The sequence below is a fragment of the Psychrobacillus sp. FJAT-21963 genome (genome assembly GCF_001420585.1).
Lineage (GTDB): Bacteria > Bacillota > Bacilli > Bacillales_A > Planococcaceae > Psychrobacillus.
In genome coordinates, this window is sequence record NZ_LJIY01000002.1 from 27295 (window position 1) to 84965 (window position 57671).

Below are 57671 nucleotides of genomic sequence, written 5' to 3' on the forward strand. Positions count from 1 at the left end.
TTAGAACTAATAAAATATAAAAATCTAAAATAATATGTTTAACCTTTAGTAAAGCCATCCGTCAGAATATCAAAATAAGTATTGAGTTTATCCTTCTGAAAGACCTTTAGCTAAAAAATAATTAGGTTGATAATAGAGTTCTAGTTCTAGTGTTTGTGCTTGTACAGTTTTCATCCGGATTTCTAATCTACTCAATTTTAATTGGTTGATAGAAGACTAACACTCAAACATCAATTATGGGTGTTAATTGCAATTAATGTTGGTCAATGTATTAAAAATTATAGGATGAACGACATAAATATTGCACAGGATATTCAAAGGGGTTTTCATAAACTATAAAAAGTCAAAAAAGCAGCCGAAATTGTATCTTCGGCTGCTTTCTTTATGAATAGATAAGAATCTCTTCTTTCATTCCCATAAAGAACTAAATTACTATGTTCATTGTGGTTGTAGGATTGCGACGGATACACATTTCTCACAGGATTACCGAAGAGAAAAAAACGGTTGGAAGTGACGCAGTCATCTTCCAACCGTTTTTATCATTCTTTCGTTAAAGGTGTAGTAAATGTGCAATCCAAATCAACCCTTAAACCACTCAATACTAAGTTATTCTATTTCTTCATATGTCTAACCTTTTCTTCATCCGGTGTAACAAACAAAGTAGTCTGCTCAAAATAAATGACAAATCCTGGTTTAGCACCGCTAGGCTTCTTCACTTGCTTAATCACCGTATAATCTACTGGCACTGAAGATGATTCGCGAGCTTTACTGAAATATGCTGCAAGATTCGCTGCTTCTAAAAGAGCTGTTTCAGATGGATTATCTGAATGTATAACTACATGGGATCCTGGGATATCCTTGGTATGAAGCCATGTGTCTGTTTTTTTCGCCAGCTTAAAGGTAACAAAATCATTTTGTTTATTATTTTTACCAACAGAAATTTCTGTGCCATCAGAGGCAATGAATTTTTCAGGTGTTGGTTTCATTGGTTTTTTCTTCTTTTTCGATGCACGTGCTTTTAATAACCCTTGCTCCATTAGTTCTTCTCGGATTTCCTCGATGTCGGTTGGAGACGCCTGCATTACCTGTTGAAGAAGTAATTCAAAGTACGCAATATCTTCTTTTGTTATTTCAAATTGTTGTTCGATTTTCAGTAATGCCGTTTTCGCTTTAGTGTAGCGATTATAATAGCTTTGTGCATTTTGCGTAGCTGTTTTTCGGTTATCTAATGGGATAGTGACTGTTTTACCATTTTCATCGTAGTAGTTGACTAGCTCTACTTCTTTTAAGCCTTTTTCAATTGCATAAGCATTTGCCATTAATAGCTCCCCATACAATTGGAAAGTATCTAGTTTTTCGGCTTGTTCAAAGTCTTTTTGGAGTTTTTTCATTTTCAGTTTTAATTTATTTAATTCGTTTTGAAGCCATCTTTCTAAATCTCCAGCCTGTTGTTTCACACGGTCGCGTTCTGCTTTTGCGAAATAAACTCTATCTAGTAAATTTCCTAGAGTTTCTTCATTAAATTTATCTCCATCTAAATGAGATAAATTATTTGGAGAATAAAACGATTTTCCGTTGTATTCAACTATTTGTTTTGCAGATCCACCTTGCTCAAATTCTCTCATATATGCTTTATAAACTTCTGTCCGATCTGTCCCGTTATTAAATCGATACAGTAATTCTTTTGCATGTAATGGTGAGAAACCAGAAATTTGATCTACAATTTCTTTTGATTCGTTAACTGAATGAATCACATCTAAGAGTTCTTTAGAATACTCTAAGGGATGGAGCTTATTTTGAGCGGGAGGTGCAATATAAGGTTGACCAGGTAAAATTGTTCGATAACTATTCATGGAAGGTGATAAATGCTTAATGCTTTCCAAAATAAGATTTCGAGTAGGGTCAACTAAAAGTAAGTTACTATGACGACCCATTATCTCCATGTGGACTTCTCGTGTAATATCATCTCCAATTTCGTTTTTACTTTGAATTTCGAAAATGAGAATACGGTCTGTTTCATGTTGTCTAATGGAAGTGATAATTCCGCCTTCTAAATGCTTACGTAACACCATGCAAAAAAGTGGAGGTTGTGCAGGGTTATCAATTGTTTCATGCGTAATTTGCACTCGTGAATAAGAAGGATGAACTGAAAATAATAATTTATAGTTTTTCCCTTGCGCGCGAATTTGCATTAAAATTTCTTGTGCATTCGGTTGATGTATTTTAGAAATACGCCCAGTTATTAATTGTTGTAATTCAGTTTTCATTGAAATTGTAAATAAACCATCAAAAGCCATAATATGTCCTCTTTCAAAACGTTATTTTCGATCAAGCTTTGTCGCCATAAATCAGCGCCTGTGCTTTTCTATACTGTCTAGCTCCAGCGCCTTGCTCCTGCGAACAGCTCGTCGCAGAAGGACGTTGTCCCTCGGGGTCAAATGGGAAAAGCTGCTCCTGCGCAAGCTCTTCGCAAACTACAAATAATAAAACTGTTTGTGGTGGCTGGAGATCTGCCTCCTGGGCACGCACGAAGCGGGTCATGTCTGCTTTGCCACAGGAAGTGGCGTACTTTGCAGACCTGCCTTATAACCATTTGCCTGTCGGGGCAAACATAGGCGCTTATGCTTTTCTATATATCTTATCATTTTCTGAGAAACTTGTGTTATAATCAGTTAAGTATGTAATTTGAAGAAGTATACGGTATATGAATGTATTTGAAGGAGACGTTATGCGAAGAGAAAAAGGGATATTAATCGTCTTATCGGGACCATCCGGAGTCGGAAAAGGGACAGTGAGAAAAGAATTATTTTCAGAGCCTGGTACAAATTATGAGTATTCTATTTCGATGACTACAAGACTTCCAAGAGAAGGAGAAGTAGATGGAGTAGATTATTTTTTTAAAAAGAATGAAGAATTTGAACAGTTAATTGAACAAGGAAAATTATTAGAGTACGCTTGTTATGTAGGAAATTACTATGGTACTCCTATTGATTATGTCAATGAAACGCTTGACTCTGGACGAGATGTATTTTTAGAAATAGAAGTTCAGGGTGCCGCACTTGTGCGTGAAAAAGCGCCAGAAGCACTATTTATATTCCTTGCCCCTCCTAGTTTATCTGAATTAGAGCAAAGACTAATCGGTAGAGGAACGGAAACAGAAGATGTGATTAATTCTAGAATTCAAGCTGCAAGACAAGAACTAGAAATGATGCATTTATATGATTATGTCGTTGAAAATGACGAAGTGACAAAAGCATGCGCTAAAATAAATGCTATTGTTGCTGCTGAGCATTGTCGACGTGAACGTGTTGAAAAAAGATATTTAGCCATGTTGGAAGGGGAATTATAAATGTTATATCCATCAGTAGATTCATTAAAAAACAAAATAGACTCAAAATATTCGTTAGTGAGTGTAGCTTCTAAAAGAGCTCGACAGTTACAAGAAGAAGGCGGCGAACGTTTAACTTCATATATTTCTCATAAACAAGTTGGGAAAGCTTTAGAGGAAGTAGCTAAAGGTGAACTTACAATCGAATCATCAAGTGAAAACGTAATTTACGAGGACGAAGTATAAAATATCTACTTCATTATAGGTCGGTTGAACGGCTGTAGGATAAAGCGGTTGCCTTGGATTTTTAAAGAAATTTATTCAGCAGGCTGGATGCAAAATCTGGGCGGAAATACGCCAATGCGAAATTGATGAAGAAGCAAACACCTCCCAAAGAATAAATTTCTTTGGGAGGTTGTTTAGTTAAAGGAACGTATTCGGTTTAAGCTTTAGATCGGGGGAAAAAGCGTATGTTAACTTCAAAAAAAATTGTTGTTTGTGTGACAGGTGGTATTGCTGTTTATAAAGCGGTTGCGCTCGTAAGTAAACTTTCACAGGCTGGAGCGGACGTGCGGGTCATTATGACAAAATCAGCGATGGAATTTGTACAACCCTTAAGTTTTCAAGCAATGTCTCGAAATGATGTATATTTTGATACATTTGATGAAAAAGATTCTAGTGTTATTGCGCATATCAATTTAGCTGATTGGGCGGATTTAGTTATTGTCGCGCCGGCTACTGCAAATGTTATTGGGAAACTAGCAAACGGAATAGCAGACGATATGGTAACTACCACTTTACTTGCTACTACTGCTGACGTATGGATAGCACCAGCAATGAATGTGCATATGTATGAAAATGCTGCGGTTATACGAAACATCGATCAACTTTCAAAAGACGGATATTCATTTATCGAACCTTCTGAAGGTTTTTTAGCATGTGGTTACGTTGGAAAAGGGCGTTTAGAGGAGCCTGAGAAAATCGTTCAACTAGTAGAAGAATATTTTGTTCCAAAAGAGTTACCGTTAAAAGGGAAAAAGGTTGTAGTGACTGCCGGACCTACGAGAGAAAGAATTGATCCTGTCCGCTTCTTAACGAATTTTTCCAGCGGCAAGATGGGCTACGCAATGGCAGAAGCAGCTGCTAAATTAGGAGCAGAAACTATATTGATATCTGGACCAGTAAGTATAGATGCTCCAAACAATGTAACGCTTATCCCGGTGGAAAGTGCGAAAGAAATGCTTGATGCCGTTCTAAAAGAGTTTGATACAGCTTCTATCGTTATCAAAACAGCTGCTGTAGCGGATTACAAACCGAAAGAAGTACATAATCAAAAAATGAAAAAACAACCTGGTGAGTCTACCATTGTATTAGAACGAACAACGGATATACTTGCGGAGCTTGGCAGTAGAAAGACAAACCAATTGTTAATCGGGTTTGCTGCAGAAACGAATGATGTACTTCATTATGCAAAAGGTAAGTTGGAAAAGAAAAATGCAGACTATATCATCGCGAATGATGTGACAGAGGCAGGTTCAGGTTTTGGAACGGATACGAATTCGGTCATTTTAGTAGGTAAACATGATATGGAAATGCATTTCCCTCATTTAAATAAACAGGAACTCGCTCATCAATTGCTTCAAACCATTATCAAACTCGAAAAAGATGAGCCTAAATGATAGTAGAAGTTATTGTTGATGTTTCTGCTTACCCAATTGACCGACCTTTTGATTATATTGTTCCTGAGGAATTGAAGGATCTCGTTGAAAGAGGGAGCCGGGTTCATGTTCCTTTTGGAAATCGAAAAGTACAAGGTTTTATTACCAACATTAAAGAACAAACAGATATCGATACTTCCAAGCTAAAAGAGGTTCAATCTATTATTGATGTAGAGCCAGTTGTCACGGAAGAACTGTTACAGTTATCTAAATGGATGACCAATAAAACACTTTGCTATGAAATAGATGCACTTCAAGTTATGCTTCCTGCGGCTTTACGAGCTACATATAAGAAAAATATTAAGCTGATAAATTCGAATGCAGTGGAAGAACCCTTTTTAGCCCTGTTTGGAAAAAAGGACATTATTTCTTACGAGGTAATTGAAAAAGCTGGTTATTTACATCAAATGAAAAAGTATTTAACACAAGGTAGCGTTCAACTGGAAACAGTCATAAAACAGCACGCGAAAGCAAAGACGATTACAAAATATAAGGTCATAGCTACTAAAGAATACATTCAAAATCAAATAAATACCCTAGCAAAAAATGCCGTCAAACAAAAAGAATTAATGGAATGGTTATTAATCCAAGTACAAGATTCTTTTACAATGGAAGAACTAAAAGAAACGGTTAACGCAAATAATAATGTAGTGAAAGCGCTCATTGAAAAAAGTATTTTAGAATTAGAAAAAGAAGAGGTTTATCGAGAGATTACCACATTAGAACATCATGACACGGACCAACGTTTCCAGCTTACAGAGGAACAAGCTGTTGCACTTGAAAAGATTAACCATGCACAAAATCATAAGGAAAACACGACGTTCCTTTTGCATGGGATTACTGGAAGCGGGAAGACTGAAATCTACTTAAATGCAATCGAAAACTCCATTTTAAAAGGAAAACAAGCGATTATGCTTGTGCCAGAAATTTCATTGACTCCTCAAATGACTCGTCGATTTAAACTTCGTTTTGGTGATGAGGTAGCTGTTATGCATAGTGGCTTATCGATCGGTGAAAAGTATGATGAATGGCGTAAAATCTGGCGGGGAGAAGTGAAGGTTGTCGTTGGTGCAAGATCTGCCATATTTGCTCCCTTTAAAGATCTCGGTGTCATAATTTTAGACGAAGAGCATGAATCTACATATAAACAAGAAGACAACCCAAGATATCATGCGAGAGACGTGGCAATTTGGCGTAGCGAGTTTCATCATTGCCCTGTCATACTAGGGAGCGCTACTCCATCACTTGAGTCATATGCTCGCGCTTCAAAGGGTGTATATTCGTTGTTAACGTTGAAAGCACGCGCAAAAGAACAAGCTTTACCTACCGTGAATGTTGTGGATATGCGATTGGAGTTGAAAAATGGTAATCGCTCTATGTTCAGTGTTGAGCTTGCAGATGCGATTAGGGAAAAACTCGATAAAAAAGAACAAATCGTATTGTTTTTAAATAAAAGAGGTTTTTCTTCCTTTGTATTATGTCGTGACTGCGGAACAGTCGTGGAGTGTAAGAATTGTGATATTTCCTTGACCTATCACCGTGCGGGAGAGCAGCTTAAATGCCATTATTGTGGACATGAGGAACCAGTTCCAACAATTTGTCCCGAATGTGCAAGTGAACATATTCGCTTTTTTGGTACTGGTACACAAAAAGTAGAAGAAGAAATTGCGAGATTGGTTCCTTTTGCAAGAGTGCTACGAATGGATGTAGACACTACTAGAACAAAAGGTTCCCATGAACGTATTTTAAAGCAATTTGGTGATGGTGAGGCAGACATCTTGCTGGGAACGCAAATGATTGCAAAAGGTTTAGACTTTCCAAACATTACATTGGTAGGCGTTCTAAATGCTGATACTACTTTGCATTTAGCTGATTTTCGAGCTGCTGAAAAGACGTTTCAATTGATGACGCAAGTTAGCGGAAGAGCGGGCAGACACGACAAAGAGGGGAAAGTTTATATTCAAACATACACTCCGGAGCACTACGCAATAGAACTTTCGAAAGCTCAATTGTATGAACCTTTTTATCATAAAGAAATGCTCGTTCGGAAACAGTATGAATACCCACCATTTTATTATTTGACGTTAGTTCAAATAACGCATGAGAATGTTATGCTTGCATCCGAATATGCGAAGCTTGCAACGGATTGGTTAAGAGCCAATTTATCTGATCAATCAATGGTTGTTGGGCCAACAGCATGTGCTATCAGTAAGATACAAAATAGATATCGTTACCAATGTTTGATAAAATACAAAAAAGAACCAATTTTAATTGAAAAACTACAGCAATTAATAAAAATATATCGTACAGAGTGGATGAAAAAAGGTATTATCTTATCGATTGATCTAGATCCTTCCACAATTTTATAGGCGGTTTGAAAAGAGGAAAAAAGAAATGGCAATAAGAGAAATTGTTACACATCCAAATGAAATTCTTACAGCAAAATGTAAAGAGGTTACTGTATTTGATCAGAAGCTAGCAACACTTTTAGATGATATGTACGACACGATGATCGCTTCAGATGGTATCGGAATAGCTGCTCCTCAAGTAGGGGAAACAATTCAAGTTGCAATTGTGGACCTTGGCGAAGGGCAAGAAGTCATTGAAATGATAAATCCAGAAGTAGTCGAAATTGGCGGTTCCGAGATTGAAGTGGAAGGTTGCTTAAGTTTTCCAGATATATATGGGGAAGTGGAACGTCCATTTTATGTAAAGGTAGAAGCGCAAGACCGAGACGGTGCATTATACGAATTAGAAGCAGAGGATTATGAAGCAAGAGCCATCTTGCATGAAATTGATCATCTACATGGCGTTTTATTTACATCCAAAATCATTCGTTATGTGGATTTGGAAGAAGTAGAGAAAGAGCTAGAGGAGGAACAACTATGACATCAATCATTTTCATGGGGACCCCTACATTCTCGGCTCCCATTTTACGCATGCTTGTAGAGGAAGGCTATGATGTGTTAGCTGTTGTCACCCAGCCAGATCGTCCAGTCGGAAGAAAAAAAGTGTTAACTGCTCCCCCTGTAAAAGAAGAAGCGGTTAAGCTAGGACTTCCTGTCATCCAGCCTACGAAACTGAAAGGGTCGGAAGAATTACAGGAAATTATAGCATTGCATGCAGATATTATTATCACTGCTGCATTTGGTCAATTACTACCAAAGGAGTTGCTAGATGCTCCTGAACTTGGCTGTATTAATGTTCATGCTTCCTTGTTACCTGCATATCGTGGTGGAGCGCCTATTCATCAAGCGATTATAGATGGGCAGGACAAAACAGGTGTAACAATTATGTATATGGAAGAAAAGCTAGATGCTGGAGATATTATTGCACAACGTGAAGTCACAATAAGCCATACAGATGATACTGGACTTCTGTTTGATAAATTAAGTGTAGTAGGTACTGATTTATTAAAAGAAACGTTACCATCTATCATTTCGAAAACAAATAATCGAGTGAAACAAGATGAGTCTCTTGTGACATATGCAAAAAATATTTCGCGTGAGCAAGAACGAATTGACTGGAACAAATCAGCACAAGAAATACACAATCAAATTCGTGGTCTGCACCCTTGGCCAGTTGCGTACACAACACTTGAAGGACAATCGGTAAAAATTTGGAAAGCAGACATTATGCAAGTGAAAACGAAGGAACTACCAGGAACTGTTGTGAAAGTGGAATCGGATTATTTTGTTGTTCAAACAGGCTTTGAAGAAGCAATTCGAATAGATGAATTACAGCCAGCTGGAAAAAAGAAAATGTCCGTAGTAGATTATTTGCGTGGCGTAGGTTCGAAATTGCGAATAGGGGATAAATTTGAATGACAAAAAAACAAGAAAAAATTTGGGTTGGTAATGTTCGAGATGCGGCACTCACGATATTAATGGCAGTTGAGAAGCAACAGGCATACAGTAATTTATTATTACATCAAACAATCGAAAAATATAATATTGAAGATAAGGACCGTGCGTTATTGACAGAGTTAACGTATGGAACAATTCAATACAAAATGACGCTGGATTATTATTTACAACCGTTCATCAAAGGAAAGTTGGAAGACTGGGTCTTACAGTTACTTCGCCTCTCTCTATATCAAATTCAATATCTTTCTCGTATTCCAGACCATGCGGCTGTAAATGAGGCAGTGAATATTGCGAAAAAAAGAGGTCATAAAGGTATAGCAGGTGTAGTAAATGGTATTCTTCGTTCTATTTTAAGAGAAGGCGTTCGATCTACTGAAGAAATAAAAGATGAAGTAGAACGACTATCTGTAGAAACAAGTCACCCTCTCTGGATGGTAAAGCGTTTTATTTCTGAATATGGTTTTGAAACAACTGCTAATATGTTGAGGGAAAATAATGAGCCTCCTGTGACAACGCTTCGAGTAAATTTGTTTAAGCGCACAGTGGATCAAGTTCTTCATTTAATGACACAAGAAGGATATGTTGTTGCACAAAGCGAAGTTATCCCAGAGTGTATTTATTTGTATAATGCTCAAGCTGCAAAAACTACTGCTTTTCAAAAGGGATTTGTAACAATTCAAGACGAGAGTTCCATGATTCCAGCGTATGCACTTCAAGTTGAACCAGGTATGACCGTTTTAGATATGTGTTCCGCACCAGGCGGGAAAACAACGCATATTGCTGAAAAGATGAAAAATACCGGAAAGCTCATAGCAATGGATATCCATCAGCATAAACTAAAGCTAGTAAAAGAAAATGCTGACAGATTGGGCTTTAGCTTTATCGAAACGGTAGTAAAGGATGGGCGAAAAGCATCAGAGGAATACCCTGAACAGTCTTTTGACCGAATCTTAGTAGATGCACCATGCAGTGGTTTAGGTGTGATGAAGCGTAAACCAGATATTAAGTACACTAAAAATGAAAAAGATTTTGCATCGTTAAAACCGATTCAACTGAACTTGTTAGAAGAAGCTTATAAACTTTTGAAGAAAGATGGTTTATTAGTTTATAGTACTTGTACAGTAGATCGAGAAGAAAATGAAGGAACCGCCAAATTGTTTTTAGAGGCACACCCAGATATGCAACTACAAGCTTTTCCAGACGTTATTAAAAACATCAAAGACAACCAGCAAGACGGAATGCTTCAATTATTCCCACAAGATTTAAGAAGTGACGGCTTTTTTGTATCCGTATTTAAGAAAAGCGGAAGCACCTCTATCTGACCCAACAAGGAAATGAGGGAATTGGAAGTTCTTCAATGTACGCCACTTTCTGTGGCAAAGCAGTCATGTCCCGCCTCGAGCGGGCATAGGAGGCAGGTCTTCTGCCATCTCAAATGGTTTTATTGTTTTAGTTCGCGACGAGATTGCCAAGGACCGTAATTTCTCATTTGACCTGGAGAGCAAAGGTGCTGGATTCTGGAAAGTTACAATTTAGAGATGTTTATACTTTCTTATCTGTAAAGTAAGCTTAAGACGCCCACTATGCCGATAAATGGCAAAGATAATTTTCATTTCATTTTAAAGAGGTGAAGGAGTAAATGGAGTTTGTTGTTAAAACGGATGTTGGAATGAGAAGGACAGTAAATGAAGATCGAGCGGACGTTTTTGTTCGCTCCGATGGGCGCATTTTAGCCGTAGTAGCGGACGGTATGGGTGGTCACAATGCTGGTGATGTCGCAAGTGAAATAGCTATATCCGAGTTCAAAAGATACTTTGCGGCATATAACCCTTCCATTGTAAAGGCTAAAGACTGGTTGACATATACGTTTCAGTCGATTAATCAGGCAATCGTAAAACATTCAACCGTCAATAAAGGTTGTGAGGGAATGGGTACTACGCTCATTGCTGGATTATTTGAACAGAATAAAGGAATTATTGCTCATGTAGGAGATAGCCGCGTATATGAACTTTTACCGAACGGTATTGGGAGAATTACGAGAGATCATTCTTATGTAAATGTATTGATCGACTCAGGTGAAATAAGTGAGGAACAAGCTAAAACGCACCCGAAGAAAAATGTTCTTATGAAAGCAGTTGGAACAGAACAAACAATTCAACCAGATTTTCATGAAGTAGAGTTTCAACCGAATTCTTATCTTCTCTTCTGTACAGATGGACTAAGCAATAAACTAAGTGAACCGTTCATTCATTCCATTCTATACTCAAATACGTCTTTAGCCGAAAAAGGTGCAGAGCTTGTAGAAGAAGCAAATCGCGCAGGTGGAGAAGATAATATTTCTTTAATAATACTATCTAATAATAGTGAGGAGGTGTGAGGATGTTAATAGGAAAAAGAATTAGTGGCAGATATAAGTTGCTAGAAATGATAGGTGGCGGAGGTATGTCCCACGTTTACTTAGCGCATGACATGATATTGGATCGTGACGTTGCCATAAAAGTACTTCGTTACGATTTTTCTAACGAAGAGGAATTACGTCGTCGTTTTCAACGTGAAGCATTATCTGCAACCAGCCTCACACACCCAAATATAGTGAATATATACGATGTCGGTGAAGATGAAGATATTCACTATATCGTGATGGAGTATGTTAGAGGTGAAACATTAAAACAATACATACAACGTAATGCACCAGTTTCTCCGGTAAGAACAGTAACGATTATGAGACAGCTAACATCTGCCATTGCTAATGCGCATAACAACCATATTATTCATCGGGATATTAAACCGCAAAATATCTTATTGGATGAAGAAGGTAAAGTGAAAATAACGGACTTTGGTATAGCGATGGCTTTGAGTGCAACTTCCTATACCCAAACAAATTCAGTGCTTGGGACAGTCCATTATTTGTCTCCTGAGCAAGCTCGTGGTGGAACTGCTACGAATCGTTCAGATATTTATGCTTTGGGGATTGTCTTATTTGAGCTTCTAACTGGACAACTTCCTTTTTCAGGTGAGTCAGCAGTTTCCATTGCATTAAAGCATTTGCAAACTGAAACTCCGTCCATTCGTTCGATTATTCCTTCCATCCCACAAAGCTTGGAGAATGTGGTCCTAAAAGCAACTGCTAAAGACCCAAATAATCGATACCAATCTGCGGAGGAAATGGAAGAAGATTTAGCAACTGCCTTGTCACCAGAACGAGCAGATGAAGCTAAATTTGTAATAGCTGTCGACAACGACGCAACGAAGGTTTTACCTGTTATTAAAGAGCCGATTCCTTTTGAAGAGGTTTCAGAAACAAAAAAAATACCTGTTGCACCAACTAAGTTGGATAAGACCATTCCAAAGAAAAAGATAAAAAAGTGGAAAATTGTAACTGGGGTTATAGCAGGTGTTCTACTACTAGCATTACTATTTGTCATTCTCTTCCCTGGACTATTTAAACCAGATAAAGTAGAAGTGCCTGATGTGGCAAATTTAGATGTACAAGCTGCTATTGAACAAATAGAAGCGGAAGGTTTCGTGGTAGGTGAAGAAATACTAGAGTTTTCAGATGAGGTGGAAGAAGGAAATGTTATTCGAACCTCACCGGAGGCAGGAAAACTTCGCGAAAAAGAAACAAAAATAGATTTGTTCGTATCATCGGGAAAAGAATCTTCTGAAATTGCCGATTATAGAGGGAGAAATATTGATGAGGTAAAAGAATTACTTTCAAATTCAGAATTACGTTCCATTGAACCCGAAGAACAATTTTCAGAAAAGCCAATAGGTGAAATTATCGGACAAGATCCGCCACCAGGTACTGAAATTATCCCATCTGAAACAGATTTAGTGTTTACAGTTAGTAAGGGACTAGATTTACGTTCAGTAAGCGACTTAAAAGATTGGAATGAAAAAGCTTTAAAGGATTATGAAAGAACTTCTGGTTTTAAAATAAAAATAGCAGGTTCCAAGTATTCCGATACCATTCAAAAAGGTAATGTGATTAGTCAAGAACCTCAAGCGAACAAAAAAGTGGCACCAGGAAGTACGATAGAGGTTGTGGTCTCAGATGGACCAAAACCTGCTTCTACAAAATTGGTAGTAAAAACGGTGACGATCCCTTACGAGCCTCCAAACACGGAAGAAGAGGAGGGTGGAGTTGAGGGAGAAGAAGATGAAGAGCAACCTACCCAAGAAGAACAAGTTGTAAGAATCTATGTGCAAGATAAAACACGTACAATGGCCGTACCTATTGAAGAGTTCGTATTAACTCAAACAGTAGAAAAACATATTAAGCTAGAAATAAGTGAAGGACAAAAAGCTGCATATCGGATAGAAGTAGGTAACACAATATTTGCACAAGAAACGATTGATTATAAGGATGTAAAATAGGGAGGTTACGGATGCCGACAGGTCAAATAAGAAAAGCATTAAGTGGATTTTACTATGTTTATGACAATGGAGAAATGATAACTTGTCGAGGAAGAGGCGTATTTCGCAATAGAGGAGAATCTCCGTTAGTAGGAGATATTGTTGACTATAAGGTGGAAGGGGATAATGACGGAACAATTACGGTCATTCACGAACGAAAAAACAGTCTCGTTCGTCCTCCTATCGCCAATATTGATCAGGCAATTTTAGTTTTTTCTGTGAAGGAGCCAGACTTTAATACAATCTTATTAGATCGCTTTTTAGTAGTATTGGAGTCATTTCACATCGAACCAATTATTTGTTTAACAAAAAGTGATTTACTAGATGAAAAGATGGAGAAAACAATCGAACAATATATAAAAGAATATGAACAAATTGGCTATAAGGTTTTAATGACGTTTAAAGATGACCCGCAATTTGACGACAAAATTACTCCTCTATTAGAAGGAAAGACTACGGTGCTTGCCGGCCAATCCGGTGTAGGTAAATCTACGCTTTTAAATACGATATTACCTACACTTAACTTAAAGACTGGTGTAATTTCGGATGCTTTAGGACGCGGAAAGCATACGACACGACATGTGGAACTTATAGAGGTATGTGGTGGCTTACTCGCTGATACCCCTGGTTTTAGCTCTTTTGAGTTTGAATTAATGGAAAAAGAAGAACTATCAAGATGTTTTCCAGAGTTCGTAGAAATTCAGGATGAGTGTAAGTTTAGAGCATGTATGCATGTAAATGAACCAAAATGTGCAGTAAAAAATGCAGTAGAATCAGGAAGCATAAAAGATTATCGATATAAACATTATCTACAATTTTTTAATGAAATAGTGGAAAGAAAGCCGAGGTACTAAATTATGGTTAAAATTGCCCCATCAATACTAGCAGCTAATTTTGCAAAGCTGGGAGAAGAAGTGTTAGAAGTAGAAAAAGCAGGTGCTGAGCTTATTCATATAGATGTAATGGATGGTCATTTTGTTCCGAATATTACGATGGGACCAATTGTAGTGGAAGCATTACGACCTTTAACGAAGCTCCCTTTAGATGTACATTTAATGATTGAAAATGCCGATCAATATATTGAGTCATTTGCAAAAGCAGGTGCGGATTATATTACGGTTCATGTAGAAGCAAGTCCACACTTACATCGTACGATTCAATTGATTCGTTCTTTTGGCGTAAAACCGGGAGTCGTGTTAAATCCACATACTCCAATTGAATCGATTCAACATGTTTTAGAGGATATAGACATGGTCTTATTTATGACAGTAAACCCAGGCTTTGGAGGTCAAAAATTTATTCATTCAGTTGTGCCAAAGGTAAAACAATTGGCAGATATCGTGAAAGAAAGAAATTTAGCGATCGAAATCGAGATTGATGGAGGAATAAATGAAGAAACGATTATTCCTTGTGTAGAGGCAGGAGCTACGATATTTGTAGCTGGTTCTGCCATCTATAATGCAGAGGATAAAGGGAAGGCTTTACAAGCAATAAAAGAAGCCGGTTTAAGTGTAGCAGTAAAATGAAAACGGTCATCGTTTGCTCAGGAGGTCCAGTAGAGGAAGTTGTTGATTTTAAACAACTTCCTTTTTCCAAAGAAGATACTTTTTTTATCGGTGCTGATCGCGGAGCTCTTCATTTATTAACAAATGGAATAACGCCACATGAAATTATTGGTGATTTCGATTCATTAAAAGAAGAAGAATTTCATTTATTAGAATCAACGGTTGAAAAAGTGACAGTTTTACAAGCCGAGAAGGATGAAACAGATACACACATAGCAATACTGCGAGCTATAGAATATAAACCGGATAACATTATTTTAACAGCGGTAACTGGTGGGAGACTCGATCATTATGAAGCAGTTTTACATGATATGATACGCTTTCAAATGAACTATCCGGAAATTGTTTTCTACATACGTAATAAGCAAAATATTATTCGTTTTTTATTACCTGGAATACATGAAATTAAACCCGACCCACATTTTAAATATATTTCTTTTTTTTCGTACGGTGAAACAGTTGAAAATATATCTCTTAGAGGCTTTCTGTATGAAGTTACCAAAGAAAATATTTCATTTGGCAATTCCAAATTTACTAGTAATGAAGTAAGTGGACGAATTGGTACTATCTCTTTTACTGCTGGCATATGTTTAATGATAAGAAGCAGCGACTAAAAGGGAGGAATTGTGTGTGAAGGTATACACATTTAGATTGCCTAAATCAGTAAGTAGTTTTGTAAGAGTTTGTATTCGCATGTTTAAGAAAGAAGAAGTCAAGAAGTAACAGATGATGGACGCAAGTCTTCTGGGGAAACAAAAGAAAAAATGCCAGGTCGACTGTTGTCGGCCTGGCATTAATTATGAGTACGATTAAACGCGCTCAACTTTTCCTGATTTCAAAGCTCTAGCAGAAACCCAAACACGTTTAGGTTTACCGTCTACAAGAATGCGGACCTTTTGAAGGTTTGCCCCCCATGTACGCTTGTTGGCGTTCATTGCGTGAGAACGAGCATTACCAGAACGAGCTTTACGCCCAGTGATTGTACATACTTTTGGCATTATATTTCCTCCTTTAAAAAAGAAGCTGAAAGATTTTTCAGTTCGATATTTCACATACTTTAATAATTTACCACAGACTAATATGAAGTGCAAGCATATCAAGAAAAAAACCTTTACACCATATTTAATGTGGAAGCGCTTGTTCTGCCCTGACAAGCAAATGTGAAAATTCTATGTCCAACCCTGTTGGACGTAGAAGATTCGCATTTGACCTCGAGGGGCAAAGCGCTGCAACTGGATATCTTGAAATGCGCAAGCGACTAGTATAGGAATACAGTCTAAGTTCGCGACATCGTGTCGCAACGACTGCATGTCCCACTTCCTGTAGGCCTCCCGACAGGCAAATGGGGAAAAGCGAGGAGGCAGCTCTTCAGCCACCACAAACAGTTTAATTGTTTGAAGTTTGCGACGAGCTTGCGCAGGAGCAGCTTTTTCACATTTGACCCCGAGGGGCAAGGCGCTGGAGCTGGACAAAAAGAAATGCGCAAGCGCCTATTTTTCCCGCGAATGGTAATATCCACTGCGACGAGTTGTGGGCAGGAGCAATGTGCTGAATAAAAAGAGTAAAATGAAAAATGCATCAAATGTTACACGTTTTTTGCCTATCTATCCATCATACCCTATAATATAGAAGGAAATAGTATAAAAAGTAAACGCTCTCTTTTATAATTCTGAACGGTGTAGTACAATAAAGGGTAGTCAAAAAGACTTGGGAGGTTTCATCATGTCAATTGAATTGAAAAATGAATTCGGACAAATTGATATATCGCAAGATGCAGTTGCACAAATTGCAGGCGGAGCCGCTATAGAGTGTTACGGAATAGTTGGTATGGCATCTAAGCATCAAATTAGAGATGGATTAACAGACATATTAAGAAAAGAAAATTTTACAAAAGGCGTTATTGTAAGACAAGAAAAAGAAGACCTACATATTGATATGTATATTATTGTTAGTTACGGAACAAAAATTTCTGAAATAGCTTATCAAGTGCAATCAAAAGTGAAATATACACTAAATAAATCTCTTGGTATGTCAGTGAAATCCGTAAATGTATATGTACAAGGAGTTCGCGTGGCAAGCGTGTGAATGAGGGAGAGAAAACAATGAAATCAATTAATGGTATACAGTTTGCAGATATGGTTAAAATGGGTGCTCACCACCTTTTTCAAAACGCAGACTACGTAGATGCTTTAAATGTTTTTCCAGTTCCTGATGGAGATACTGGCACAAATATGAATTTATCGATGACTTCTGGTGCTAAGGAAACAGCAGCTCATACTGTAGAGCATATCGGTAAAACAGCTCAAGCATTATCCAAAGGTTTACTAATGGGAGCTAGAGGTAACTCTGGGGTTATTCTTTCTCAATTATTCCGTGGGTTTGGAAAATCAGTTGAGCAATCTTCTACACTAGATGCTAAACAATTTGCTGAAGCTTTAAATTATGGTGTAGAAACAGCATATAAAGCAGTGATGAAGCCGGTAGAAGGTACTATTTTGACTGTAGCAAAGGACTCTGCTAAAAAAGCGGTAGAAGTGAGCGAAACAGAAGACGATATTCGCTTATTAATGGAAGCAGTTGTAGAAGAGGCAAAAGCTTCGTTAAATAGAACACCTGATTTACTTCCAGTACTTAAAGAAGTTGGGGTAGTAGATAGTGGCGGACAAGGGCTGTTATTTGTATATGAAGGCTTTTTAGCTAGCTTAAAAGGTGAAGCATTACCTGAGAAAACAGTTAATTCGTCAATGGATGATTTAGTGAGTGCTGAACACCATAAAAATGTTCAAGGATTTATGGATACGTCCGAAATTGAATTTGGATTCTGTACTGAATTCATGGTTCGTTTTGAGGATGGTAAAAAAGCATTTGATGAAACCTCATTCCGAAACGATTTAAGTGCTTTCGGTGATTCACTTTTAGTGATCTCAGACGACGAAATTGCTAAAATCCATATCCACTCAGAAACACCAGGGGAAGTACTAACATATGGCCAACAATATGGAGATTTGATTAAGATTAAAATCGAAAACATGCGCCAACAACATACAGATATCGTAGGAGAAGGATACTCGAAAGAAATTCCCGCAAAAAAAGCAGAGATGCATCCTTATGCAGTAGTAACAGTTGCGATGGGCGAAGGTATTTCGGATCTTCTAAAAAGCTTAGGAGCTTCCGCAGTAATTGAAGGCGGACAAACAATGAATCCTTCAACCGAGGATATTGTAAAAGCCATCGAGGCAGTGGGAGCAGAACGCGTCCTCATCTTACCGAACAATAAAAACATTATTATGGCTGCTGAACAAGCAGCGGAGGTGATGGGTATTGAAGCAGCTGTCGTACCAACGAAAACACTTCCACAAGGAATGGCAGCTATTTTAGCATTCAATCCACAAGCTACTGTAGAAGAAAATAAAAAGCATATGACCGAAGCGTTTTCTCATGTTAAAACAGGTCAAGTTACTTTCGCAGTTCGGGATACTTCGATTGATGGCGTGGAAATTAAAAAAGATGATTTCATGGCTCTGGCAGAAGGGAAGATTATTCTTTCTAATCCTTCTAGAGAAGAGGCAGCAAATAAGCTTGCAACAACGTTGATCGATGAGAATGCAGAAATCGTAACGATCATTTACGGTGAAGATGTTACGGAAGATGAAGCAACTAAATTTGCTGCTTTCATTGAAGAGCAATTCGAAGATGTTGAAATTGAATTATATAACGGTAAACAACCTTTATATCCATATATTTTATCGGTTGAATAGAAATAAGATGCCACGAGGAATGAAGTTTACTTTCCCCGTGGTTTTTTTTGGATAGATTTGCTTGAAAAATTTAGGTCGAGCGTAATTAGGTTAAAGATAAATAACCAAGTGGTTTAGACACTTACTTTCCATTTTATTCTCTTAATCTTCTAACCTTTGTTTAATATGTACATTCAGTGTAAAATAAGTAGTAAATATACTATTGGAGGTCTATGCAATGAAGTTCAAATCAGTTTTTGACATAATTGGACCTGTTATGATTGGACCATCTTCTTCCCATACTGCAGGAGCAGCACGTATAGGAAGAGTAGCAAGAGATTTATTTGGAAAGCAGCCTACATGGGCAAGAATACATTTATATGGTTCATTTGCAGAGACCTATAAAGGACATGGAACAGACGTAGCGATTATTGGTGGATTGCTAGATTACGATACGTTTGATGAGCGTATAAAAACAGCCTTTGAAGATGCAAAAAAGGTTGGACTAACATATGAGTTTATTCCTGAAACCGCTCACACAGAGCATCCGAATACTGCTCGTATTGTGATTGGTGATGGAACACAAGAAATGTCGATGGTCGGTATTTCCATCGGTGGCGGAAAGACAGAAATAACGGAGTTGAATGGTTTCCCGCTTCGTCTATCAGGTAATTTAGCGGCAATTTTAGTAGTGCATGAAGATCGTTCTGGTTGTATTGCGAGCGTGGCAAATTGTCTTGCTAAATATGATATTAATATCGGTCATATGGAAGTTTCTCGTAAAGAAAAAGGAAATATGGCGTTAATGGTAATTGAAGTGGATCAGAATGTGGATGCCAATATACTTGCGGAATTATCTACATTACCTAATATTACACAAGTTACTAGAATAGCGGACTAAGGAGGAAGACGAATGGATGTTTTATTTCATAATGTTCGTGAATTAGTTGATTTAGCTAACAAAGAGCAAAAACTGATTTCAGAAATCATGATCGAACAAGAAATCTTAATAACAGAGCGTTCAAGAGAAGAAATAATGGCTCAAATGGATCGTAATTTGACTGTAATGGAAGAAGCGGTAGAAAAAGGCTTGAATGGAGTTCGATCAACGTCCGGCTTAACGGGTGGAGATGCGGTGCTACTTCAAAATTATATGCAAAGAGGAAACACTTTATCTGGAGAATTAATGCTAGATGCAGTTAGTAAAGCAGTTGCAACAAATGAAGTGAATGCAGCAATGGGTACTATCTGTGCGACTCCGACTGCTGGTTCTGCCGGTGTTGTACCGGGAACATTATTTGCAGTGAAAAACAAGTTAAATCCTACAAGAGAGCAAATGATTCGTTATTTGTTCACAGCGGGTGCTTTTGGTTTTGTAGTTGCCAACAACGCTTCTATTTCTGGAGCGGCAGGTGGCTGCCAAGCTGAGGTTGGATCAGCAGCAGGTATGGCAGCAGCAGCAATCGTAGAAATGGCGGGAGGAACCCCTGAACAAAGCGCTCAAGCTTTTGCAATTACCCTTAAAAACATGCTTGGCTTAGTGTGTGATCCTGTAGCGGGTCTTGTAGAAGTTCCATGTGTAAAACGAAATGCAATGGGTGCCTCTAATTCATTAGTGGCAGCAGATATGGCATTAGCAGGTGTAACAAGTCGGATTCCATGCGATGAAGTAATAGATGCCATGTATAAAATTGGCCAAACAATGCCAACTGCATTAAAAGAAACTGCTCGAGGCGGGCTTGCAGCAACTCCTACAGGAAAATGGTTAGAATCCAAAATTTTTGGCGGAGCAGTAGTTAATAGTGGAAACTAAAAAGAATGAGTTAGTTACTTCCTTAAAAGGAGTGGGAAGTGGTACAGCTAACGCATTGCAAGAATTAGGGATCATCACATTAGAAGATTTGGTTATGACCTTTCCCTATCGTCATGAAGACTTTCGATTAAAGAACTTAGCGGAAACCGCTCATAATGAACGAGTAACAGTGGAAGGAAGGGTCGAAAGTGAGCCTTCTCTTCTTTTTTTAGGAAAAAACAAATCGAGATTGCAAGTCCGTTTATTAGCAGGACAACATCTGATTAAAGCAGTTTTTTTTAATCAAGCTTATTTAAAAACGAAGATAACACCAGGTGCAGTCATTACAGTGACCGGAAAATGGGACAGGGGAAGACAAGTCATAAATGTTTCTACCTTTTCGGCTGGCCCTAAGACGGACCAACAAGATTTTGAACCTGTCTATTCATTGAAAGGTACGATTAGCCAAAAGACTTTTCGGAAATTTATGAGACAAGCATTGGATGAGGTAAATGGATACCTAGTAGACATCTTGCCTGCATCAATTAGAGAAACCTATCGTTTGCCTGATATTTCGACGGCGTTGGAAGGAATACATTTTCCACAAAATGCAGAGCATTCAAAAGATGCAAGAAGACGTTTTGTCTATGAAGAATTATTAATTTTTCAGTTAAAAATGCAAGCTATAAAGAAAGCTCGTAAGGAACAAAATATCGGTAACAGCGTTGCGTTCAATAATGATTTGGTGAAAAAATTAATTGAATCTTTACCGTATGAATTAACTGATGCACAAAAAAGAGTTGTAAACGAAATTTGTCGAGACTTAAAAGAACCTTATCGTATGAACCGCCTTTTACAGGGAGACGTAGGCTCAGGAAAAACAATTGTTGCTGCTATATGTTTATATGCAGCTATTACTGCGGGTTATCAAGGAGCACTTATGGCTCCTACGGAAATATTGGCGGAACAACATGCTACTTCTTTGGATGAATGGCTTACCCCAATTGGAGTCAAAATTGCTTTACTGACTGGTTCTACAAAAGCGAAGGCTCGTCGTGTTGTATTAGAAAATTTAGAAGCCGGTAATATAGATTTGTTAATAGGAACTCATGCATTAATTCAGCCTGACGTCTCATTTAAAAAATTGGGCTTAGTTATTACAGATGAGCAGCATCGATTTGGAGTAGAACAACGAAGGGTCTTGAAGGAAAAAGGGGAAGATCCGGATGTATTATTTATGACGGCAACTCCGATACCCCGAACTTTAGCCATTACAGCGTTTGGAGAAATGGATGTATCTGTTATAGATGAAATGCCTGCTGGCCGAAAGAAAATTGAGACTCATTGGATGAAGCAAGATCAAATGTACAAACTAATAGTCCGGTTAAAAAAGGAATTGGCTAAAGGAAGACAGGCTTATATTATTTGTCCACTTATTGAAGAGTCAGAAAAACTAGATGTTCAAAATGCTGTAGACGTATACAATATGATGGTTACTGATTTGGGAACAGGCTATACAGTAGGTTTGATGCATGGACGTCTTCATCCTGATGAAAAAGAGCAAGTGATGAGGGATTTCTCAGAAGGGAAAGTTCAAGTTCTTGTCTCAACAACGGTCGTTGAAGTAGGAGTAAATGTACCGAATGCAACCTTTATGATTATTTTAGATGCGGAACGATTTGGACTTGCCCAACTACACCAGCTAAGAGGGCGTGTGGGACGAGGAGAACACCAATCGTATTGTATCCTACTTGCTGATCCAAAATCAGAAGAAGGAAAAGAACGAATGATATCCATGACCGAAACGAATGATGGTTTTGCGCTTGCTGAAAAAGATTTAGAATTACGTGGTCCAGGTGACTTTTTTGGTAGAAAGCAAAGTGGGTTACCAGAATTTAAAGTAGCAGATCTTGTACATGATTATCGTGCACTTAATACTGCAAAAGTAGATGCAGAAGGATTGTTGGATTCAGATGCTTTTTGGCAGTCTGAAGAAATGGAAGGTCTAAGAACAATATTATTAAATTCCAAAGCGCTAGATGGTGAGCGTATTGACTAAAGAGAATGCTGGAAGGATTGCAAATCAATTCTTGCATTCTTTTTTTAATATTTATATACTGATATTAGTACCAAGTGCTAAAATGGTGGTGATTGGATGAAATACTCAAAAAAAGAAAGACAGAAGTTACTACTTGATACATTAGATAAAAACCCATTTATCACGGATGAAAAATTAGCTTCTACATTCAATGTAAGTGTGCAAACAATAAGACTTGATCGAATGGAATTATCTATTCCGGAATTGCGAGAGCGTATAAAAACTGTAGCAGCACATAATTTTGAAGAAGAAGTGAAATCACTTCCTATCGACGAGGTAATTGGTGAAATAATTGATATTGATTTAGATAAACAAGCGATTTCTTTATTAGATATTACAAAAGACCATGTGTTTGCAAGAAATGGAATAGCGAGAGGGCATCATTTGTTTGCACAAGCCAATTCTTTGGCTGTTGCTGTCATAAATGATGAATTAGCGCTTACTAGAAAATCTAATATCACATTTGTGAAGCCTGTTCAAGAAGGTGACAGAGTGATTGCAAAGGCTGTAGTAGTTTCTAGCGATATGGAAATAAACACAACGCTTATTGAAGTAACGAGTAAAGTGGAGAATGACACTGTTTTTGTAGGTCAATTCAGTATGTATAGAGTGACAAAGTCTTAAATAAGGTGATGACATATGAAAATTTCAATTGATGCAATGGGTGGAGACAACGCCCCACATGAAATAGTGAAGGGCGTATATGACGCATTACAAGCTTTCGAAGATCTGCATATTCAGTTATATGGGGACGAGGAAAAACTGTCTTCTTTAGTAACTGCTCATGACCGATTACAAGTGATACATACAAATGAGATTATTGAAGGTACCGATGAACCCGTACGAGCTGTCCGGAAAAAGAAAAATTCGTCGATGGTAAAAATGGCAGAGTCCGTGAAAAACGGAGAAGTCGATGCATGTGTTTCAGCAGGAAATACGGGAGCATTGATGGCAGCGGGTTTATTTGTTGTTGGTCGTATTGACCAAGTGGATCGACCAGCACTTGCTCCTACCTTACCGACATTGGATGGAAAAGGGTTTGTAATGCTTGACCTGGGAGCAAACTCAGATGCAAAACCGGAACACTTAGAACAGTTTGCTGTAATGGGAAGTGTGTATGCAGAAAAAGTTCGAGGTATTAAGAATCCACGAGTTGGACTTTTGAATATAGGGACTGAAGACAAAAAAGGAAATGAATTAACGAAAGCGACATTCGATTTATTAAAAGAAGCGCCAATCAATTTCGTTGGAAACGTGGAATCAAGAGATTTGTTAACTGGTGTTGCGGATGTCGTTGTAACGGATGGGTTTACCGGTAATATGGTATTAAAAACGATTGAAGGAACGGCATCTGGGATTTTTACTTTGTTGAAGGAAGCTTTTAATACTTCTATGAAAACAAAAATTTCTGCACTTCTTGTGAAAGGTCAGTTAAAAGAGTTAAAAGGGAAACTAGACTATTCAGAGTATGGTGGAGCAGGATTATTTGGTTTAAAAGCTCCTGTCATCAAAGCGCATGGTTCTTCTAATGCAAATGCAATTTTTCATGCCATCAGACAAGCAAGAACAATGGTAGAACATGACGTTTGTGGAATTATTCAAAGTACTTTAAGAAAGGAATTACCAAAATGACTAAAATCGCGTTTATATTCCCAGGACAAGGTTCTCAATCTGTTGGAATGGGACAACAATTTATTGAAAATGACCCTACTAGTAAAAAGCATTATGAGCTAGCAGATGAAGTACTTGGCTTTTCTCTATCTAATATTATGTTAGAAGGACCTGCTGAAGAATTAACAAAAACTTTTCATGCGCAGCCCGCATTACTTACAACTAGTACAATGATTGCTAAAAAACTAACGGATGCCGGTATTTCTCCTAATTATACAGCTGGACATAGCTTAGGGGAATATTCTGCACTCGTTGCCTCAAATGTAATCAGTTTTGAGGAAGCTGTTTTATTAGTTCATCAAAGAGGCTTGTACATGAATGAAGCAGTTCCGGCAGGTGAAGGTGCAATGGCAGCTATATTAGGGTTAGATAAAGAAGCATTAACAGAAGTAACAAATGAAGTATCTAAAAGTGGTGAAATAGTCCAAGTTGCTAACTTGAACTGCCCAGGTCAAATTGTCATTTCTGGAACGGTTGCAGGCGTAGAAGTAGCTTCAGCAAAAGCGAAAGAAGCTGGGGCGAAAAGAGCGATTCCACTAGTAGTAAGTGGACCATTCCATTCAGAACTAATGCGACCTGCAGCACAAAAATTAGATGCCGCAATTTCAGCTGTTACGTTACATGATACGAAAACACCGGTAATTTCAAATGTCACAGCGCTTCCTGTAACAGAAGCATCAAGTATAAAAAACTTACTAGTTGAGCAATTATATTCTCCAGTTCGTTGGGAAGAATCAGTGGAGAAAATGTTGGAGCTTGGTGTAAATGTATTTATCGAATGTGGGCCTGGAAAAGTACTTAGTGGTTTAGTGAAAAAAATCGATCGCTCTGTAACAACATATTGCGTTTATGACGAAGCATCTTTGCAGCAAGTTATTACAGAATTAGGAGAGGTTAATAATGGGTAAATTAGATGGCAAATCAGCAATTGTAACTGGTGCTTCACGTGGAATTGGAAAAGATATTGCTCTTTATCTTGCAAAAGAAGGTGCAAAAGTAGCTGTTAACTATAGTGGCAGTAAAGAAAAAGCGGAAGAAGTAGTAGAGGAAATAAAATCATTTGGTGGGGAAGCTTTTGCTATTCAGGCGAATGTAGATCAATCCGAAGATGTACAAAATTTAATTAGTGCTACTTTAGAGAATTTTGGTTCTATCGATATTTTAATAAATAATGCAGGAATTACGAGAGATAATCTTCTAATGCGTATGAAGGAACAAGAATGGGATGATGTTCTTAATACAAACTTAAAGGGTGTCTTTCTTTCCACAAAAGCAGTTACACGCCAGATGATGAAACAAAGAAAAGGGCGTATTATTAATATTACTTCCATTGTTGGGGTTTCTGGAAATCCTGGTCAAGCAAACTATGTTGCAGCTAAGGCAGGTGTAATAGGTTTAACCAAAACTACTGCACTAGAGCTAGCTAGTCGTAATATTACAGTGAACGCTGTCGCTCCTGGTTTTATTACAACCGATATGACTGAGGCTCTTCCAGAAGAAGTGAAGGCTCAAATGTTAAGTCAGATTCCGCTTGCTAAGTTTGGAAATACGGAAGATATTGCAAAAGCCGTTGCATTTTTAGCATCGGATGATGCGAATTATATTACTGGTCAAACGTTACATGTTAATGGCGGCATGTATATGTAATTTTACAGACCGTTGAATAATGCTAGCAGTCGTTGGAGAACTTATTACCTCGACTATCGCAATTCGGTCTGAATTAATATTCATGAATTTATAATTACACTTTCCATAGGTTAGAGTTTTTTGTATAATCATTGAGGGGAGGTGACAAATTTGTCAACAGTATTAGAACGCGTAACGAAAGTAATCGTGGATCGTCTAGGTGTAGATGAAAGCGAAGTAAAATTAGAAGCATCTTTCCGTGATGATTTAGGTGCTGACTCTCTTGATGTAGTAGAATTAGTTATGGAACTTGAAGATGAGTTCGATATGGAAATTTCAGATGAAGATGCTGAAAACATTTCAACTGTAGGTAGTGCAGTTAGCTATATTGAAAGTAAACAAGCTTAATTTCAATAACATCAGAGACGTTCTACTCATTCCTTGCGAATAGAGATAGAACGTCTCTATTTCTTTTGCACAAAGCTATAGAAACAGGTAAACTTAAACAGATAGATCCATAAGCAAGAAAGGCAGATAATTCATGAAAAAAAGTACGCATACGAAAAAATCAGTTTTCCCTGAAAGTGTTAAAGAACATTTTAATCTCTTTCAACAACATTTTGATATTCATTTCGATAATCCAACATTATTGTATCAAGCCTTTACGCATTCATCTTATGTGAATGAGCATCGACGGAAATTTTTTGCCGATAATGAAAGACTAGAGTTTTTAGGAGACGCTGTTTTAGAATTGTCTGTTTCTCAATATTTATTTCAACAATACATGGGGATGAGCGAAGGAGAACTGACAAAACTTCGTGCAGCAATTGTTTGTGAGCCATCTCTTGTACTATTTGCCAATGAATTGAATTTTGGTAAATATGTATTGCTAGGAAAGGGAGAAGAATTGACAGGTGGACGTGAAAGACCTGCGCTTCTTGCAGACGTTTTTGAAGCATTTATCGGTGCATTATACTTAGATAAGGGACTTGCAACAGTTATTTCATTTTTAGAAAAAATTGTATTCCCTAAAATCGAACTCGGTGCTTTTTCGCATGTGATGGATTATAAAAGTCAATTACAAGAAATTATTCAGCAACAAAATAATGGAACGTTAAGTTACGAAATCGTGGAGGAAAAAGGTCCTGCACATAATCGAACCTTTGTATCTCGTGTTTTGTTAAGTACAAATGAACTTGGCATTGGAAAAGGGCGTTCGAAAAAAGAAGCGGAACAACAAGCTGCAAGGCTAGCAATTATTGCATTAAGGGATCATGAACGGGAGGAATAAGTTTGTTCCTTAAAAGATTAGAGATAATAGGATTTAAATCATTTGCTGACCGTATTGGAATCGATTTTGTACCAGGCGTTACTGCGGTAGTAGGTCCAAATGGTAGTGGAAAGAGTAATGTAACCGACGCGATTAGATGGGTATTAGGAGAGCAATCTGCTAAATCGTTGCGTGGGTCTAAAATGGAGGATGTCATTTTTGCAGGAAGTGACTCTAGAAAAGCGTTAAACTTTGCTGAAGTTACGTTAATATTGGATAACTCGGATAATAGAGTTGCTTTAGACTTTGCCGAAATTAGTGTAACTAGAAGAGTATTTCGTTCAGGAGATAGTGAATACCTACTTAACAAACAAACTTGCAGATTGAAGGATATCACGGATCTCTTTATGGACTCTGGACTTGGAAAAGAAGCATTTTCTATTATTTCTCAGGGGCGAGTAGATGAAATTTTAAATAGTCGTCCAGAAGATAGAAGAACAATATTCGAAGAAACTGCAGGAGTTCTAAAATACAAACAACGTAAGAAGAAAGCTGAATTTAAACTGATTGAGACAGACGACAATTTAAATCGTGTATTAGATATTTTGCATGAGTTAGATAGTCGAATGGAACCTCTACAAATACAATCATCGCTTGCTTCGGATTATTTAAGAATGTCCGAAGAATTAAAAGATATTGAAATAGCAGTAATCGCACATGATCTAAGAATGTGTGTTCAGCAAAGTGCTGAATTACATAAAAAACTTCATACATTGGATGAAACAAAACAAGCACTTCAACTACAAATAGATGATGTAGAGGCGACTATACAGGCAGACAGAAGAAAAATGTCTGATATAGATGAAAGCCTAGATACAAATCAAAGTGAGCTCGTAGAAGCAAGTTCTGAATTAGAGCGATTAGAAGGTAGAAAACTTTTACTAGCAGAGAAAAAACAAAATGCAAGTCAACAAATTTCCCAGTTAAAAAGAGCATTAGAAGAAGAACGCGAAAAACTTGAATTGCTCGAGAGACAGTTAAGAGAAAATGATGGTTCCAGAACAGAAAAACAAGTTCACTTAAAAGAACTTCGCTCCAAAAAGTTGCAAATTGACAAAGTCTTAAGTAAATCCGCTTCTGAAGTAGAAGAAGAAATAGAGGATTTAAAAAGTACTTATATCGATTTATTGAATGAAGAAGCTACTATGAAAAACGAAATGAAACATATGGAGCAGCAACTTCAATTTGAACTCGTGTCTTCTGAAAAAATGATGGAAGATTATCGTGAAACAAAAGAAGAGCTAGAGAAACTAACTAACCGCAAAATGGAACTAGAATCTCGCCTGACTACTTGTCAAAAAGAGTTAGAACAGAAATTATCAGCATTTAAAATGAAACGTGAAACAGCTGAACAGCTTGAAAATGGGTTGGAAGAACAACAGACGATGCTTCAAAAGGCATATCAAATGAAACATCAAATGCAAGCAAGAAAAGATTCTTTAGAAGAACTAGAATCGGAGTTTTCTGGCTTTTTCCAAGGTGTTAAAGAAGTATTGATTGCTAGAGAAAAAAAAGAATTACATGGTATTCATGGCGCGGTAGCAGAGCTGATTCAAATTCCGCATACGTATATGAATGCAATCGATACAGCAATTGGACAACAATCACAACATATTATTACTGATTCTAGTCAAGACGCGCGTTTAGCTATTGAATGGTTGAAAAAGAAGCGTGTAGGAAGAGCGACATTTCTTCCGCTCCAAGTAATGAAATCACGTAAGGTAAATGAGCAAACTTTAGCAATGGTAAAGGACCATCCTTCTTTTGTAAATACGGCGGACAAGCTGGTGAATTACAATGACGGGTATCAAATTATTGTGGAAAATTTACTTGGAAATATAATTATTGCAAAAGATTTAAAGGGTGCTAATGAAATGGCATCTCGTCTGCAATATAAATTTCGCTTTGTCACATTAGATGGTGATGTCGTGAATGCAGGAGGGTCCCTCACTGGTGGTTCTGTTAAACAGCAATCCTCCTTATTTACTCGTAAAGTAGAGCTAGAACAGCTAAATGATAAATTAGTAGAGTTGGAAAAAACGGTTCTTCAAGCGGAAAAATCGGTTTCTTCCAAAAAACAAGAAGTTCAAGGATTACGATTAGAATTGGAAGAAACACGTCTTTTGGGAGAAAGTTTAAGGGAAGAAGAACTTAAATTACTTTCAGAAACAAGAGAGTGTACCGCTATTATTTCAAGGCTTACAAGTCAGTTGCTTGAATATGATGAAGAGAAAACGGAAAAAGGTAACTTGCATGATGATTTAGTCCGTAAAAAAGAACAAACTTCATCTCGTAGCGTGGAGATAAAAGAATCGTTAGCTACTATTCAAGCATCGATTGACCAGTTACAAGTTTTAAAACTTCAATCGATTGAAGAAAAAGACAAATTTCAAAATGAGCTCGGTGAGTTGTTATCTCAGATTGCTGTAGTGAATGAACAAGTTACGCAACAAGAAAAAGAAAAAATTCAAATTACCAATTCAATTCAAGCTAGCACGCATAAAATTGATACTTTAGATAAAGAAATTGCTTGGTATGAAAATGATGACCAAGAAGGCCCAACTGCCGATGAATTATCAGATCTCATTACAAAGTACAAATTGACAAAAGATCGATTAATTGAGCAAATTCAAGCTGAAAAAAGTAGCAGAGTAGAACTTTCCCAAAATATTAATAGCGCTGAAAACAAGTTAAAAGAGCTACAGCAAAAAGCGGGGCTCCTGACAAATGAAGAGCGTACCTTGGAGATTAAACTAAGTAAACTAGAAGTAGAAATGAACACGCTTCGCAATCACTTGGAAGAAACGTATGAGCTGGCTCTGGAGGAAGCTGAACGTGACTTCCCGTTTAAAATGGAAGAACAATTGGCGCGCAAAAAAGTAACTCTACTAAAAAGATCGATTGAGGAGCTTGGTCCGATTAATCTTGGGTCTATTCAAGAATTTGAACAAGTGAGTGAACGGCACTCATTTTTAACAGAGCAACGAGAAGACCTGCTTTCTGCCCAAGAAACTTTGCACGAAGTTATTAGAGAAATGGATGAAGAAATGACTATCCGTTTCGAAACAACTTTCAATGAAATACAATCTCACTTTAGAGTTGTTTTCCGTGAACTTTTTGGTGGTGGTCAAGCTGATTTAATTTTGACCGACCCTACTTCATTACTGGATACAGGGGTAGATATTATTGCACAGCCTCCGGGGAAAAAACTGCAAAATCTTACGCTTTTATCAGGAGGGGAGCGTGCGCTTACTGCAATCGCTTTATTGTTTGCTATTCTGCACACTCGTCCTGTACCATTCTGTATACTGGATGAGGTAGAAGCGGCTCTAGATGAGGCAAATGTAGCCCGCTATAGCAACTATTTAAAGAAATTTAGTCATGATACGCAATTTATCGTAATAACGCATCGAAAAGGAACAATGGAAGGTGCGGATGTATTGTACGGTATTACCATGCAGGAATCGGGTATTTCGAAATTAGTTTCCGTAAAATTAGAAGAAGAATTAGTAACTTAAAAAGGAGCTTAGAGAATGAGTTTTTTTAAGAAGTTTAAGGATAAGATGCTTGGATCGAAGGAAGAGATAGAAGAAACAGTTTCGATTACAAATAAATTTAAGGAAGGTTTAGCGAAAACAAGAAACCAATTTACTTCCAAAGTAAATGATTTAGTAGCTAAATACCGTAAAGTAGATGAAGATTTTTTCGAAGAACTAGAAGAAATATTATTACAAGCGGATGTAGGTTTTGAAACAGTTTCTGAATTAATGGAATCCTTACGTTTTGAAGTACAGCGTAAAAATATGAAGGATACTGCCGGAATCCAATCGGTTATTTCAGAAAAACTAGTCGAAATTTATGAAGCTGGGGATGAAAATATTACAGAGCTTCAACTGGAGAAAGATAGTTTATCCGTTATTTTGTTTGTTGGAGTGAACGGGGTAGGGAAGACTACTACAATTGGGAAACTTGCTCATCGTTTAAAAAGCGAAGGAAAGAAAGTCATTTTGGCAGCGGGGGATACTTTCCGTGCTGGGGCAATCGACCAACTTCAAGTGTGGGGCGATAGAGTAGGCGTAGAAGTTATTAAACAAGCGGAAGGCTCTGACCCTGCTGCTGTAATGTATGATGCGATTAGAGCGGCTAAAACGCGTAATGCGGATGTTTTAATTTGTGATACCGCAGGTCGACTCCAAAATAAAGTGAATTTGATGAATGAGTTAGAAAAGATTCATCGCGTCATTTCGCGTGAGGTTCCAAATGCCCCTCATGAGGTATTGCTAGCTCTAGATGCAACAACTGGACAAAATGCACTTGTGCAGGCACAGACGTTTAAAGAGGCGACAAATGTTACTGGAATTGTATTAACGAAACTAGATGGTACCGCTAAAGGTGGTATCGTATTAGCGATACGTTCGAAACTTCATATTCCTGTTAAATTTGTTGGACTAGGCGAACAAATGGATGATTTACAACCATTCGATTCCGAAAAATATGTGTATGGACTTTTTGCAGAAGGATTAGAGCTGGAAAGTGAAAATGAATTAAACGAAGAAAATGAAGACAAGTAAATACTAGACGCAGATTGTAGGGTCATCTCAGACTGTCTTGAAAACGCTTGTCATTCTAGGCTACCTAAAATCGCGACATCCATGTCGCAACGATCGCATGACCCACTTCCTGTGGGCCCGCGCGCCAGCAAAGTTACTTTGCGACGAGCTTTGCGCAGGAGCACCGAGGCGGAAGCGAATAGAACTTAAGTTCATGAGCTTACAACGAAGTGCAAACGCTTTTGTTTGCGACGAGTAACCGCAGGAGCAAGCAACGAAGAATGCGAGCGCTTGTCAACAGTCTGAGACAAGTAAAAATACTTGACAGTTGTACCCTCTATTAATAAACTAGAGGATGTAATTGAATTGGTAAGGAGAGATGGGAATGATTGAAAAAACAACACGCATGAATTTTCTCTTCGATTTTTACCAGGCATTATTAACAGATAAGCAAAGAAGCTATATGCAGCTTTATTATTTAGATGATTTATCCCTTGGAGAAATTGCAGAAGAATATGATATTTCCAGACAAGCTGTTTATGATAATATACGTCGTACAGAAGCAATGTTAGAGGAGTATGAAGAAAAACTTAACCTCTTTACGAAATTTGAAAAACGTCAGGAAACGATAGAGCAGCTATTGCTTTTAGCAAAGGAGCAATCATCTGAAGATAAACTGATTGAACTCATTAATCAATTAAAAGAATGGGATTAGGAGGCGGCATGCATGGCATTTGAAGGATTAGCTGAGCGACTCCAAGGAACGCTTCAGAAAATTAAAGGTAAAGGAAAGATTTCTGAAGCAGATGTAAAAGAAATGATGAGAGACGTTCGTTATGCACTACTCGAAGCAGACGTAAACTTGAAAGTAGTAAAGGAATTCGTCAAAAATGTTTCGGAACGAGCTGTTGGGCAAGATGTAATGAAAAGCTTAACACCTGGTCAACAAGTCATTAAAATTGTTAAAGACGAATTGACAGAGTTAATGGGTGGAGAACAAAGTCAAATTTCTTTTTCATCAAGACCACCTACCGTAATTATGATGGTTGGTCTTCAAGGTGCTGGTAAAACAACCACTACTGGAAAGCTTGCGAATGTATTACGCAAAAAATACAATAAAAAGCCACTATTAGTAGCGGCTGATATCTATCGTCCTGCAGCTGTTAAGCAGCTTGAAACAATTGGTAAGCAGTTATCATTACCTGTTTTCGCATTAGGTACTGATATTTCACCTGTAGAAATCGTAAAACAAGCGATGGAGCATGCAAAAGCAGAGAATAACGATGTTGTGATCATTGATACTGCGGGTCGACTTCATATTGATGAAACCCTAATGCAAGAATTAAAAGATATTCGTGCCATCAAAGAACCAGATGAAGTGTTTTTAGTGGTAGATGCAATGACTGGGCAGGATGCAGTCAATGTAGCGAATAATTTTAACGAATCCATTGGCATTTCCGGTGTCGTATTAACGAAGCTTGATGGGGATACTCGAGGCGGAGCGGCTTTATCTATCCGTTCTGTTACGCAAAAACCTATTAAGTTTGTTGGTATGGGTGAAAAGATGGATGCTCTTGAACCTTTCCATCCAGAGCGAATGGCTTCTCGAATTTTAGGTATGGGAGATATGATGTCTCTGATTGAGAAGGCACAAGCAAATGTTGATGAAGAAAAAGCGAAGGAATTAGAAGAAAAATTCCGTACGCAATCTTTTACTTTTGATGACTTTTTGGAACAAATTAGTCAAGTGAAGAAGATGGGACCGTTGGACGAAATTTTGAAAATGCTCCCAGGAGCAGGCAAAATTAAAGGACTAGAGAATGCAAAAGTGGATGAAAAGCAAATGGATCGTGTTGAAGCGATTATTTATTCCATGACTACGCAAGAAAAAACAACTCCTGAAATTATTAATGGTCCTAGGAAGAAAAGAATTGCTAAAGGATCTGGTACGTCTATTCAAGATATCAATAGACTATTGAAGCAGTTTGAAGATATGAAAAAAATGATGAAACAAATGACAAACATGCAACAAAAAGGGAAGAAAAAGATGAAAATGCCTGGTTTAGACTCACTTTTTAAATAATTTTCCCTGAAAAAATTAGGGTGTTAAGAAAAAACACTTTACAAACAAATAAAAGCTTGATAATATACTATCTTGTGTGAAACTATTCGGAGGTGCAATAAAAATGGCAGTTAAAATTCGTTTAAAACGTATGGGAGCAAAAAAATCTCCTTTCTATCGTATTGTAGTAGCAGACTCTCGCTCACCACGTGATGGTCGTCAAATTGAAACAGTAGGTACTTACAACCCACTTACAAAACCAGCTGAAGTTAAAATTAACGAAGAATTAGCGTTAAAATGGCTTCAAGACGGCGCAAAGCCATCTGATACAGTACGTAACTTGTTCTCAGAACAAGGTATTATGGAAAAATTCCATAACGCAAAACTCGGCAAATAATCGGAGGGGACAATGTGAAGCAGCTGATCGAAGCAATCGTCAAACCATTAGTTGATTATCCAGATAAGGTTCAGGTTGTTAAAGAAGAAAATGTAAATCGTATAGTTTACAAACTTTCTGTTCATCCTGAAGATATGGGAAAAGTAATTGGCAAACAAGGGCGGGTAGCGAAAGCGATTCGTACTATTGTTTACTCAGCAGCAGGCAGTCACCAAAAGAAAAAAACATATGTCGACATTTTAGATTAATGTACAAAGAGGGAGAACAATTTGTTCTTCCTTTTTTGATAGGAGGTAAAAAATATTCATGGAATGGTTTAACGTTGGTAAAATAGTCAATACGCATGGTATATGGGGTGAGGTACGTGTTATCTCCAAAACAGACTTTGCAGATGAACGTTATGAAGTGGGTAGTGAGCTAGGGCTGTTTAAAGCAGATGGATCGAAACCGATCACCGTTAAAGTAGCTACTCATCGAAAGCATAAAAACTTTGATTTATTGACATTTGAAGGCTATTCATTATTGAAAGATGTAGAACCTTTTAGAGACGCTATTTTAAAAGTATCTGATAAGTACCTTTCAGAATTAGAAGAAAATGAATTTTACTATCATGAAATAATCGGATGTACAGTTTTGTCTACAGAAGGCGAAACGATCGGAACTGTTACAGAAATTCTTGAAACAGGTGCCAACGATGTTTGGGCAGTTCAGCCTGCAAAAGGGAAAACACATTACATTCCATACATTGAAGATGTAGTAAAGTCAGTAGACGTTGATAATAAGAAAATTGTTATTGAAGTGTTAGAAGGTCTATTATCATGATGAATATTCACATTCTTTCTCTATTTCCAGAAATGTTTGAAGGTGTTTTTAATACATCCATTTTGAAAAAAGCACAGGAAAAGAATGAAGTTGTACTTAATGTCGTGAACTTTAGAGATTTTTCAGGAAACAAGCATCATCAGGTTGATGATTACCCTTATGGCGGTGGAGCTGGGATGGTATTGAAACCTGAACCACTATTTAACGCAATAGATTCTTTAACTACGAATAAACAACAAAAACGCCGAATCGTTCTACTTTGCCCTCAAGGGGAGCGATTTACGCAGAAAAAAGCAGAAGAATTAGCAAAAGAAGAAGAGCTTATTTTCATTTGTGGTCATTATGAAGGTTATGATGAGCGAATTCGAGAACATCTGATTACGGATGAAATTTCACTTGGAGATTTCGTATTAACAGGTGGAGAATTGGCAGCTATGACTATTGTAGATAGTGTCGTTAGACTATTGCCTAATGTACTGGGCAATGCAGAATCTCACGAAAAAGATTCATTTTCTACTGGACTGCTTGAGCATCCTCATTATACTCGACCTGTTGAATATCGAGGTTATAAGGTGCCAGATGTGTTGTTGTCAGGTAATCACGCAGAGATTGAAAAATGGAGAAGAGAACAATCTTTAAAACGAACGCTTGAAAGAAGACCGGAGTTACTGGAATCGATTAATTTAAGCAAAAAGGATCAAGAATTTATTAATAAATATAAGAAACAATAATCTTTCATTTATGCATTGCATCTATTAAATGTTTGTGGTATATTCTACTATGTACTTCTATGTGGAGTATGGATTTTGGGTGTTCCGCTGCAACAGATAATGGGTGTAAGAGCATTCTATATAAGGAGAGAAAAATGATGCAAAACATTATTTCAGAAATCACAAAAGAACAATTACGTACGGATCTTCCTGATTTCCGCCCTGGTGACACAGTACGTGTACACGTTAAGGTTGTTGAGGGTACTCGCGAACGTATCCAAATGTACGAAGGTGTTGTAATTAAACGTCGTGGTGGTGGAATTAGCGAAACTTTTACAGTTCGTAAAATTTCTTCAGGTGTTGGCGTTGAGCGTACATTCCCTGTACACACACCAAAAATTGCAAACTTAGAAGTTGTTCGTCGTGGTAAAGTTCGTCGTGCTAAATTGTACTACTTACGCGATCTACGTGGTAAAGCAGCTCGTATTAAAGAACGTCGCTAATAGTAAAAAATCAAATGTTGTAGTGAGGGTGATTCCACCTTTCGCTACAACATTTTTTCTTTTCAACTCGTTGAGAAACGCTTTCATTCTTCGTTACTTGCTCCTGCGCAAAGCTCGTCGCAAACAAAAGCGTTTGCACTTCGTTGTAAGCTCATGAACTAAAGTTCTATTCGCTTCCGCCTTGCGCGGCGTGCGGGCCAACACGATGTAGGTCATGCGACCGTTGCGACAAGGATGTCGCAGTTTAGGTCGCCTCGACTGAAAAGCGTTTTCAGCGAGTTGAAATATAAAGATTGAGAAGCGCTCGCATTCTTCGTTCCGGAAAGTTAAGTTAGATTTAGTTGAAAGATAATTAGAAATCATATCATTTCTTTTTGCTTGAATGAGAATTTCCCTGTACAATAAAGGAAGTATATAAAGGGGGCAAGTCGATGGAACGAGCTAAGAAAGAAAAGAACGAATTGTGGGAATGGTCCAAAGCATTGTTAATCGCTTTTGGGATTGCTGCAATAATTCGCTTCTTTTTATTTACACCAATTGTAGTAGACGGAGAATCAATGATGCCGACTTTAAAAAATGGGGACCGAATGGTTGTCAATAAAATCGGTTATATGGTTGGTGAACCAGATCGTTTTGATATAGTAGTATTCCATGCACCAGAGCAAAAGAATTACATCAAACGAGTAATTGGTCTTCCTGGAGATCATGTGGAATATAAAAATGATCAACTATATATAAATGGAAAAGAAGTTGAAGAGCCATACTTAGAACAATACAAAAATGAAATTACTGAAGGATCTTTAACCGATGATTTCACATTAGAAGATATTGCCCAAGTTGATAAGATACCTGAAGGCTTTATATTCGTTATGGGTGATAATCGTAGATATAGTAAAGATAGTCGACATATTGGACTAGTTGCCATCGATGAAGTGATTGGAAACACAAATATCGTTTTTTGGCCATTTGATGAAGTTGGTTTTGTAAAATAAAAATTTAGTAAGATGCCTGAGGTTAGATAGTTAAGGAAAAGTAACTTTCTCATCCTTTAAGGAGGAGATATAAAATGACAATACAGTGGTTTCCAGGTCATATGGCCAAAGCGAGAAGAGAAGTAACTGAAAATTTAAAGCTCGTAGATATTGTTTTTGAATTAGTGGATGCACGCTTGCCTTTGTCTTCCAGAAATCCGATGCTGGACGAAGTAGTGCACCAGAAAACAAGATTACTTATTTTGAACAAGATGGATATGGCAGACGAAGCACAAACGAGAAAATGGATAGCTTATTTTGACTCAATAGGGCTCCCTACAGTGGCGATAAACTCTTTAGAAGGAAAAGGTCTACAATCTGTTTTTAAAGCCGCTAAAGAGCTTTTAAAGCCTAAATGGGATCGCATGAAAGAAAGAGGTATCAAACCTCGTGCTATTCGTGCAATGATTGTAGGAATTCCAAACGTCGGGAAATCTACACTAATTAATCGTTTCGCAAAAAAGAATATAGCGAAAACAGGTAATACACCAGGTGTTACTAAAAGACAACAATGGATAAAGGTCGAAAAAGAAATAGAATTATTGGATACTCCTGGTATTCTTTGGCCAAAGTTTGAAGATCAACAAGTAGGCTATAAACTTGCATTAACGGGAGCAATTAAAGATGCTGTTATCAATATGGAAGATTTAGCGGTGTATGGTCTTCGTTTTTTACAAGAGCATTATCCAAAGAGGATGGAAGAAAGATATCAATTGACAACAGTTAGCGAAGATTTAGTGGATACATTCGATCATATTGGTAAGTTAAGAAGATGTTTTGCCGGTGGCGGTGAAATTGATTATGATCAAGTTGCAGAGCTGATTGTAAGGGATATTCGAAACCTTCATCTTGGTCGACTAACGTTTGATTTTGTAACCGAATAAGACATAAATAATTTACCCTTTTTGCCACTTGGTGAGAAGGGTTTTCTCGATTTTTTAAGTTGCAAGCTAGGTCAAATGTGTAAAAGCTACTTACTTATAGGAAAGCAGTGCCAACGTGAGGCGCTGTATAAACTGTACTGCACTAAATAGACGCTTACGCTTTTCATATATTGGCCGATACATAGATTAAGTACAAGAAAGTTGATGTGAATGAAATGTTAAGTTTGAAGGATATAAAAGAAAAATTAGAAAATGCAACTTCATGGGAACCATGGATGAGCAAACTAGAAGACGATAGTAGAATTGGTGCCATGAAGCTATTAAAAACTTGGAAGAATAGACAACAGCTTTTACAGATGGAAATTCGTGCCCACAACGATAAATGTTATTTCGATGCTAGTTTTAGAAAGTGCCACACGGATTTGGTTGCTGGAGTAGATGAAGCAGGGCGCGGTCCATTAGCTGGACCAGTTGTTACAGCAGCTGTAGTTTTAAATGAGAACACAGATAATCTAATTGGTTTAAATGACTCCAAGCAACTAACGAAAAAGAAGCGAAATGAACTTGCAACAAAAATAAAAAATAATGCGCTAAGTTATTTTATTCACTTTCAATCAGTAGAAAAAATAGATGAACTTAATATTTATGAAGCGACGAAACAATCCATGACAAAGTCTGTTTTAAGCTTGAAGGAAAGTCCTTCAATAGTTTTAGTAGATGCTATGAAACTACCAATTGACATGGAAACACATTCCATTATAAAAGGCGATGCTAAGAGTCTAGCGATTGCAGCGGCTTCTATACTAGCTAAAACTGCGAGAGATAATTATATGGATCAGTTGCATGAGGAATATCCTCAATATTTATTCAATAAACACGCGGGGTATGGGACAAAGCAACACGTTGAAATGATATATAAATATGGTCCTACTATTCACCATAGAAAAACATTCGAGCCGATAAAATCTATATTACTTAAATGAGGTGAAAACATGTCATCAACATCTTTTTCTTCCATTCAAGCACAACAAACGAAGATCCTTTCACCTAATATGCAAACTTCGATAAAAGAAGGACAAGTAGTACATGGAACTATTAAGAAATTATATCCAAATCAGACTGCAGAATTGCAAATAGGCAATCAAAAAGTAATAGCTAAGCTGGAAACTCCGCTAAAAGCAGGGGATGCACATTTTTTTCAAGTAACTAAAACGGAACCGGAGTTGCAACTGAAAGTCGTAACAGGACCCCTCACAAACGGGAACACATTAGCTCAACAAGCGCAACAACTTTTGCAAGCGATGAATTTAACAAAAACAACAGAAATGCAGGCAGTAATTCAGTTCTTTTTAAAAGAACAATTGCCAATCTCAAAAGAAATATTAGTTCAAGCAGAACAGCTATTAAAACAATTACCTCCGAATGTATCAATAAAGCAAGCAATGGAAACAATTCAAAAAATGTTGGACCTAAAAATACCTTTGTCACAACAAATGTTTGATGCTGTTTTAAGTGGTAAATCTACTAGTGGCCTCCAATCACTGATTCAAGAATTTAAACTAACGTTACAACAGGATTTGACACTATCAAAAAATGATAAGAACACTCTACTTCAAAGTTTGCAAAAGTTAGCGGAGCCGTTTGGAGAACCTGTAGCAGGTGTATTGCTAGGAAAACAAATAGAAGTGTTACAAAGTCCGGTAGCAAACTTGGCTACAAAGTTGCCGATACTACAGAGTTTAAAAGAAGCGGGTGTCTTATCTCCAAATGTTACTTTAAATAATCTTTTGCCAGCTTCAACTCTTTCTACGATGCCTAATTCAGCAGCTGACATTATAGCAAACTTATTAAAAGCTCCGGTAAGTGAAAAAAGTATGGTAATGGACCAGATTCGAAATTGGGTTAGCGCACAACCTTTGTTAACATCTGAACAAAAGGTGCAATTAGGGATTTTGTTAAATAATAATTCTCAGGCCGAACAAATATTAACGCTAAACAAGACGCTTTTGGAAGTATTTGCAAAGCAAAGTCAGGAAGCCGTTTTTTTGAAAGATCAACATGGATTAACTGCAAAAGAACACTTACTATCATTACTTGGAAAAGGTACAAATAAGGAAATGGTTTCTCAAACCCTTCAGCAAGTACTGTCCAACAATAAGAACAGTCAGCAACCGATATTTTCTACAGCTCTTCAGCAAGCTGAACAAAATGTGCTTCAACAGTTGGATGGAAAAGCATTTGAGCACGCTATGAAAGAAGCTTTAAAGTCACTTGGTTTTAGTTATGAAGCAAAACTCGGGGGAGGTAGCGAGGAGGTTAGACAGCTTGCAAGCCAATTGAAACCTCAATTGATAGACCTTCTTCATAATCAGGTTATTTCTGCGCCACTAAAAGAACAAGCAGAACTACTTTTGAATCGAATGAATGGTCTGCAAATATTGTCGAATGAAAACGGGCCACAGCACCAGTTATTAATGCAGGTTCCATTAGAATTTTTAGGGAAGAAAATGGATGCGACCCTTGAATGGAATGGTCGTATGAAAGAGGATGGCAAAATAGATTCTGATTATGCTCGTATCATGTTTTATTTACATTTAGATTCTTTAGAAGAGACAGTTGTAGATATGCAGGTTCAAAATCGTGTAGTAACCATCTCTTTATACAATAACGATATCAGCTTAAAACCAATTGCCAACGTATTTTATGACACCCTTAAGGAAGGCTTATTGTCAGTGGGATACCAACTCTCCGGTGTATTTGTCAAAACGTTTGAAGAAAATAAACTTACGTCACCGAAGAAATTACTGGGAAAAGAGTCACAAGGAGTAGATATTCGTATATGACAGAGGAAAAACATTTTCGTAAAGAAGCAGTCGCATTAGGATATAAACCGGGTATCATTGATGCCCCTACTATTATTGCAAAAGGAAAGGGAAAAATAGCAGATAATATTTTAATGAAGGCAAAAGAACATAATGTTCCTATACAAGAGGATCGTAGTTTAGTAGAACTTCTCGGTCAATTAGATATAAATCAGTCAATACCAGACGAGCTATATCAAGCGGTAGCGGAAGTATTTGCATTTATTTATCGAATTGATCAAGAGAAAGGAAAAATGAATTAATCTAAAAATATTTGAATATTCTATGTTTTAGAGAAAAAACTTACTTTTGTAGACAAGAAGTGACAGGTTTATTACAATGATAAAGGTAGTAAATTACTTGACATAAGTTTGATTGGAGGACGTAAGATGAATATCCATGAATATCAAGGGAAAGAACTCCTCAGACAATACGGTGTAGCAGTTCCTAATGGGAAAGTAGCATTTTCTCCGGAAGAAGCTGTTAAAGCTGCAAAAGAACTAGGTTCTGAAGTTGTCGTTGTAAAAGCCCAAATCCACGCTGGTGGACGCGGTAAAGCAGGCGGAGTAAAAATCGCAAAAAACTTGGACGATGTTCGTGCATATGCGAAGGAACTGTTAGGGAAAGTTTTAGTAACACACCAAACAGGTCCAGAAGGTAAAGAAGTAAAACGCCTTTATATCGAAGAAGGTTCTGATATCCAAAAAGAGTACTATCTTGGTTTAGTTTTAGACCGAGCATCTTCTCGTGTAACTTTAATGGGTTCTGAAGAAGGTGGTATGGATATCGAGGAAGTGGCAGCTGCTACTCCTGAAAAAATCTTCAAAGAGGAAATTGACCCTGTAGTTGGTCTTACTGGTTTCCAAGCACGTCGTATGGCTTTCAATATGAATATACCTGCAAAATTAGTAAACAAAGCAGCAAAACTAATGCTTGGATTATATGAAGCATTTGTGGATAAAGATGCAGCAATCGTTGAAATCAATCCACTTGTTGTAACTGGTGCTGGAGAAGTTGTGGCATTAGATGCTAAATTTAATTTTGATGGAAATGCTCTTTACCGTCATAAAGACATCGTAGAATTACGTGACTTTGATGAAGAAGATGCAAAAGAAATCGAAGCATCCAAATATGACCTAAGCTATATTTCTCTTGATGGAAATATCGGATGTATGGTTAATGGTGCTGGTCTTGCAATGGCTACAATGGATACAATCAGCTATTACGGCGGATCACCGGCTAACTTCTTGGACGTTGGGGGCGGTGCTACAGCAGAAAAAGTAACGGAAGCATTTAAAATCATTCTTTCAGACAAAAATGTTAAAGGTATCTTTGTTAACATCTTTGGTGGAATTATGAAATGTGATATTATCGCTGAAGGTGTTATCGTTGCTGCGAAAGAAGTTGGACTTGAAGTACCACTTGTTGTTCGTTTAGAAGGTACAAATGTTGATAAAGGTAAATCTTTATTAAACGAATCAGGTTTAAACATCGTTGCTGCTGATTCAATGGCAGATGGCGCACAAAAAATTGTTGAACTTGTAGGCTAAGAAAGGCGGAGACAAAACAATGGCAATTTTTATTAATAAAGATACTAAAGTTTTGGTACAAGGTATTACTGGCTCCACTGCTCTATTCCATACAAAAAAAATGTTGGAATATGGTACAAAAATCGTTGCTGGTGTAACTCCAGGTAAAGGCGGTACAGAGGTAGAAGGTGTTCCTGTATTCAATACAGTTGAAGAAGCTGTTAAAGCTACTGGAGCAAATGTTTCAGTAATTTATGTTCCAGCTCCATTTGCAGCGGATGCAATTTTGGAAGCTACAGATGCAGAATTAGACTTGACTATTTGTATTACTGAGCATATTCCAGTATTAGACATGGTTAAAGTTAAACGTTACATGGAAGGCAAAAAAACTCGTTTAGTGGGACCAAACTGCCCTGGTATTGTGACAGCAGACGAAAGTAATATCGGTATCATGCCTCCGAATATCCATTCAAAAGGGCATGTAGGTGTTGTATCTCGTTCTGGTACTTTAACTTATGAAGCAGTTCATCAATTAACTCAAGCTGGTGTAGGACAATCTACAGCGGTTGGTATTGGTGGAGACCCAGTAAATGGTACAGATTTCATTGATGTATTAAAAGCATTCAATGAAGATCCAGAAACTTACGCAGTTGTTATGATTGGTGAAATCGGTGGTACTGCTGAAGAAGAAGCAGCAGAATGGATTAAAGCTAACATGACTAAACCTGTAGTAGGATTTATCGGAGGGCAAACAGCTCCTGAAGGTAAACGTATGGGTCACGCTGGAGCAATTATTTCTGGTGGTAAAGGTACTGCAGCAGAAAAAATTAAAGCAATGCAAGCGGCTGGAATGGAAGTTGCACCAACTCCTTCAGTAATCGGCGAAACTTTAATTAAAGCAATTAAAGCAGCAGGTCTTTACGACAAATGTAAAACACATTAATATTAAAGGTACGGCACATCATCCGGTGTTGCCGTATTTTTTTATATTTGGCTTTGGTATTATTCATTGTTGTTTTTAAGAGTACGCATCTTACACGTATGTGCGCTACAGCAACCTACGCCTGAGTCTTCAAGAATGTTCCGCGGCTCCTCAGCAAAGCTCCGGCGCAGTAAAACCGGTGCTCCTGCGCAAAGCTCGTCGCAGTAAAGCATTGCTTCTCAATCCCCAACTGAAGTCTCATTCTTCGTGGTTTTGCGGCCAGCGCGAATTCAAATAGATTCGTAGATTCAAGTATGAGTATCTTACTACAGCGAAGTTTATCATAGCCAAAAAAATAGGAGGAAAGCAATGATCAATTCAGAAGAGAAGTGGATTAATCGATTTTTAGCGTTACACTATGTATTTCCAGTCCCTATGAACAAACTACATCCCCTAATTGAATACAATCCCACATTACAATTAGAGAAAATGCAGACAAGCTTACTAGTAGGTCTCTTGCGTATTACTGAAAATCGAGCGATTCAACTTAAAAACATGTACCAAAAATTTGTGGAGACCCCATTTCTACAAATTTATGCAAATCACCAAATTACCCCTATAATTTTTACCAATCCCAATTATCCTACAAGTTTAAAAAATCTTTACGATCCACCGGCGGTTCTTTATGTGAAAGGAGATACTTCTTTATTAAACATGCATAAAAAGTTAGCTATTATAGGTTCTAGAGAGGCAACCTATTATTCTAAGAAAAGTATCGAAACAATTTTACCTCCATTAATAAGCCAAAATTTCACTATTGTAAGCGGTCTTGCTAAAGGAGCAGATACAATGGCTCATGAAAGCACAATAGCGCTAGGAGGCAAGACAATAGCGGTTCTGGGCACAGGTTTATTTCATATATATCCGAAGCAAAATGAAGAATTAGCGAAAATAATGTCGAAAGAACATTTATTAATAACAGAATATCCACCATATATAACACCAAAAAAGTGGAATTTTCCTATGCGTAATCGTATTATTAGCGGTTTGTCACAAGCTGTCATTATTACAGAAGCTAAAGAAAAGAGTGGTACAGTTTCAACAATGGAGCATGCGTTAGAAAATGGAAAAGAAATTTTCGCTATACCTGGATCTATTCATTCCCCTTTGTCTGCAGGCCCACATAACCTTATTTTAGAGGGGGCAAAGCCTGTTTGGAATGGTTATCAAATACTTGAAGAACTACAAGAATTTGAACAAATAAACAATTAAATAAATGAAAAGACTTGCTTTCTTTAGAAATCTGTTATACATTTTGCAACAGGTATTTGTTTTGAAGCTTAAAGCGAGTTACCTTCTATAAGGAGGCACATTTATGTCGGATTATTTAGTTATTGTGGAATCGCCAGCAAAGGCAAAAACAATTGAACGATATCTTGGAAAAAAATATAAAGTAAAAGCATCCATCGGTCACGTGCGGGATTTGCCGAGAAGTCAAATGGGTGTAGATGTAGAAAATGACTATGAACCAAAATATATTACTATACGAGGAAAAGGTCCCGTATTGCAAGACCTGAAAAATGCTGCAAAAAAAGCGAAGAAAGTTTATCTCGCGGCTGACCCCGATAGAGAAGGGGAAGCAATTGCTTGGCACTTAGCTAACTCATTGAATGTTGATATTAATTCGGAATGTCGAGTTGTTTTCAATGAAATTACAAAAGACGCTATTTTAGAATCATTTAAACATCCTAGACCTATAAATATGGATTTAGTAGATGCACAACAGGCTAGAAGAATTTTAGATCGCCTAGTTGGCTATAATATTAGTCCAATTTTATGGAAGAAAGTGAAAAAAGGTTTATCTGCTGGACGAGTTCAATCTGTAGCATTACGTTTAATAATTGACCGTGAAAATGAAATAAATAACTTTGTTCCAGAAGAGTATTGGACGATTGAAGGGCAATTCGAGAAAAGTAAAAAAGCATTCGATGCTCTTTATTATGGTACGGATAAAGATAAAGTTAAGCTAACAAACGAAAGTGAAGTAAAAGATGTTCTTAAAGGGATTAAAGGCAAAAAGTTTGAAGTAGCAAATGTCGTGAAAAAAGAAAGAAAAAGAAATCCAGCCGCATCCTTTACAACTTCTTCTCTTCAACAGGAAGCTGCTCGTAAACTTAACTTCCGAGCTAGAAAAACGATGATGCTTGCACAACAATTGTATGAAGGAATTGACCTTGGAAAAAAAGAAGGTACTGTAGGTTTAATCACCTACATGCGTACAGATTCTACTAGAATCTCTGATACAGCTAAGGCTGATGCACATGCATACATTCAAAATGAATACGGCTCAGAATATATAACGAGTAAAAAAGAAGAAAAACAATCCAAAAAAGCTCAGGATGCGCATGAGGCAGTAAGACCAACAAGTGTTCTAAGAACACCAGAGCAGTTAAAGAGCATCCTATCTAGAGATTTATATCGTTTATATAAATTGATTTGGGAGAGATTTATTGCTAGCCAGATGGCTCCTGCAATATTAGATACAGTTTCGGTTGATATGAAAAATGGGAACGCAATATTTAGAGCAAATGGTTCACAAGTAAAATTCCCAGGATTCATGAAAGTGTATGTGGAAGGCACGGATGACCAAACGGATGACAAAGACAAACTGTTGCCTGTATTAGAGGTTGGAGATAAAGTAAATGCGCTTTCGATTGAACCTAAACAACATTTCACACAGCCACCACCAAGATATTCAGAAGCAAGACTAGTTAAAACGCTAGAAGAACTTGGGATAGGCAGACCATCCACATATGCTCCTACACTGGATACGATACAAAAAAGAGGGTATGTGGCATTAGAGACTAAACGTTTTGTACCAACTGAGCTTGGAACAATCGTACATCAACTAGTACTTGAATTTTTCCCGAATATTTTAAATATCGAGTTTACAGCACAAATGGAAAAAGACTTAGATAGTGTGGAAGAAGGACAAGTTAGATGGGTCGAAGTCATAGATGGATTTTATAAAGATTTTGCTAAACATGTAGAGCATGCGGATGCTGAAATGGAAAAAATCGTTATAAAAGATGAGCCTACTGGTGAAGATTGTGAAAACTGTGGTTCTCCAATGGTCTATAAATTAGGACGATATGGTAAATTCATGGCTTGTAGTAATTTCCCAGATTGTAGAAACACGAAAGCAATTGTGAAAGAAATTGGCGTTCCATGTCCATCTTGTGGAGAAGGGCAGATTGTGGAACGTAAAAGTAAAACTAAGAGAATTTTTTATGGATGCGATCGTTATCCTACATGCGACTTTGTTTCTTGGGATAAGCCGATTAATAGACCATGTCCTAAATGTAATGATATGTTAGTAGAGAAAAAGCTGAAAAAAGGCGTACAAATTCAATGTGTAGCTTGTGATTATAAAGAAGATCCACAGAGTTAAAAGAAAGAAGGTTTCAACATGACTGAAATAGTAAACGTGATAGGTGCAGGACTTGCAGGAAGCGAGGCTGCATGGCAAATTGCAAAGCGAGGAGTCAAAGTTCGTCTTTATGAAATGCGACCTGTAAAGCAAACACCTGCACATCATACAGATAAATTTGCTGAACTAGTATGTTCAAATTCGCTTCGTGCTAATACCCTAACAAACGCTGTAGGGGTTATTAAAGAAGAAATGCGTATGTTAGAGTCACTTATTATTCAATCTGCAGATAATAGTAGTGTTCCTGCAGGTGGAGCACTAGCTGTAGACAGACATGATTTTGCCGGAAGAGTAACAGAGGTCATTCGCAATCATCCAATGATTGAAATCATAAACGAAGAAGTAACCGAGATTCCAGAAGGTATTACTGTAATCGCTACAGGCCCTTTAACTTCTCCTGCATTGGCAGAGAAAGTAAAAGAGATAACTGGTCAAGATTATTTATATTTTTATGATGCAGCTGCTCCAATTGTTGAAAAAGATAGCATCGATATGGATAAAGTATATTTAAAATCTCGATACGACAAAGGGGAAGCGGCTTATCTTAACTGTCCAATGACGGAAGAGGAGTTTAATCGTTTTTACGATGCACTTGTAGAAGCAGAAGTGGTACCATTAAAAGAATTTGAAAAAGAAATTTACTTTGAAGGGTGCATGCCAGTAGAAGTAATGGCTAGCAGAGGCCGTAAAACGCTTTTATTTGGACCGATGAAACCGGTTGGATTAGAAGATCCTAAAACAGGTAAACGCCCTTATGCGGTTGTTCAATTAAGACAAGACGATGCTGCTGGAACCCTCTATAATATCGTTGGATTTCAAACACATTTAAAATGGGGACCTCAAAAGGAAGTTCTTCAATTAATTCCAGGATTAGAAAATGTGGAAATTGTACGATATGGAGTTATGCACAGAAATACATTTATTAATTCACCGACTGTACTAAAACCGACTTATCAGCTAAAAGCGAATAAACAAATATTCTTTGCCGGTCAAATGACTGGAGTTGAGGGCTATGTAGAATCAGCAGGAAGTGGATTACTTGCAGGTATAAACGCTGCTAAGCTTGCAAAAGGGGAAGAATTAGTTGTGTTCCCAAGTGAGACTGCACTCGGTAGTATGGCTCGATATATAACAGAAGCTGACCCTAAAAACTTCCAACCAATGAATATTAACTTCGGATTATTTCCTGAGCTACAACCAAAAGTAAGAGACAAAAAAGTAAGAACTGAGCAATTAGCCAATCGAGCATTAACGACGATTCAAAATTTTTTGAAAAATAAATCGGTTTAATTGCTTTAAGCCTCTAAAGGTTGTATACTTTTAGAGGCTTTTACTATGGGAATACAAACTGGAGTGTTTAAATGATTGGATCAGATTTGCTACATTCATTTATAGACTATATTCAATTAGAGAAAAATTACTCTAATCTAACTACCCGTGAATATAAAAAAGACATTGAACATTTTTTACTATTTTTAGATGGAGAAGGTGTAACTGATTTAAATGAGGTTGAATACGTGCATGCAAGATTATATGTAACAACCCTTTATGATAAAAAGTTAGCTAGAACTTCAATATCAAGAAAAATCTCCTCTATTCGCTCTTTTTATAAGTTTTTACATAAAGAGTTTGATATTCGGGAAGATGCTTTCCGATCCTTGTACCATCCTAAAAAAGAAGAAAGACTTCCTCATTTCTTTTATGAAGAAGAAATGGAAAAACTGTTTCAAGGTAACGAAGGGGATGATCCGCTATCGTTACGAAATATGGCTATACTTGAATTATTGTATGCTACAGGCATTCGTGTTAGCGAACTTATTTCTATTGAATTAAGTCATATAGATAAGAGCTATGGAGTTATTCGTGTTATGGGTAAAGGTAGAAAAGAAAGGTATGTTCCAGTTGGAGATTTTGCTCTAAGTGCCGTAGAGGAATACGTCCAAAAAAGTAGACCAAAATTAATGAAGTCTACATCTCATCCCTTTCTCTTTGTGAACAATAGAGGAGCGCACTTAACAGCACGTGGAGTGCAGTATATATTAAACGAAATGATGAAGAAGGCTTCCTTACACACAACTATTTTTCCACATATGCTGCGTCATACCTTTGCTACACATTTATTGAATAATGGAGCTGACTTAAGGAGTGTTCAAGAATTATTAGGCCATTCCCATTTAACTTCTACTCAAGTTTATACGCATGTTACGAAAGAACATTTAAGAAAAACGTATATGAATGCTCATCCAAGGGCATAAGTATTGGAGGTAAACAATATTGGGTAATATACATGCAACTACAATATTTGCTGTCAGTCATAAAGGAAGTCAAGCTATGGCAGGAGACGGGCAGGTAACTTTGGGTAATCAAGTTGTTATGAAACATACTGCTAAGAAAGTAAGAAGGCTTTTTAATGGTCAAGTGGTTGCTGGTTTTGCTGGTTCTGTTGCAGATGCTTTTACTCTCTTTGAAATGTTCGAAGGAAAACTCCTTGAGTATAATGGCAACCTTCAAAGGGCAGCCGTTGAGCTTGCAAAACAATGGCGTGGAGACAAAATGCTACGCCAATTAGAAGCGATGCTTTTAGTAATGGATAAAAGTAATCTATTACTCGTATCAGGAACTGGCGAAGTTATAGAACCGGATGATGGCATTTTGGCAATAGGTTCTGGTGGAAATTATGCTTTAGCTGCTGGAAGAGCGTTAAAACAATATTCAGGTGATCGTTTAACAGCTGAAGAGATTGCAAAAGCTGCTTTAACAACAGCAGCAGATATTTGTGTATTTACTAATCATCAAATTGTCGTGGAGGTTTTAGGTGAATGAAGGAAAACAACTTAACGCCAAAGCAAATTACTGAGCACTTAAATAAATATATCGTTGGGCAAGATGCTGCAAAAAAAGCTGTTGCAGTTGCATTGCGAAATAGATATAGAAGACAGTTACTAGATGAAGATATGAAAAATGAAGTGATCCCTAAAAATATTTTAATGATTGGTCCTACTGGAGTAGGGAAAACAGAAATAGCAAGAAGAATAGCGAAGCTAACAAAAGCTCCATTTGTAAAAGTGGAAGCTACTAAATTTACGGAAGTAGGTTATGTCGGAAGAGACGTTGAATCTATGGTTAGAGATTTAGTAGAAGCAGCGATTCGAATTGTAAAAGAAGAAAAAATGGAAGAAGTTAAAGATCAAGCGACTCGTTTAGCAAACGACGCTATAGTAAAACTTCTTGTTCCTTCTTTAAAGAAAAAGAACGCAAATCAAAACCCTTTTGAAGCATTATTCGGTGGAAAGTCGGAGGATGAACCTTTAGAAGCGGATGACACAGAGGTGCGATTAAAACGTTCACAAATTGCAGAAGATTTAAGAGACGGAAAACTAGAGAATGAAATAGTAACCGTTGAAGTGACAGAACAAGCCCCATCCATTTTTGATGCATTGCAAGGTGGAGGCATGGAAAGTATGGGCATGAATATGCAGGATGCCCTTTCTAGTTTAATGCCAAAGAAAAAGAAAAAAAGAAAAATGAAAGTAAAAGATGCTCGTAAAGTATTAATGCAGGAAGAAGCGAGCAAGTTAATAGATAATGATGAATTATCTCAAATAGCAATTGAAAAAACGGAGCAAACTGGAATCATATTTATCGATGAAATGGATAAAATCGCAAATAAAAGTGGTAATTCTACTTCAGCGGATGTTTCTAGAGAAGGTGTTCAGCGAGATATATTACCGATTGTCGAAGGGTCAACCGTTAATACGAAATATGGTGCGGTAAAAACTGATTATATTCTATTCATTGCTGCAGGAGCATTCCATATGTCTAAACCATCTGATTTAATCCCGGAACTTCAAGGTAGATTTCCAATTCGCGTTGAATTAGAGAAATTAACAAAAGATGATTTTATTCGTATTTTAAAAGAACCTCAGCACTCTTTAACAAAACAATACGAGGCTTTACTTTATACAGAAGGTGTAACTATTTCTTTTTCTGATGAATCAATAGCGAGAATTGGGGAAATAGCTTATGAAGTAAACCAAGAGACCGATAATATAGGAGCGAGACGTCTTCATACAATCTTAGAGAAAATTTTAGAAGACCTTTCATATGAAGCTTCTGACATTTCTCCTGCTCATATTCAAATTACTCCTTCCTATATTGACCAAAAACTTGACAATATTGTGAAAAACAGAGACTTATCGCAATTTATCCTGTAATATGAAGTTGAATTGCTTTCAAAAACAATTAAAAACCTTTAGAATATTAAAATAAATATGAAAATTATATTGGAGGATTCACAATGAATTTATTAGACAAAACAAGAAAAATTAACTCTATGCTACAAGCATCTGCAGGTAAACCTGTTAACTTTAAAGAAATGGCATCAACATTAAGTAACGTTATCGAATGTAACGCATTCATAGTTAGCCGTAAAGGTAAACTTCTTGGACACGAAGTACATCAGCAAATTGAAAATGATCGTATGATTAAAATGATGGAAGAACGTCAATTCCCTGAAGAGTATACAAAAAACTTATTTAATGTGAATGAAACATCATCTAATCTAGATGTTTTCAGTAAACATTCAGTATTCCCAGAAGAGAACCGCGAATTGTTTAAAGAGGGCTTGACTACAATCGTGCCAATTATCGGCGGTGGCGAACGTCTTGGAACATTGATCCTTGGTCGTTTGCAACAAGAATTCCATGACGATGATTTAATTCTTGGAGAATATGGTGCAACAGTTGTAGGAATGGAAATTTTACGTGAAAAATCGGAAGAAATTGAAGAAGAAGCTAGAAGTAAAGCTGTAGTACAAATGGCTATCAATTCCTTATCATACAGTGAGTTAGAAGCTATTGAACATATATTTGAAGAGCTTGATGGTAATGAAGGCTTACTAGTTGCTTCTAAAATAGCTGACCGCGTTGGTATTACTCGTTCAGTAATCGTAAATGCTCTACGTAAACTTGAAAGTGCTGGAGTAATCGAGTCTCGTTCACTAGGAATGAAAGGTACGTACATTAAAGTTCTTAATGATAAATTTTTGGCAGAACTAGCTCAACTTAAAATGAAATAAGAATTGAAATTTAAACCTCTTCTACCATTGGTAGAAGAGGTTTTTTTGACATCTTATTGAAATATTTTTGTCAAAGGAATAAATATCCAGTAAATTGAAAATTTCCTCAAAATAGTAAGTACGAATTAGAGAAATTGGATTTTAGTCACAAAAAAGAGAAAAATGGCGAAAAAAAAGGAAAAATGTCCTATGAAAATTCAAAAAAGAGAATAGACACTTTGTTACATTTTCATTACAATTAAATTATTATGATTTTCATAGATAATTATTAAAATTCTTCCGATTTGAAAATAATGAGGTGTAATAATTGAGCATTTTTGGTGGAACGATATCGAATTTAGAACGAGGATTAGACTTTTCCGCTATTAAACAGAAAGCAATAGCGCAAAATATAGCAAATGTCGACACTCCTAATTATAAAGCAAAAAGCGTTAGTTTTGGTGATGTATTTTCGGAAGCAAAGCAATCGACAATATCTGCAAATAGGACGAATGAAAAGCATTTTAATTTTCAAATGAATGTGAGTTCTCCAGGCGTTTATAACTACGCTAATTTCCGATATAACCATAATGGCAATGGAGTCGATATGGATAAAGAACAAGCAAATCTAGCGACAAACCAGATTTATTACAATGCATTGGTTGATCGTGTAAGCGGAAAGTTAAATACATTACAAACAGTTATAAAAGGAGGTAGATAATCATGTCGATTTTTCATGGGATGAATACCACAGCCTCCGCACTGACTGCACAACGTCTTCGTATGGATGTTATTTCATCCAATATGGCTAATGTTGATACAACTCGTGCAAAATTAGTCGATGGTGAATGGCAAGCTTATAGAAGAAAAAGTGTGACTTTTCAACCACTTGAAGGTCAATTCTCTAGTTTCTTAAATGTTGCTATGGGAAAAACAAATAAAGAAACAGTTGGTAACGGAGTAAAAGTTTCAAGTATTAAAGAAGATACGGAAACACCATTTAAACTTGTGTATGATCCAACTCATATTGATGCAAACGCAGAAGGTTATGTAGAAATGCCGAATGTAGACCCATTGAGAGAAATGGTGGATTTAATATCTGCAACTCGTGCTTATGAAGCGAATGTAACAGTGTTCAATGCCAATAAAGCGATGCTTTCAAAAGCTTTAGAGATTGGTAAATAGAAATGAAAGAAGGTTTACTTAAATATGGCAATAGAATCTGTTTCTTTATTTAACCCAGCTCAAATAAATCCAACTTCTTCTACTCCAAAAATTAGTCCATTTGAGGCACAACAGAACTTTGGTGATTTTTTGAAAAGTGCCCTTGAGTCAGTAAATGCTAATCAAAAAGCTTCAGATGTAGTAACTGAGAAGTTAATTCGTGGAGAAAATGTAGAATTGCATGATGTGATGATTGCTTCTCAAAAGGCAAGTATAACTTTGAATGCAACAATGGAAATTCGAAATAAAGTGATCGAAGCGTATCAAGAAATCATGAGAATGCCTGTATAAACCCTCGGTTATATTTAAATATCGAGTAAAAATATTCACCATAGCCGGAGGATAATAATGAATGAACGAATAAAAAAAATCACAAGCGATGTCTCTACATTTTGGAAGAGTCGAACGAAAGTACAAAAAGGAACGATAATTGGAAGCTTGATTGGAGTAATACTAATTGCTGCTATTATCACATTCTTTTCGACAAAAACAGAGTTTGTTCCTTTGTATTCTGATGTAGCACCATCTGAAGTAGGACGTATAAAAGAAACATTGGATGCTCAAGGGGTAGAAAATAAAATAGCTCCTGGTGGAACATCTATATTAGTTCCATCTGATCAGGTTGATTCGTTATTAGTTCAACTTGCAGCTGAAGGCTTCCCTGAATCAGGGATGATTGATTATAGCTTCTTCTCTCAAAATGCTGGATTTGGGATGACTGATAATGAGTTCAATGTTTTAAAATTGGCCTCTACTCAGACAGAACTTGCAAATTTAATTAAAGGCATAAAGGGAGTTAAAGATGCAAAAGTAATGATTTCATTGCCTGAGGAAGGAGTATTTTTATCTCAAAGCAATGATGCAGCTAGCGCATCTATTGTCCTTAATACAGAACCAGGATACCAATTTACAGATGTTCAAATTCAATCTCTTTATAATTTAGTATCTAAATCAGTACCGAATTTATCGACAGAAGATATTGTTATTACAAATCAATACTTCGAATACTTTGATCTTCAAACTGCTAACTCTAATTCAACGGGAGCTAATGTCGGCGACCAAATGGCTATTAAAAAATCAATAGAACGCGATTTACAAAGACAAGTACAAACAATGTTAAGTACTTTAATGGGGCCAGACAAAGTTGTAGTTTCCGTTACAACAGATATTGACTTTCAACAAGAAAAAAGAGAAGAGAACTTAGTGGAACCAGTTGATGAAGAAAATATGGCGGGTATTGAAATAAGTGCACAACGAATTTCAGAAACTTTTACTGGAACTAATCCTACAGCAGGTGGAACACCACAAGGCGAGGATGCTACCGATAATTTTACAAACTATGTAGAGGGTTCTAGTGCAAACGGGGATTACGAAAGAACAGAGGATACGATTAATAATGAGGTAAATCGTATTCGAAAAGAAATTGTAGAAAGTCCTTACAAAATCAGAGATTTAGGAATTCAAGTAATGGTTGAACCACCAACTCCTGATGATATAACTTCTATGCCTGAGGGTGTTCAAGGAGATATTGAACAAATTCTTGCAACGATTGTACGAACTTCCATCGATAAAGATGAAGTTGAACAGCTAACTGAAGAGCAACTACAAGAAAAAATTGTTGTTTCGGTACAACCATTCAATGGAAAAGCAACTACAGTTGCGGCAACAGATTCAATGATTCCTTGGTGGGTTTACGTAATCGGAGGAATACTTTTAGCAGCAATTATTCTACTAATTGTTTTCATTCTTCGTTCACGTAGAAACGAAGAAGAAGAATTAGTCATTCTTGAGGAACAAAGAGAAGAACTAAAAATAGATGATATTAATAAAGAAAAAGAGACAGAATCTACTTTAAGACGTAAACAATTGGAAAAAATGGCGAAGGACAAGCCAGAAGATTTCGCAAAATTATTACGAACATGGATAGCAGAGGATTAATGGAGGACGGCTATGATAAAAAAAGAAAAAGAACTTAGTGGGAAACAAAAAGCCGCGCTCTTATTAATTTCTCTCGGCCCAGAAGTTTCAGCTTCTATTTATAAACATTTAAACGAAGAAGAAATCGAGCGCTTGACATTAGAAATTTCAGGTGTGAAAAAAGTGGAGCCTGAAATTAAAGAAGATATTATAGAAGAGTTTCATAATATTGCACTCGCTCAAGATTATATTTCGCAAGGTGGTATTGGTTACGCAAAAACAGTGTTAGAGAAAGCACTTGGTTCAGATCATGCACAAGCGATTATTAATCGATTAACATCTTCCTTACAAGTACGACCATTTGATTTCGCAAGAAGAGCTGAGCCAACACAATTATTTAATTTTATTCAAAACGAGCATCCACAAACAATTGCGCTAATTTTATCCTACTTAGAAGCTCAACAGGCGGGTATTATTCTTTCTTCCTTACCGCAAGAGGTTCAAGCAGATATTGCCAAGCGAATTGCAACAATGGATTCAACCTCACCGGAGGTTATTAGTGAAATTGAATCTGTACTAGAGCGAAAGTTGTCTTCTACAGTTACACAAGATTATACAGAAACTGGTGGAGTAGATGCAGTAGTAGAAGTATTAAACGGTGTAGACCGAACAACAGAAAAAACAATTTTGGATGCCCTTGAAATTCAAGATCCTGAACTTGCCGAAGAGATCAAGAAGAGAATGTTTGTCTTCGAAGATATTGTTACGCTTGATAATCGCTCCATTCAACGAGTTATACGTGATTGTGAAAATGAAGACTTGCTTCTTTCTATGAAGGTTTCAAGTGAAGAAGTAAAAGATATTATCTTTAGAAATATGTCTACTCGTATGGCTGAATCTTTTAAAGAAGAAATGGAAATTATGGGTCCTGTACGACTAAAAGATGTAGAGGAAGCCCAAACAAGAATTGTTTCTGTCATTAGAAGATTGGAAGACGCTGGTGAAATAATAATTGCTCGTGGTGGAGGAGATGACATTATTGTCTAGGATTTTCCGAAACGTACAAGTGAATGATAATAGTGAAAAAACAAGACCAATTCAAATAAAAAGTCTGCAATTAAGAGAAGAAATAGATATAGATCAACCTCTTTCGCTTGATGTAATTCTGAAAGAAAGAGATCAATTGCTCCATGAAGCGGAAGAACAAATTGCTTCGACAAAAGAAGCATTAGCCCAAGAAATAGAACAAACTAAACAATATGTGGATGAACAATTAAAAACGTGGGAAGAACAAAAAATTGCATATCAGCAAGCTGCTTATGACGAAGGCTTTATGCAAGGGTTAGAAGAAGGTAGAAATAAGGCTATAGCGGATATGCAACAATCTTTATCTATTGCGAATGAAACAATACAAGTAGCACACGAAAACGCAACAAATTATTTACAACAGCAGGAGCAGGTTATTTTAGAACTTGCAATTCGAACTGCAGAGCGAATTATTGGAACGAAGTTAGAAGAAGAGGAAGAACTCTTTTTATCTGTTGTCAAAAGGGGTTTAAAAGAAGTTAGAGAGATGAAAGAAATAAAGCTTTATGTGTCTCCGACATATTTTAAGTTAGTTTCTAATAATCGGGACGAACTTGCATCCATATTCCCAGTCGATGTTCCGTTTATGATTTTTGTTGACGAGGATATGAATGATACAGATTGTTATATTGAAACGAACCATGGAAGAATTGTTGTAAGTATTGATGAACAACTACAAGAATTAAGACTAAAACTAGTAGAAATTCTGGATCGTATGGAGTGAACTTGATGAAAGCAGTTGATTTAATACAACAAATCCCTAATCTTTCAACCTTTAAGAAATATGGACGTGTGAATCGTGTTGTTGGTTTGATGATTGAGTCACAGGGGCCAGAAAGTTCGATAGGTGATGTATGTAAAATTCACATACATTCTTCTAAAAATGGGCATTCAGTAATTTTAGCAGAGGTTGTTGGTTTTAAAGAAGAGGTTGTTGTATTAATGCCTTATACAAATATCCGTGAAATTTCAACTGGTTGTTTAGTAGAAGGAACAAATCGACCGTTAGAGGTGAAAGTTGGACCAGATTTAATTGGAAAAGTCCTCGATTCAATGGGAAACCCAATCGATGGAACAGTATTACCAAAAGGCTTGATGACTGTTGGGACAGAACAAGACCCTCCTAATCCATTAACTAGACCACCAATTGATGAACAAATTGAAGTAGGAGTTAAAGCAATCGATGGCATGCTTACGGTAGGGAAAGGTCAAAGAGTCGGGATATTTGCAGGATCTGGAGTAGGGAAAAGCACATTGCTTGGTATGATTGCAAGAAATACAAATGCAGATTTAAATGTCATAGCTCTTATTGGAGAGCGTGGGCGAGAAGTACGAGAATTTATAGAAAGAGATTTGGGTAAAGAAGGTTTAGAACGATCTATTGTTATCGCCGCTACTTCCGATCAACCTGCTCTGATGCGTATAAAAGGGGCTTTTACAGCTACTGCTATAGCAGAATATTTTCGTGATAAAGGACTTA

At 37.1% G+C, this 57671-nt stretch carries 57 protein-coding genes (1 of these 57 running past the window's edge); 54 read left to right on the top strand and 3 right to left on the bottom strand.

Annotated features, from left to right (window positions below; genetic code table 11):
- Positions 1–611 precede the first annotated feature (611 nt).
- On the bottom strand, positions 612–2297 hold the full coding sequence (locus tag AN959_RS06025; RefSeq protein ID WP_056829212.1) for an NFACT family protein: 1686 nt from the start codon (positions 2295–2297) through the stop codon (positions 612–614).
- Between the two features lie 31 nt (positions 2298–2328).
- Positions 2329–2529, bottom strand: a complete 201-nt coding sequence (locus AN959_RS06030) for a hypothetical protein (RefSeq protein WP_156350737.1) — start codon at positions 2527–2529, stop codon at positions 2329–2331.
- A gap of 199 nt (positions 2530–2728) precedes the next feature.
- On the opposite strand from AN959_RS06030, the gene gmk reads away from it, so the two are divergent.
- From gmk to spoVM, 13 genes are all read left to right on the top strand, one after another.
- Positions 2729–3349 carry a guanylate kinase gene (gmk, locus tag AN959_RS06035; RefSeq protein WP_053592156.1) on the top strand — a complete coding sequence of 207 codons (621 nt, stop codon included), beginning with the start codon at positions 2729–2731 and terminating at the stop codon, positions 3347–3349.
- Complete coding sequence (gene rpoZ, locus AN959_RS06040; RefSeq protein ID WP_053590027.1) at positions 3350–3574, top strand: DNA-directed RNA polymerase subunit omega; 225 nt, start codon at positions 3350–3352, stop codon at positions 3572–3574.
- Positions 3575–3798: 224 nt separating this feature from the next.
- Positions 3799–5007, top strand: a complete 1209-nt coding sequence (gene coaBC, locus AN959_RS06045) for a bifunctional phosphopantothenoylcysteine decarboxylase/phosphopantothenate--cysteine ligase CoaBC (protein ID WP_056829216.1) — start codon at positions 3799–3801, stop codon at positions 5005–5007.
- Complete coding sequence (gene priA / locus AN959_RS06050) at positions 5004–7415, top strand: primosomal protein N' (RefSeq protein WP_056829218.1); 2412 nt, start codon at positions 5004–5006, stop codon at positions 7413–7415. The genes coaBC and priA overlap by 4 nt, the downstream gene beginning before the upstream one ends.
- A 25-nt stretch (positions 7416–7440) precedes the next feature.
- Positions 7441–7935, top strand: a complete 495-nt coding sequence (def, locus tag AN959_RS06055) for a peptide deformylase (RefSeq protein ID WP_056829220.1) — start codon at positions 7441–7443, stop codon at positions 7933–7935.
- Positions 7932–8873 (top strand): methionyl-tRNA formyltransferase, encoded by a 942-nt coding sequence (gene fmt, locus AN959_RS06060; RefSeq protein WP_056829222.1) that lies wholly within the window; start codon positions 7932–7934, stop codon positions 8871–8873. Before def ends, fmt begins: the two co-directional genes overlap by 4 nt.
- Positions 8870–10234, top strand: a complete 1365-nt coding sequence (gene rsmB, locus AN959_RS06065) for a 16S rRNA (cytosine(967)-C(5))-methyltransferase RsmB (RefSeq protein WP_056829224.1) — start codon at positions 8870–8872, stop codon at positions 10232–10234. Before fmt ends, rsmB begins: the two co-directional genes overlap by 4 nt.
- Before the next feature lie 317 nt (positions 10235–10551).
- On the top strand, positions 10552–11289 hold the full coding sequence (locus AN959_RS06070; protein ID WP_056829226.1) for a Stp1/IreP family PP2C-type Ser/Thr phosphatase: 738 nt from the start codon (positions 10552–10554) through the stop codon (positions 11287–11289).
- 2 nt (positions 11290–11291) lie between these two features.
- Entirely contained in the window at positions 11292–13289 is a 1998-nt protein-coding gene (pknB, locus tag AN959_RS06075) for a Stk1 family PASTA domain-containing Ser/Thr kinase (RefSeq protein ID WP_056829229.1), read from the top strand.
- 11 nt (positions 13290–13300) lie between these two features.
- Positions 13301–14182, top strand: a complete 882-nt coding sequence (rsgA, locus tag AN959_RS06080; RefSeq protein WP_056829230.1) for a ribosome small subunit-dependent GTPase A — start codon at positions 13301–13303, stop codon at positions 14180–14182.
- A gap of 3 nt (positions 14183–14185) precedes the next feature.
- Complete coding sequence (rpe, locus tag AN959_RS06085; RefSeq protein WP_056829233.1) at positions 14186–14854, top strand: ribulose-phosphate 3-epimerase; 669 nt, start codon at positions 14186–14188, stop codon at positions 14852–14854.
- Entirely contained in the window at positions 14851–15507 is a 657-nt protein-coding gene (locus tag AN959_RS06090; RefSeq protein WP_056829235.1) for a thiamine diphosphokinase, read from the top strand. Before rpe ends, AN959_RS06090 begins: the two co-directional genes overlap by 4 nt.
- Before the next feature lie 16 nt (positions 15508–15523).
- Positions 15524–15616, top strand: a complete 93-nt coding sequence (gene spoVM / locus AN959_RS20970; RefSeq protein WP_156316786.1) for a stage V sporulation protein SpoVM — start codon at positions 15524–15526, stop codon at positions 15614–15616.
- 86 nt (positions 15617–15702) lie between these two features.
- Here spoVM and rpmB read toward each other — a convergent pair whose 3' ends face one another.
- Positions 15703–15891 (bottom strand): 50S ribosomal protein L28, encoded by a 189-nt coding sequence (rpmB, locus tag AN959_RS06095; RefSeq protein WP_056829237.1) that lies wholly within the window; start codon positions 15889–15891, stop codon positions 15703–15705.
- A gap of 724 nt (positions 15892–16615) precedes the next feature.
- Between rpmB and AN959_RS06100 the strand changes: the two genes are divergently transcribed.
- The 41 genes from AN959_RS06100 to fliI form a co-directional block, all read left to right on the top strand.
- Entirely contained in the window at positions 16616–16978 is a 363-nt protein-coding gene (locus AN959_RS06100; protein WP_053590015.1) for an Asp23/Gls24 family envelope stress response protein, read from the top strand.
- A 17-nt stretch (positions 16979–16995) separates the two neighbouring features.
- Entirely contained in the window at positions 16996–18651 is a 1656-nt protein-coding gene (locus tag AN959_RS06105; protein WP_056830267.1) for a DAK2 domain-containing protein, read from the top strand.
- A 217-nt stretch (positions 18652–18868) separates the two neighbouring features.
- Positions 18869–19531: an L-serine ammonia-lyase, iron-sulfur-dependent subunit beta gene (sdaAB, locus tag AN959_RS06110; protein WP_053590014.1), complete on the top strand. Its 663-nt coding sequence runs from the start codon at positions 18869–18871 to the stop codon at positions 19529–19531.
- 12 nt (positions 19532–19543) lie between these two features.
- Positions 19544–20443 carry an L-serine ammonia-lyase, iron-sulfur-dependent, subunit alpha gene (sdaAA, locus tag AN959_RS06115; protein ID WP_053590013.1) on the top strand — a complete coding sequence of 300 codons (900 nt, stop codon included), beginning with the start codon at positions 19544–19546 and terminating at the stop codon, positions 20441–20443.
- Positions 20433–22481, top strand: a complete 2049-nt coding sequence (gene recG / locus AN959_RS06120; protein ID WP_056829239.1) for an ATP-dependent DNA helicase RecG — start codon at positions 20433–20435, stop codon at positions 22479–22481. The genes sdaAA and recG overlap by 11 nt, the downstream gene beginning before the upstream one ends.
- A gap of 96 nt (positions 22482–22577) precedes the next feature.
- Entirely contained in the window at positions 22578–23144 is a 567-nt protein-coding gene (gene fapR / locus AN959_RS06125; protein ID WP_053590011.1) for a transcription factor FapR, read from the top strand.
- Positions 23145–23159: 15 nt separating this feature from the next.
- Positions 23160–24152, top strand: coding sequence for a phosphate acyltransferase PlsX (gene plsX / locus AN959_RS06130; RefSeq protein WP_056829241.1), 993 nt, complete (start codon positions 23160–23162; stop codon positions 24150–24152).
- Positions 24149–25099, top strand: a complete 951-nt coding sequence (fabD, locus tag AN959_RS06135; protein ID WP_056829243.1) for an ACP S-malonyltransferase — start codon at positions 24149–24151, stop codon at positions 25097–25099. The genes plsX and fabD overlap by 4 nt, the downstream gene beginning before the upstream one ends.
- Positions 25092–25838, top strand: a complete 747-nt coding sequence (gene fabG / locus AN959_RS06140; protein WP_053590008.1) for a 3-oxoacyl-[acyl-carrier-protein] reductase — start codon at positions 25092–25094, stop codon at positions 25836–25838. The genes fabD and fabG overlap by 8 nt, the downstream gene beginning before the upstream one ends.
- Before the next feature lie 150 nt (positions 25839–25988).
- On the top strand, positions 25989–26225 hold the full coding sequence (gene acpP / locus AN959_RS06145; protein WP_053590007.1) for an acyl carrier protein: 237 nt from the start codon (positions 25989–25991) through the stop codon (positions 26223–26225).
- A 133-nt stretch (positions 26226–26358) separates the two neighbouring features.
- Positions 26359–27108, top strand: coding sequence for a ribonuclease III (gene rnc / locus AN959_RS06150; protein WP_053590006.1), 750 nt, complete (start codon positions 26359–26361; stop codon positions 27106–27108).
- A 2-nt stretch (positions 27109–27110) separates the two neighbouring features.
- Positions 27111–30665 (top strand): chromosome segregation protein SMC, encoded by a 3555-nt coding sequence (smc, locus tag AN959_RS06155; protein ID WP_056829245.1) that lies wholly within the window; start codon positions 27111–27113, stop codon positions 30663–30665.
- 15 nt (positions 30666–30680) lie between these two features.
- Positions 30681–31718, top strand: coding sequence for a signal recognition particle-docking protein FtsY (ftsY, locus tag AN959_RS06160; protein ID WP_056829247.1), 1038 nt, complete (start codon positions 30681–30683; stop codon positions 31716–31718).
- A gap of 364 nt (positions 31719–32082) precedes the next feature.
- Entirely contained in the window at positions 32083–32412 is a 330-nt protein-coding gene (locus AN959_RS06165; protein ID WP_371256505.1) for a putative DNA-binding protein, read from the top strand.
- Between the two features lie 12 nt (positions 32413–32424).
- Positions 32425–33780 (top strand): signal recognition particle protein, encoded by a 1356-nt coding sequence (ffh, locus tag AN959_RS06170; protein WP_056829249.1) that lies wholly within the window; start codon positions 32425–32427, stop codon positions 33778–33780.
- Between the two features lie 103 nt (positions 33781–33883).
- Entirely contained in the window at positions 33884–34156 is a 273-nt protein-coding gene (gene rpsP / locus AN959_RS06175; RefSeq protein ID WP_053590001.1) for a 30S ribosomal protein S16, read from the top strand.
- 14 nt (positions 34157–34170) lie between these two features.
- Entirely contained in the window at positions 34171–34404 is a 234-nt protein-coding gene (locus tag AN959_RS06180; protein WP_053590000.1) for a KH domain-containing protein, read from the top strand.
- Positions 34405–34462: 58 nt separating this feature from the next.
- Complete coding sequence (gene rimM / locus AN959_RS06185) at positions 34463–34978, top strand: ribosome maturation factor RimM (RefSeq protein ID WP_053589999.1); 516 nt, start codon at positions 34463–34465, stop codon at positions 34976–34978.
- On the top strand, positions 34978–35709 hold the full coding sequence (gene trmD / locus AN959_RS06190) for a tRNA (guanosine(37)-N1)-methyltransferase TrmD (RefSeq protein WP_053592154.1): 732 nt from the start codon (positions 34978–34980) through the stop codon (positions 35707–35709). Before rimM ends, trmD begins: the two co-directional genes overlap by 1 nt.
- A 137-nt stretch (positions 35710–35846) precedes the next feature.
- On the top strand, positions 35847–36191 hold the full coding sequence (gene rplS, locus AN959_RS06195; RefSeq protein ID WP_053589998.1) for a 50S ribosomal protein L19: 345 nt from the start codon (positions 35847–35849) through the stop codon (positions 36189–36191).
- 431 nt (positions 36192–36622) lie between these two features.
- Complete coding sequence (gene lepB, locus AN959_RS06200; RefSeq protein ID WP_056829251.1) at positions 36623–37183, top strand: signal peptidase I; 561 nt, start codon at positions 36623–36625, stop codon at positions 37181–37183.
- Positions 37184–37257: 74 nt separating this feature from the next.
- Complete coding sequence (gene ylqF, locus AN959_RS06205; protein ID WP_053589996.1) at positions 37258–38106, top strand: ribosome biogenesis GTPase YlqF; 849 nt, start codon at positions 37258–37260, stop codon at positions 38104–38106.
- Positions 38107–38321: 215 nt separating this feature from the next.
- Positions 38322–39089: a ribonuclease HII gene (locus tag AN959_RS06210; RefSeq protein ID WP_056830269.1), complete on the top strand. Its 768-nt coding sequence runs from the start codon at positions 38322–38324 to the stop codon at positions 39087–39089.
- A gap of 9 nt (positions 39090–39098) precedes the next feature.
- Positions 39099–40949, top strand: a complete 1851-nt coding sequence (locus AN959_RS06215) for a hypothetical protein (RefSeq protein WP_056829253.1) — start codon at positions 39099–39101, stop codon at positions 40947–40949.
- The gene (locus tag AN959_RS06220; protein WP_056829255.1) at positions 40946–41230 is read left to right on the top strand and encodes an EscU/YscU/HrcU family type III secretion system export apparatus switch protein; all 285 of its coding nucleotides are present in this window, start codon (positions 40946–40948) and stop codon (positions 41228–41230) included. Before AN959_RS06215 ends, AN959_RS06220 begins: the two co-directional genes overlap by 4 nt.
- Before the next feature lie 126 nt (positions 41231–41356).
- Positions 41357–42517, top strand: a complete 1161-nt coding sequence (gene sucC / locus AN959_RS06225; RefSeq protein ID WP_053589993.1) for an ADP-forming succinate--CoA ligase subunit beta — start codon at positions 41357–41359, stop codon at positions 42515–42517.
- Between the two features lie 19 nt (positions 42518–42536).
- Positions 42537–43439 carry a succinate--CoA ligase subunit alpha gene (sucD, locus tag AN959_RS06230; protein WP_053589992.1) on the top strand — a complete coding sequence of 301 codons (903 nt, stop codon included), beginning with the start codon at positions 42537–42539 and terminating at the stop codon, positions 43437–43439.
- A 348-nt stretch (positions 43440–43787) separates the two neighbouring features.
- Entirely contained in the window at positions 43788–44690 is a 903-nt protein-coding gene (dprA, locus tag AN959_RS06235; protein ID WP_056829257.1) for a DNA-processing protein DprA, read from the top strand.
- 103 nt (positions 44691–44793) lie between these two features.
- Entirely contained in the window at positions 44794–46869 is a 2076-nt protein-coding gene (topA, locus tag AN959_RS06240; protein ID WP_056829259.1) for a type I DNA topoisomerase, read from the top strand.
- Positions 46870–46887: 18 nt separating this feature from the next.
- Positions 46888–48198, top strand: coding sequence for an FADH(2)-oxidizing methylenetetrahydrofolate--tRNA-(uracil(54)-C(5))-methyltransferase TrmFO (trmFO, locus tag AN959_RS06245; protein WP_056829261.1), 1311 nt, complete (start codon positions 46888–46890; stop codon positions 48196–48198).
- A gap of 71 nt (positions 48199–48269) precedes the next feature.
- On the top strand, positions 48270–49163 hold the full coding sequence (xerC, locus tag AN959_RS06250; RefSeq protein WP_056829263.1) for a tyrosine recombinase XerC: 894 nt from the start codon (positions 48270–48272) through the stop codon (positions 49161–49163).
- Between the two features lie 19 nt (positions 49164–49182).
- On the top strand, positions 49183–49731 hold the full coding sequence (hslV, locus tag AN959_RS06255) for an ATP-dependent protease subunit HslV (protein ID WP_053589987.1): 549 nt from the start codon (positions 49183–49185) through the stop codon (positions 49729–49731).
- Positions 49728–51122, top strand: coding sequence for an ATP-dependent protease ATPase subunit HslU (hslU, locus tag AN959_RS06260; protein ID WP_056829264.1), 1395 nt, complete (start codon positions 49728–49730; stop codon positions 51120–51122). The genes hslV and hslU overlap by 4 nt, the downstream gene beginning before the upstream one ends.
- A gap of 83 nt (positions 51123–51205) precedes the next feature.
- The gene (gene codY / locus AN959_RS06265) at positions 51206–51985 is read left to right on the top strand and encodes a GTP-sensing pleiotropic transcriptional regulator CodY (protein WP_053589985.1); all 780 of its coding nucleotides are present in this window, start codon (positions 51206–51208) and stop codon (positions 51983–51985) included.
- Positions 51986–52292: 307 nt separating this feature from the next.
- Positions 52293–52685, top strand: coding sequence for a flagellar basal body rod protein FlgB (gene flgB / locus AN959_RS06270; RefSeq protein ID WP_053589984.1), 393 nt, complete (start codon positions 52293–52295; stop codon positions 52683–52685).
- A 2-nt stretch (positions 52686–52687) separates the two neighbouring features.
- Entirely contained in the window at positions 52688–53149 is a 462-nt protein-coding gene (flgC, locus tag AN959_RS06275; RefSeq protein ID WP_056829266.1) for a flagellar basal body rod protein FlgC, read from the top strand.
- A 24-nt stretch (positions 53150–53173) separates the two neighbouring features.
- Positions 53174–53479, top strand: coding sequence for a flagellar hook-basal body complex protein FliE (gene fliE / locus AN959_RS06280; protein ID WP_056829268.1), 306 nt, complete (start codon positions 53174–53176; stop codon positions 53477–53479).
- A 57-nt stretch (positions 53480–53536) separates the two neighbouring features.
- A complete protein-coding gene (fliF, locus tag AN959_RS06285) occupies positions 53537–55126 on the top strand; it encodes a flagellar basal-body MS-ring/collar protein FliF (RefSeq protein WP_056829270.1) in 1590 nt (529 codons plus the stop codon).
- A gap of 12 nt (positions 55127–55138) precedes the next feature.
- Positions 55139–56152, top strand: coding sequence for a flagellar motor switch protein FliG (fliG, locus tag AN959_RS06290; RefSeq protein ID WP_053589980.1), 1014 nt, complete (start codon positions 55139–55141; stop codon positions 56150–56152).
- Entirely contained in the window at positions 56136–56915 is a 780-nt protein-coding gene (fliH, locus tag AN959_RS06295; RefSeq protein WP_172794325.1) for a flagellar assembly protein FliH, read from the top strand. The genes fliG and fliH overlap by 17 nt, the downstream gene beginning before the upstream one ends.
- Positions 56916–56920: 5 nt before the next feature.
- Positions 56921–57671, top strand: the 5' portion of a protein-coding gene (gene fliI, locus AN959_RS06300; protein ID WP_056829274.1) for a flagellar protein export ATPase FliI. 575 nt of this gene lie beyond the right edge of the window; 751 of the gene's 1326 nt are visible here — the first part of the coding sequence; its start codon is at positions 56921–56923; the stop codon falls past the right edge of the window.

Coding starts and splice junctions, on each gene's coding strand:
- AN959_RS06025 (WP_056829212.1), bottom strand. CDS start 2,297: ATGGCTTTTGATGGTTTATTTACAATTTCAATGAAAACTGAATTACAA.
- gmk (WP_053592156.1), top strand. CDS start 2,729: ATGCGAAGAGAAAAAGGGATATTAATCGTCTTATCGGGACCATCCGGA.
- rpoZ (WP_053590027.1), top strand. CDS start 3,350: ATGTTATATCCATCAGTAGATTCATTAAAAAACAAAATAGACTCAAAA.
- coaBC (WP_056829216.1), top strand. CDS start 3,799: ATGTTAACTTCAAAAAAAATTGTTGTTTGTGTGACAGGTGGTATTGCT.
- priA (WP_056829218.1), top strand. CDS start 5,004: ATGATAGTAGAAGTTATTGTTGATGTTTCTGCTTACCCAATTGACCGA.
- def (WP_056829220.1), top strand. CDS start 7,441: ATGGCAATAAGAGAAATTGTTACACATCCAAATGAAATTCTTACAGCA.
- fmt (WP_056829222.1), top strand. CDS start 7,932: ATGACATCAATCATTTTCATGGGGACCCCTACATTCTCGGCTCCCATT.
- rsmB (WP_056829224.1), top strand. CDS start 8,870: ATGACAAAAAAACAAGAAAAAATTTGGGTTGGTAATGTTCGAGATGCG.
- AN959_RS06070 (WP_056829226.1), top strand. CDS start 10,552: ATGGAGTTTGTTGTTAAAACGGATGTTGGAATGAGAAGGACAGTAAAT.
- pknB (WP_056829229.1), top strand. CDS start 11,292: ATGTTAATAGGAAAAAGAATTAGTGGCAGATATAAGTTGCTAGAAATG.
- rsgA (WP_056829230.1), top strand. CDS start 13,301: ATGCCGACAGGTCAAATAAGAAAAGCATTAAGTGGATTTTACTATGTT.
- rpe (WP_056829233.1), top strand. CDS start 14,186: ATGGTTAAAATTGCCCCATCAATACTAGCAGCTAATTTTGCAAAGCTG.
- AN959_RS06090 (WP_056829235.1), top strand. CDS start 14,851: ATGAAAACGGTCATCGTTTGCTCAGGAGGTCCAGTAGAGGAAGTTGTT.
- rpmB (WP_056829237.1), bottom strand. CDS start 15,891: ATGCCAAAAGTATGTACAATCACTGGGCGTAAAGCTCGTTCTGGTAAT.
- AN959_RS06100 (WP_053590015.1), top strand. CDS start 16,616: ATGTCAATTGAATTGAAAAATGAATTCGGACAAATTGATATATCGCAA.
- AN959_RS06105 (WP_056830267.1), top strand. CDS start 16,996: ATGAAATCAATTAATGGTATACAGTTTGCAGATATGGTTAAAATGGGT.
- sdaAB (WP_053590014.1), top strand. CDS start 18,869: ATGAAGTTCAAATCAGTTTTTGACATAATTGGACCTGTTATGATTGGA.
- sdaAA (WP_053590013.1), top strand. CDS start 19,544: ATGGATGTTTTATTTCATAATGTTCGTGAATTAGTTGATTTAGCTAAC.
- fapR (WP_053590011.1), top strand. CDS start 22,578: ATGAAATACTCAAAAAAAGAAAGACAGAAGTTACTACTTGATACATTA.
- plsX (WP_056829241.1), top strand. CDS start 23,160: ATGAAAATTTCAATTGATGCAATGGGTGGAGACAACGCCCCACATGAA.
- fabD (WP_056829243.1), top strand. CDS start 24,149: ATGACTAAAATCGCGTTTATATTCCCAGGACAAGGTTCTCAATCTGTT.
- fabG (WP_053590008.1), top strand. CDS start 25,092: ATGGGTAAATTAGATGGCAAATCAGCAATTGTAACTGGTGCTTCACGT.
- rnc (WP_053590006.1), top strand. CDS start 26,359: ATGAAAAAAAGTACGCATACGAAAAAATCAGTTTTCCCTGAAAGTGTT.
- ftsY (WP_056829247.1), top strand. CDS start 30,681: ATGAGTTTTTTTAAGAAGTTTAAGGATAAGATGCTTGGATCGAAGGAA.
- AN959_RS06165 (WP_371256505.1), top strand. CDS start 32,083: ATGATTGAAAAAACAACACGCATGAATTTTCTCTTCGATTTTTACCAG.
- ffh (WP_056829249.1), top strand. CDS start 32,425: ATGGCATTTGAAGGATTAGCTGAGCGACTCCAAGGAACGCTTCAGAAA.
- rpsP (WP_053590001.1), top strand. CDS start 33,884: ATGGCAGTTAAAATTCGTTTAAAACGTATGGGAGCAAAAAAATCTCCT.
- rimM (WP_053589999.1), top strand. CDS start 34,463: ATGGAATGGTTTAACGTTGGTAAAATAGTCAATACGCATGGTATATGG.
- trmD (WP_053592154.1), top strand. CDS start 34,978: ATGAATATTCACATTCTTTCTCTATTTCCAGAAATGTTTGAAGGTGTT.
- rplS (WP_053589998.1), top strand. CDS start 35,847: ATGCAAAACATTATTTCAGAAATCACAAAAGAACAATTACGTACGGAT.
- lepB (WP_056829251.1), top strand. CDS start 36,623: ATGGAACGAGCTAAGAAAGAAAAGAACGAATTGTGGGAATGGTCCAAA.
- ylqF (WP_053589996.1), top strand. CDS start 37,258: ATGACAATACAGTGGTTTCCAGGTCATATGGCCAAAGCGAGAAGAGAA.
- AN959_RS06210 (WP_056830269.1), top strand. CDS start 38,322: ATGTTAAGTTTGAAGGATATAAAAGAAAAATTAGAAAATGCAACTTCA.
- AN959_RS06215 (WP_056829253.1), top strand. CDS start 39,099: ATGTCATCAACATCTTTTTCTTCCATTCAAGCACAACAAACGAAGATC.
- AN959_RS06220 (WP_056829255.1), top strand. CDS start 40,946: ATGACAGAGGAAAAACATTTTCGTAAAGAAGCAGTCGCATTAGGATAT.
- sucC (WP_053589993.1), top strand. CDS start 41,357: ATGAATATCCATGAATATCAAGGGAAAGAACTCCTCAGACAATACGGT.
- sucD (WP_053589992.1), top strand. CDS start 42,537: ATGGCAATTTTTATTAATAAAGATACTAAAGTTTTGGTACAAGGTATT.
- dprA (WP_056829257.1), top strand. CDS start 43,788: ATGATCAATTCAGAAGAGAAGTGGATTAATCGATTTTTAGCGTTACAC.
- topA (WP_056829259.1), top strand. CDS start 44,794: ATGTCGGATTATTTAGTTATTGTGGAATCGCCAGCAAAGGCAAAAACA.
- trmFO (WP_056829261.1), top strand. CDS start 46,888: ATGACTGAAATAGTAAACGTGATAGGTGCAGGACTTGCAGGAAGCGAG.
- xerC (WP_056829263.1), top strand. CDS start 48,270: ATGATTGGATCAGATTTGCTACATTCATTTATAGACTATATTCAATTA.
- hslU (WP_056829264.1), top strand. CDS start 49,728: ATGAAGGAAAACAACTTAACGCCAAAGCAAATTACTGAGCACTTAAAT.
- codY (WP_053589985.1), top strand. CDS start 51,206: ATGAATTTATTAGACAAAACAAGAAAAATTAACTCTATGCTACAAGCA.
- flgC (WP_056829266.1), top strand. CDS start 52,688: ATGTCGATTTTTCATGGGATGAATACCACAGCCTCCGCACTGACTGCA.
- fliE (WP_056829268.1), top strand. CDS start 53,174: ATGGCAATAGAATCTGTTTCTTTATTTAACCCAGCTCAAATAAATCCA.
- fliF (WP_056829270.1), top strand. CDS start 53,537: ATGAATGAACGAATAAAAAAAATCACAAGCGATGTCTCTACATTTTGG.
- fliG (WP_053589980.1), top strand. CDS start 55,139: ATGATAAAAAAAGAAAAAGAACTTAGTGGGAAACAAAAAGCCGCGCTC.
- fliH (WP_172794325.1), top strand. CDS start 56,136: ATGACATTATTGTCTAGGATTTTCCGAAACGTACAAGTGAATGATAAT.